This is a genomic window from Paenibacillus periandrae (assembly GCF_022458865.1).
GTDB lineage: Bacteria > Bacillota > Bacilli > Paenibacillales > NBRC-103111 > Paenibacillus_S > Paenibacillus_S periandrae.
Genome location: NZ_JAJNMU010000030.1, coordinates 1 through 57,671, shown reverse-complemented (window position 1 = coordinate 57,671; position 57,671 = coordinate 1). Strand labels below are relative to the sequence as shown.

The 57,671-nt window shown below is 43.7% G+C and carries 51 protein-coding genes, 2 pseudogenes and 3 riboswitches (1 of these 56 running past the window's edge); of the genes and pseudogenes, 10 read left to right on the top strand and 43 right to left on the bottom strand.

From position 1 onward, the window contains the following. The 6 genes from LRL21_RS37020 to LRL21_RS36995 form a co-directional block, all read right to left on the bottom strand. Positions 1 to 893 carry the 5' portion of an ABC transporter substrate-binding protein gene (locus tag LRL21_RS37020; protein ID WP_240420827.1) on the bottom strand. Its footprint begins 748 nt before the window's first position, so the window shows 893 of its 1,641 coding nt (coding positions 1-893); the start codon lies at positions 891 to 893; the stop codon falls past the left edge of the window. Between the two features lie 25 nt (positions 894 to 918). Further along, complete coding sequence (locus LRL21_RS37015) at positions 919 to 1,815, bottom strand: carbohydrate ABC transporter permease (protein ID WP_240420826.1); 897 nt, start codon at positions 1,813 to 1,815, stop codon at positions 919 to 921. 15 nt (positions 1,816 to 1,830) lie between these two features. Continuing rightward, the gene (locus LRL21_RS37010) at positions 1,831 to 2,871 is read right to left on the bottom strand and encodes an ABC transporter permease (RefSeq protein ID WP_338044731.1); all 1,041 of its coding nucleotides are present in this window, start codon (positions 2,869 to 2,871) and stop codon (positions 1,831 to 1,833) included. Continuing rightward, positions 2,816 to 4,264, bottom strand: coding sequence for a sulfatase family protein (locus LRL21_RS37005; RefSeq protein ID WP_240420825.1), 1,449 nt, complete (start codon positions 4,262 to 4,264; stop codon positions 2,816 to 2,818). Before LRL21_RS37005 ends, LRL21_RS37010 begins: the two co-directional genes overlap by 56 nt. Before the next feature lie 162 nt (positions 4,265 to 4,426). Beyond that, positions 4,427 to 6,724, bottom strand: coding sequence for a helix-turn-helix domain-containing protein (locus LRL21_RS37000; RefSeq protein ID WP_240420824.1), 2,298 nt, complete (start codon positions 6,722 to 6,724; stop codon positions 4,427 to 4,429). A 298-nt stretch (positions 6,725 to 7,022) separates the two neighbouring features. Continuing rightward, positions 7,023 to 7,415 (bottom strand): acetylglutamate kinase, encoded by a 393-nt coding sequence (locus tag LRL21_RS36995; protein ID WP_240420823.1) that lies wholly within the window; start codon positions 7,413 to 7,415, stop codon positions 7,023 to 7,025. Between the two features lie 578 nt (positions 7,416 to 7,993). On the opposite strand from LRL21_RS36995, the gene LRL21_RS36990 reads away from it, so the two are divergent. The 5 genes from LRL21_RS36990 (at position 7,994) to LRL21_RS36975 (ending at position 13,055) form a co-directional block, all read left to right on the top strand. Continuing rightward, entirely contained in the window at positions 7,994 to 9,607 is a 1,614-nt protein-coding gene (locus LRL21_RS36990; protein WP_240420822.1) for a spore germination protein, read from the top strand. Further along, positions 9,600 to 10,688 carry a GerAB/ArcD/ProY family transporter gene (locus LRL21_RS36985; protein WP_240420821.1) on the top strand — a complete coding sequence of 363 codons (1,089 nt, stop codon included), beginning with the start codon at positions 9,600 to 9,602 and terminating at the stop codon, positions 10,686 to 10,688. The genes LRL21_RS36990 and LRL21_RS36985 overlap by 8 nt, the downstream gene beginning before the upstream one ends. A 1-nt stretch (position 10,689) precedes the next feature. Continuing rightward, positions 10,690 to 11,910 carry a Ger(x)C family spore germination protein gene (locus tag LRL21_RS36980; RefSeq protein WP_275901088.1) on the top strand — a complete coding sequence of 407 codons (1,221 nt, stop codon included), beginning with the start codon at positions 10,690 to 10,692 and terminating at the stop codon, positions 11,908 to 11,910. Positions 11,911 to 11,928: 18 nt separating this feature from the next. Further along, a complete protein-coding gene (locus LRL21_RS47030; protein WP_420832533.1) occupies positions 11,929 to 12,135 on the top strand; it encodes a CLC_0170 family protein in 207 nt (68 codons plus the stop codon). A gap of 551 nt (positions 12,136 to 12,686) precedes the next feature. Further along, complete coding sequence (locus LRL21_RS36975; RefSeq protein WP_240420820.1) at positions 12,687 to 13,055, top strand: hypothetical protein; 369 nt, start codon at positions 12,687 to 12,689, stop codon at positions 13,053 to 13,055. A gap of 122 nt (positions 13,056 to 13,177) precedes the next feature. On the opposite strand, the gene LRL21_RS36970 is transcribed toward LRL21_RS36975, so the two are convergent. The 3 genes from LRL21_RS36970 to LRL21_RS36960 are packed head-to-tail and all read right to left on the bottom strand — an operon-like array spanning position 13,178 to position 18,410. Continuing rightward, entirely contained in the window at positions 13,178 to 13,402 is a 225-nt protein-coding gene (locus tag LRL21_RS36970) for a hypothetical protein (protein WP_240420819.1), read from the bottom strand. A gap of 12 nt (positions 13,403 to 13,414) precedes the next feature. Continuing rightward, on the bottom strand, positions 13,415 to 13,696 hold the full coding sequence (locus LRL21_RS36965; RefSeq protein ID WP_240420818.1) for a DUF5132 domain-containing protein: 282 nt from the start codon (positions 13,694 to 13,696) through the stop codon (positions 13,415 to 13,417). 37 nt (positions 13,697 to 13,733) lie between these two features. After that, the gene (locus tag LRL21_RS36960) at positions 13,734 to 18,410 is read right to left on the bottom strand and encodes a cation-translocating P-type ATPase (RefSeq protein WP_240420817.1); all 4,677 of its coding nucleotides are present in this window, start codon (positions 18,408 to 18,410) and stop codon (positions 13,734 to 13,736) included. 169 nt (positions 18,411 to 18,579) lie between these two features. Here LRL21_RS36960 and LRL21_RS36955 point away from each other — a divergent pair, with 169 nt between their 5' ends. After that, the gene (locus LRL21_RS36955) at positions 18,580 to 18,786 is read left to right on the top strand and encodes a hypothetical protein (protein WP_240420816.1); all 207 of its coding nucleotides are present in this window, start codon (positions 18,580 to 18,582) and stop codon (positions 18,784 to 18,786) included. A 146-nt stretch (positions 18,787 to 18,932) separates the two neighbouring features. Then, positions 18,933 to 19,662, top strand: a pseudogene (locus LRL21_RS47025) (ISL3 family transposase); the annotation flags it as partial. Positions 19,663 to 19,812: 150 nt separating this feature from the next. Here the strand turns inward: LRL21_RS47025 and LRL21_RS36945 are convergent. Both LRL21_RS36945 and LRL21_RS36940 read right to left on the bottom strand, forming a co-directional pair. Further along, positions 19,813 to 22,839 carry an efflux RND transporter permease subunit gene (locus LRL21_RS36945; RefSeq protein ID WP_240420814.1) on the bottom strand — a complete coding sequence of 1,009 codons (3,027 nt, stop codon included), beginning with the start codon at positions 22,837 to 22,839 and terminating at the stop codon, positions 19,813 to 19,815. 98 nt (positions 22,840 to 22,937) lie between these two features. After that, positions 22,938 to 23,621 carry an Lrp/AsnC family transcriptional regulator gene (locus tag LRL21_RS36940; RefSeq protein WP_240420813.1) on the bottom strand — a complete coding sequence of 228 codons (684 nt, stop codon included), beginning with the start codon at positions 23,619 to 23,621 and terminating at the stop codon, positions 22,938 to 22,940. Positions 23,622 to 24,047: 426 nt separating this feature from the next. On the opposite strand from LRL21_RS36940, the pseudogene LRL21_RS47020 reads away from it, so the two are divergent. Further along, positions 24,048 to 25,289 (top strand): annotated as a pseudogene (locus tag LRL21_RS47020) (ISL3 family transposase). A 288-nt stretch (positions 25,290 to 25,577) separates the two neighbouring features. On the opposite strand, the gene LRL21_RS36925 reads toward LRL21_RS47020, so the two are convergent. The 9 genes from LRL21_RS36925 to LRL21_RS36890 all read right to left on the bottom strand — a co-directional run bounded on the left by LRL21_RS36925 (position 25,578) and on the right by LRL21_RS36890 (position 31,929). Further along, complete coding sequence (locus LRL21_RS36925) at positions 25,578 to 26,576, bottom strand: ABC transporter substrate-binding protein (RefSeq protein ID WP_240420810.1); 999 nt, start codon at positions 26,574 to 26,576, stop codon at positions 25,578 to 25,580. A 508-nt stretch (positions 26,577 to 27,084) separates the two neighbouring features. After that, positions 27,085 to 27,972: a hypothetical protein gene (locus LRL21_RS36920; RefSeq protein WP_240420809.1), complete on the bottom strand. Its 888-nt coding sequence runs from the start codon at positions 27,970 to 27,972 to the stop codon at positions 27,085 to 27,087. Positions 27,973 to 28,310: 338 nt separating this feature from the next. Further along, positions 28,311 to 29,300, bottom strand: a complete 990-nt coding sequence (locus LRL21_RS36915) for a hypothetical protein (protein ID WP_240420808.1) — start codon at positions 29,298 to 29,300, stop codon at positions 28,311 to 28,313. A gap of 15 nt (positions 29,301 to 29,315) precedes the next feature. Beyond that, on the bottom strand, positions 29,316 to 29,660 hold the full coding sequence (locus tag LRL21_RS36910) for a hypothetical protein (protein ID WP_240420807.1): 345 nt from the start codon (positions 29,658 to 29,660) through the stop codon (positions 29,316 to 29,318). Positions 29,661 to 29,680: 20 nt separating this feature from the next. Further along, positions 29,681 to 30,220: a histidine phosphatase family protein gene (locus tag LRL21_RS36905; RefSeq protein ID WP_240420806.1), complete on the bottom strand. Its 540-nt coding sequence runs from the start codon at positions 30,218 to 30,220 to the stop codon at positions 29,681 to 29,683. A gap of 212 nt (positions 30,221 to 30,432) precedes the next feature. Beyond that, the gene (locus LRL21_RS36900) at positions 30,433 to 30,618 is read right to left on the bottom strand and encodes a hypothetical protein (RefSeq protein WP_240420805.1); all 186 of its coding nucleotides are present in this window, start codon (positions 30,616 to 30,618) and stop codon (positions 30,433 to 30,435) included. Positions 30,619 to 30,626: 8 nt separating this feature from the next. Further along, entirely contained in the window at positions 30,627 to 30,827 is a 201-nt protein-coding gene (locus LRL21_RS46485) for a hypothetical protein (protein WP_338044734.1), read from the bottom strand. Positions 30,828 to 30,864: 37 nt separating this feature from the next. After that, on the bottom strand, positions 30,865 to 31,626 hold the full coding sequence (locus LRL21_RS36895) for a C-terminal binding protein (RefSeq protein WP_338044730.1): 762 nt from the start codon (positions 31,624 to 31,626) through the stop codon (positions 30,865 to 30,867). Between the two features lie 72 nt (positions 31,627 to 31,698). Then, positions 31,699 to 31,929: a helix-turn-helix domain-containing protein gene (locus LRL21_RS36890; RefSeq protein ID WP_240420804.1), complete on the bottom strand. Its 231-nt coding sequence runs from the start codon at positions 31,927 to 31,929 to the stop codon at positions 31,699 to 31,701. 241 nt (positions 31,930 to 32,170) lie between these two features. Between LRL21_RS36890 and LRL21_RS36885 the strand changes: the two genes are divergently transcribed. Together LRL21_RS36885 and LRL21_RS36880 are read left to right on the top strand one after the other, a co-directional pair. Further along, positions 32,171 to 33,889, top strand: coding sequence for an alpha-keto acid decarboxylase family protein (locus tag LRL21_RS36885; protein WP_240420803.1), 1,719 nt, complete (start codon positions 32,171 to 32,173; stop codon positions 33,887 to 33,889). Between the two features lie 70 nt (positions 33,890 to 33,959). Beyond that, a riboswitch (cobalamin riboswitch) is annotated at positions 33,960 to 34,162 on the top strand. A gap of 170 nt (positions 34,163 to 34,332) precedes the next feature. Beyond that, on the top strand, positions 34,333 to 34,518 hold the full coding sequence (locus LRL21_RS36880; RefSeq protein WP_240420802.1) for a hypothetical protein: 186 nt from the start codon (positions 34,333 to 34,335) through the stop codon (positions 34,516 to 34,518). On the opposite strand, the gene LRL21_RS36875 is transcribed toward LRL21_RS36880, so the two are convergent. The 23 genes from LRL21_RS36875 to LRL21_RS36770 all read right to left on the bottom strand — a co-directional run bounded on the left by LRL21_RS36875 (position 34,500) and on the right by LRL21_RS36770 (position 57,507). After that, on the bottom strand, positions 34,500 to 34,988 hold the full coding sequence (locus tag LRL21_RS36875; RefSeq protein WP_240420801.1) for an NUDIX domain-containing protein: 489 nt from the start codon (positions 34,986 to 34,988) through the stop codon (positions 34,500 to 34,502). The genes LRL21_RS36880 and LRL21_RS36875 overlap by 19 nt on opposite strands. A 46-nt stretch (positions 34,989 to 35,034) precedes the next feature. Further along, entirely contained in the window at positions 35,035 to 36,150 is a 1,116-nt protein-coding gene (gene pabB / locus LRL21_RS36870) for an aminodeoxychorismate synthase component I (RefSeq protein WP_240420800.1), read from the bottom strand. A 59-nt stretch (positions 36,151 to 36,209) separates the two neighbouring features. Then, a riboswitch (ZMP/ZTP riboswitch) is annotated at positions 36,210 to 36,289 on the bottom strand. A 139-nt stretch (positions 36,290 to 36,428) separates the two neighbouring features. Then, positions 36,429 to 37,331, bottom strand: a complete 903-nt coding sequence (locus LRL21_RS36865; RefSeq protein WP_240420799.1) for a LysR family transcriptional regulator — start codon at positions 37,329 to 37,331, stop codon at positions 36,429 to 36,431. A gap of 27 nt (positions 37,332 to 37,358) precedes the next feature. After that, positions 37,359 to 38,324: a class 1b ribonucleoside-diphosphate reductase subunit beta gene (nrdF, locus tag LRL21_RS36860; protein ID WP_240420798.1), complete on the bottom strand. Its 966-nt coding sequence runs from the start codon at positions 38,322 to 38,324 to the stop codon at positions 37,359 to 37,361. 19 nt (positions 38,325 to 38,343) lie between these two features. After that, positions 38,344 to 40,428 carry a class 1b ribonucleoside-diphosphate reductase subunit alpha gene (nrdE, locus tag LRL21_RS36855; RefSeq protein ID WP_240420797.1) on the bottom strand — a complete coding sequence of 695 codons (2,085 nt, stop codon included), beginning with the start codon at positions 40,426 to 40,428 and terminating at the stop codon, positions 38,344 to 38,346. Beyond that, positions 40,415 to 40,777 carry a class Ib ribonucleoside-diphosphate reductase assembly flavoprotein NrdI gene (nrdI, locus tag LRL21_RS36850; RefSeq protein ID WP_240420873.1) on the bottom strand — a complete coding sequence of 121 codons (363 nt, stop codon included), beginning with the start codon at positions 40,775 to 40,777 and terminating at the stop codon, positions 40,415 to 40,417. Before nrdI ends, nrdE begins: the two co-directional genes overlap by 14 nt. Positions 40,778 to 40,928: 151 nt before the next feature. Beyond that, positions 40,929 to 41,137, bottom strand: a riboswitch (cobalamin riboswitch). A 131-nt stretch (positions 41,138 to 41,268) separates the two neighbouring features. Next, positions 41,269 to 42,516, bottom strand: a complete 1,248-nt coding sequence (glyA, locus tag LRL21_RS36845; RefSeq protein ID WP_240420796.1) for a serine hydroxymethyltransferase — start codon at positions 42,514 to 42,516, stop codon at positions 41,269 to 41,271. Positions 42,517 to 42,630: 114 nt separating this feature from the next. Continuing rightward, a complete protein-coding gene (gene metE / locus LRL21_RS36840; RefSeq protein ID WP_240420795.1) occupies positions 42,631 to 44,919 on the bottom strand; it encodes a 5-methyltetrahydropteroyltriglutamate--homocysteine S-methyltransferase in 2,289 nt (762 codons plus the stop codon). Positions 44,920 to 45,250: 331 nt separating this feature from the next. Continuing rightward, a complete protein-coding gene (locus tag LRL21_RS36835) occupies positions 45,251 to 45,991 on the bottom strand; it encodes an SDR family oxidoreductase (protein ID WP_240420794.1) in 741 nt (246 codons plus the stop codon). 342 nt (positions 45,992 to 46,333) lie between these two features. Beyond that, entirely contained in the window at positions 46,334 to 46,885 is a 552-nt protein-coding gene (locus LRL21_RS36830; protein WP_240420793.1) for a TetR/AcrR family transcriptional regulator, read from the bottom strand. Between the two features lie 266 nt (positions 46,886 to 47,151). Further along, a complete protein-coding gene (locus LRL21_RS36825; RefSeq protein ID WP_240420792.1) occupies positions 47,152 to 48,552 on the bottom strand; it encodes a sulfatase family protein in 1,401 nt (466 codons plus the stop codon). A 137-nt stretch (positions 48,553 to 48,689) separates the two neighbouring features. Then, on the bottom strand, positions 48,690 to 49,352 hold the full coding sequence (locus LRL21_RS36820) for an SGNH/GDSL hydrolase family protein (RefSeq protein ID WP_240420791.1): 663 nt from the start codon (positions 49,350 to 49,352) through the stop codon (positions 48,690 to 48,692). 333 nt (positions 49,353 to 49,685) lie between these two features. Next, positions 49,686 to 51,935 (bottom strand): ATP-binding cassette domain-containing protein, encoded by a 2,250-nt coding sequence (locus tag LRL21_RS36815; RefSeq protein ID WP_240420790.1) that lies wholly within the window; start codon positions 51,933 to 51,935, stop codon positions 49,686 to 49,688. Positions 51,936 to 51,966: 31 nt separating this feature from the next. After that, positions 51,967 to 52,362 (bottom strand): SRPBCC family protein, encoded by a 396-nt coding sequence (locus LRL21_RS36810; protein ID WP_240420789.1) that lies wholly within the window; start codon positions 52,360 to 52,362, stop codon positions 51,967 to 51,969. Next, entirely contained in the window at positions 52,359 to 52,688 is a 330-nt protein-coding gene (locus LRL21_RS36805; protein WP_240420788.1) for an ArsR/SmtB family transcription factor, read from the bottom strand. The genes LRL21_RS36810 and LRL21_RS36805 overlap by 4 nt, the downstream gene beginning before the upstream one ends. 133 nt (positions 52,689 to 52,821) lie before the next feature. Then, the gene (locus LRL21_RS36800; RefSeq protein ID WP_240420787.1) at positions 52,822 to 53,049 is read right to left on the bottom strand and encodes a hypothetical protein; all 228 of its coding nucleotides are present in this window, start codon (positions 53,047 to 53,049) and stop codon (positions 52,822 to 52,824) included. Between the two features lie 66 nt (positions 53,050 to 53,115). Further along, positions 53,116 to 53,277, bottom strand: a complete 162-nt coding sequence (locus LRL21_RS36795) for a hypothetical protein (protein WP_240420881.1) — start codon at positions 53,275 to 53,277, stop codon at positions 53,116 to 53,118. Between the two features lie 78 nt (positions 53,278 to 53,355). After that, positions 53,356 to 53,544 carry a hypothetical protein gene (locus LRL21_RS36790; protein WP_240420786.1) on the bottom strand — a complete coding sequence of 63 codons (189 nt, stop codon included), beginning with the start codon at positions 53,542 to 53,544 and terminating at the stop codon, positions 53,356 to 53,358. 451 nt (positions 53,545 to 53,995) lie between these two features. Further along, on the bottom strand, positions 53,996 to 54,904 hold the full coding sequence (locus LRL21_RS36785) for a glycoside hydrolase family protein (RefSeq protein WP_240420785.1): 909 nt from the start codon (positions 54,902 to 54,904) through the stop codon (positions 53,996 to 53,998). A 286-nt stretch (positions 54,905 to 55,190) separates the two neighbouring features. Further along, positions 55,191 to 55,580, bottom strand: a complete 390-nt coding sequence (locus LRL21_RS36780; protein ID WP_240420784.1) for an ArpU family phage packaging/lysis transcriptional regulator — start codon at positions 55,578 to 55,580, stop codon at positions 55,191 to 55,193. A gap of 272 nt (positions 55,581 to 55,852) precedes the next feature. Further along, a complete protein-coding gene (locus LRL21_RS47015; RefSeq protein ID WP_420832532.1) occupies positions 55,853 to 56,599 on the bottom strand; it encodes a DUF4184 family protein in 747 nt (248 codons plus the stop codon). Positions 56,600 to 56,627: 28 nt separating this feature from the next. Next, entirely contained in the window at positions 56,628 to 57,008 is a 381-nt protein-coding gene (locus LRL21_RS36775) for a hypothetical protein (RefSeq protein ID WP_240420783.1), read from the bottom strand. Between the two features lie 124 nt (positions 57,009 to 57,132). After that, a complete protein-coding gene (locus LRL21_RS36770) occupies positions 57,133 to 57,507 on the bottom strand; it encodes a hypothetical protein (protein WP_240420782.1) in 375 nt (124 codons plus the stop codon). Positions 57,508 to 57,671: the final 164 nt, after the last annotated feature.

Genomic DNA, 57,671 nt, shown 5'->3' with positions numbered 1-57,671 from the left:
TTATTTTGCGTAAAAGATTCCGGGGCTATCAATCCTTGGGCGTATAGCTTATTTAAATATTGCAGACCTTTCTTAAAGCCCGGCTTATTGAAATTAACTTCTATACTGCCTTTATCATCGAAAATTAGCTGGTCTGCATTCAAATCATTCAAAATAAACGAGTTCATTAAGAAGCTGTCCAATCCAGTCAGCTTCTCCTGGACCCCTCCAATCATAGGAATTTCGTCCGCTTTTCCATTACCGTTTGGATCTTTTTCCTTAAATGCTTTTAGCACCTTTTCGAACTCATCCGTCGTTGTTGGCATGTCCAGATTCAGCTTCTTTAACCACTCGGTATTAATCCACATTTTTTGTTGAAGCATCGTATGCGGGTTACGGTCGATACTGCTGAGTGAATATATATTGCCGTTGGGAGCAGTCGTCGCTTGCTTGATTTCCGGGTACTTTTCCAGAGTTTTTTTCGTTTCCACACCATACTTATCGATCAAATTGTTCAGTGCGATGAACAAGCCTTGCTGCCCGTAAACCATTTGTTGGGCGGGAGAAACGCCGAAGCCAATGATCATATCCGGCAAATCATTGGTGGCCAGCACCAGATTCAGCTTTTCCTGACGATCCTGCGGAGTCGCAAATTGCCATTCGATCTTGACGTTCGTCTTCTCCTCATACCATTTCGTAAACTCATTGGTACTATAATCCTGCACACTCGGATTTTTTACAGCAAGTACTTTAAGTGTTATTTTATCCTTGACCAATGGAAAAGTGCCTGCCTCTGTGCTTGGTCCCTCGGCTACTGCGGGCAGGTCTTTCTTCGTAGCTCCTTGCTCTTTGCCATCGCTGCAGCCTGCTGCCAGCAGCAACGCTGCCATTGTTATTGTAGTCCATTTATTCATAGTAAGACCCTCCTTGTAAAGTTCATTATCCTTTTAAAGCCCCAATCATTACGCCTCTAACGAAAAACCGCTGCACATAAGGGTAAACCAGCATTAAGGGCGCAGTAGCTACTACAATTAATGAATATTTAAGCAGATTTGCAAGACCGGCCTGTTCTGCCATTTGGGCCGAATCCCCCATCATTTCAGAGCTCATCTGGCTCCGAATCAGAATTTCCCGAAGCACCAGTTGGAGCGGATAAAGCTTCGGCTCCTTTAAGTAAAGCAACGCATTGAAGTATTGATTCCAATGCTCCACCCCATAATATAATGCAATCACTGCGGTAATCGGACCGGAAAGCGGAAGCACGATCTTCCATAAGAAAATGAGATCGTTACAACCATCGATTTGTCCCGCTTCCAGAAGCTCATCGGGAATGGTCGCCATAAAGTAAGTCCGGGTAATCACCATATTCCAAATGCTCAGAGCAGTAGGCAGCAGAAGCGCCCAAGGTGTATTGAGCAAATCCAGATTTTTGACGAGTAAGTACGTTGGAATTAGCCCTCCGCTGAAAAACATCGTAAAGGCGAACAAACCCATCAGCCAGTTTCGCCCCCATAAATCCCGACGCGATAACGGATATGCTGCCATAATCGTCAGAGTCACATTAATTAACGTACCGGCAACCGTATAGCCGATTGAAACCGCTATGGATCTCAGCACTGCTGGATCGCGAAATACGGCTTGATAGCCTTCAAGACTAAATCCAACCGGCCACAGCAGCACCTGCCCTGCAGAGACAGCATCTTTATTGCTGAATGAAGAGCTTACCACAAATATTACAGGGTATAACACGATAATCAGGAGCAAGGCCATAAACGTATAGTTAATGATATTAAACCAACGGTCACCCCTTGATTCTCTTAAAAACGACGATTCCATGTTCCATTCCTCCTGTTACCAAAGGCTAGACTGGCCAAATTTTTTGGATAGCTGGTTAACGGACATGACCAGAATAAACGCGATCACATTTTTAAATAATCCGATGGCCGAAGCATAGGAAAAATTGGGTACCGCCGACTTCAGCCCGACGTTATATACATAGGTGTCGATAATTTCCGAGGTTCTTGTATTCAGCGGGTTTTGCATAAGTAGAACCTTTTCAAACCCCAGATCAAATATATGGCCCACATTCAGGATCAGCATAATAATCGCAATCGGCATAATGCCCGGGAGATCGATGTGCCACATCCTTCTTACCTTGGACGCCCCATCCATCAGCGCAGCCTCATGCAGAGCCGGGTCGATGCCAGCCAAAGCGGCAAGGAAGATAATGCAGGAAAAGCCCGTATGCTGCCAAACATCCGACCATACGTAGACCGATTTGAACCAGTCCGGGTCACCCATTACATTGGGCATTGTGAAGCCTAACCACTCGCTTAACGAAGCGAGCGGCCCGATACGTGGAGAAAGAAACTGTAGAATGAGTCCCACCATGACAACAACCGAAATAAAATGCGGTGCATATGTGACGAGTTGTAAGGTTTTGCGAAACCGGACATGATGGATATAATTGAGGCCCAGCGCTAGTAAAATTGGAAAAAGAAAGGTAGCCAGCAAATGATACAAGCTTAGCAGCAGCGTGTTGGTTAAAATTCGCCAAAAGTCATACGAGTTAAAAAAACGAGAAAAATTAGCAATGCCTACCCATGGACTTTCCATAATGCCCTTGGTTATCGAATAGTTCTTAAAAGCAATTTGAGCCCCATACATCGGTGCATAGCGAAATAAAGCCAGATAAAGGAGTGGAAGTATCAGCAATAAGTATAACTGCCATCCCTTCAGTAGCTGGCGTGAAATTCGATTTTTATTCGTAGTGACCACCTCCTGAGCAGATGTCATCCGTTTATTGTTAATACGGACCTGAATTCTTGCGCCATTACTACCATACAGCCAATCGTTCCGGTAGCGGATCCACGGTTTCAGCCATTCGGTCACATAATCGTTTCATCATGTCCAGCTTAACTGACGAGTAGCTTTCATCCATCCATAAATTACGCCTTTCATTCGGATCCTCCAGGAGGTCATACAGCTCCTCTTCATGACGGCGGTGATAAGATACCAGCTTATACCGGTCGGTTCGCACCATAGTAGCAAAGCCTCCGATACCATTCTGTTTCGCACTAGCGTTATAATGCTCACAGTAAATATCGCTGCGATGCGATAATTTGGAATCTACTGCTTCTGCAGTAAGCAACTGCATAAGTGACTTCCCCTGCATACCGGGATGAATGCGCAAGCCTGCTGCTTCCAAAAGAGTAGGAGGCACATCAACAAGCTCAACAAGCTCAGAACTGCGTACTCCCGATTGAAAATGACCGGGCCAAGATACGATCAATGGAACATGAATCGACGACTCATAGAAAAATGGACCCTTCAAATAAACACCATGGTCACCCAGCAACTCGCCATGGTCCGACATAAAGATGACTATCGTGTTCTCCAGCTGTCCAGTGCGTTCCAACGCCTCCAGCATTCGGCCAACCTGCTCATCGATCAAATCGATCATCGCCCAATAAGCAGCCTTTAGCATGCGGTGATCCTGCTCGTTCATCTGGGAGAAGGGCAGCAATCTTTCATTCCCATAAGCCCCGTTGTGGTCAAACTGTTGGAAGTATGTCTTTTCCTCCAGCTCACCTTTTTCATAATTAGGCAGCGGAATTTCATCCAGCTTTTGCAAATATCGCTCAAGATAGACCCGAGGAGGATTAAACGGGTGATGCGGGTCAAACATATTGACAGAAAAAAACCAGGGCTGCTCGTAGGATTGATTCGCTTCAATAAACTGGACCGCCATCTCTGCACACCAGGTCGTTTGATGGTCTTCTGCATCGGGACCTATCTCGACATAACGGCTTCTGTCTGTTTGCACCGGTTGGTAGGTCTTACCTTTGGCGCGCAGCCATTGAATATATTCATTGGTTGGCCAGTGATCGTCCGGATGATGGGACCAGTGAAATTGCGAGTAGCCATCTGCTATTCTGCGCTCTGTTCCATGCATGACGCTTGGATTGCAAGCAGATAAGTGAAGCTTGCCTGACAGACCGCCCACATAACCTGCGTCTGCAAGCAGCCGTGTGACAAGTATTTCGTCCTCCGGAATGTTTTGTCCATTTTGCCGACAGCGGGTTGTGCGCGGATAACGACCGGTCAAAAAACTGGCTCGGCTTGGTGTGCAGACCGTTGCCTGACAGAAGGCATTTTCGAACAATACGCCGTTTTGTGCAAGGCGATCAATATTGGGAGTCTTAACGAATGAATTTCCGTAACAGCCCAAGGTGTCATAACGCTGCTGATCTGTGCAAATCCATAAAATATTAGGTTCGCCCATCTTAAGCCCTCCGTTTAGTTTATTTCAAAATGAAAGCGATAACAATTTGATCCATCCCGGGATGTCTATAATATACGGAGTCTGGAAACTCGTGTAAACATGAAGGATTTGCACACCCTGCAATACTTGCTTTTTGCTTATGTGCAATTTCTGCAGACCCTACTATTCTTGCATTTCCCCACTATTTCCGTTTCTAAAAGCCAGTGCGCTTATCCCGACAGTCCGTTTGAAGGCACGTCCGAACGTATTGGAGGAGCTGTAGCCGACACGGAGTGCGATTTCCCCTACCGTAAGTTCTGTCGTAATCAGCAGCTTTTTGGATTGTTCGATCCGCAGACTTTCGATGTAGTCGAAGAAATTAATCCCGGTTTTTTCTTTGAACAATCTGGACAAATAAGTTTCTGTCACATTAAAGCGTTCTGCCAACAGGGCAAGAGACATTTGCAGATCGGAATACTGATTATCAACAAACGCTATAACTTCTTGAAACCATTGCTGCTGCCGATCATTCTGCTTATGCCGAACTGATCTGCTCATTTCTTCCAGTTTATTTTTGAGTTGGATATAGTGAGCCTCAATACTTTCCACTTTATCCAAGATACTTGCCGCTGCTACGGCTGTCTCCACACCTGTCACTTCGCCGATTTCACCTGAAATCTTATATACACTTGCGGCAAAATCGAATAAAAAGACTTTAAGCACAAGTACAGGCAGACTCCTATCCACAAAATTATGCCAGTGCAGCTCGCTAAGCAGCTTTACTAACGTTTCCTCATTCCCCGTACGCACCAGGTTTATCAGCCGGGTTTCCATATTTTCGGGATAATAATAGCTGCTTGGATTCGGCAAAATTTCTTTGAACCAGATGATGCGGTTATCCTTGCTGCGGATAAGGGCTTGCTGGGCCTCAAAAAAAGATCTAGTGATATCCATTCTTTGTGGATAATAATTACCTATCGAGATAATGGACGCAATACCACATTGCTGCTGGATTTGAAGCTGGACCGACTCCAGGTACCCTGCTGCTTTCCCGTATATGCTCGCAGGCTCGTCCTCAGTAAACTGCATGATCAAAGCAATTTTGTCTACATCCACATCATGCAAAATAACATCTGGGATCATCTCTATTAGGATCTCACTGGCAATCAGTTTTTTCTGATTCAGATATTCGATTTCATCGGCATTAACAGCTGTCGTCGTCCTATCAGGGAAGGTCAGAACTGCGACCAAATAAGCTTCCCCCATCCAATCTACTCGAACATGCGTACGAACGGCTTCCATATCTGCATCCGATTGAAATTGCCCTCTAAGCACTTTCTCGAAGAACGCCGCTCGCAGAAATGGCAGCTGACGCTCCATTTTCGATTGCAGCTCCTGATTACTTGTCATTAGCATAGATATGCTTTGGCTGATCATCCCGAAAGCACCGCTTTTTGGATCGTCAGGCATCATCCTGTAGTTAGCTAGAGTATGTATGATCTTGCGAATCGGCAAGCTGTTCCTATAAGTCATATAGATGCCAATAAGGCTGCCACTGAATAAAAATAAAAGGAAGATGGTAATCGTCGTATTTTTAATATAGGTAATTTTTTTCAGCACAACCTTGGAGGGCTGGGCTGCTACATAGGTCCAGCCGTTGTAGGCGGAGGTCACATAGGTGACCATCATATCATCCCCATTGATACTGCTGCTCATTACCCCGCTGCTATAAGGCAAAACAAGCCGCTCCTGAGGCATCTTGGCATTTGGTCCTTCGACACTCGTAATAATTTTGCCCTTCTCATCTGCTATATAAATCCAGCTGCCGTCTGTGTCGAATCTTTTAAACAGCTTGGTCATTTCATTGTTTTTAATAAGCATGATGATAGTCCCATTGGAGTAGTTGGAGAAACCAAAGGAACGAAGGTAGGTCAGCAACTCATACTGGGTACCTTGAAGCGAGACGTTTCCTGCGGGGATAACATCCCGATTATGATAAGTTTCAACTAACGATTGCAAAAAATTCTCCGATTGATTCGGATATTGGAGTACAGAAGAAAAATCGTCTAATCTGGATGTATAATCGTTGTTCAGTACGAGCTGGCTGTTTTTAAATACAATAAAATAATTCATAATCAATTCATTGGAAATGTAATATTCAAGAAGCCGTCCTCTTGCTTCGATGGTTCGATACAGATTGACGCCAAAAGGATCATCGATTTGCTGCAGCCTGGCCACCTTCAAATCGTTGGTAATTCGCCTGATTTGTGTGTCTATGTCTTCCCATCTTTTATCGAGCACATTCATGCCCTGTTCCAGTAATAGGCGGTTGGACGCTTTAACCTCATCCTCCAGCACAGATGAAGTTTGTTGGTATATTAAAAACCCAACAATCAGTGACAAAGTGAGGATGATGAATAACGGGAGTACAAAACGAACAATAAGCAAGGACTCCATTCGAATATGCCGTCCTTTAATCATTGAAGATATTCCTCCTTGTTGTAGTCAAATTCATAGAACGGGATATATTGGAAAGAATAAACCACATCGTAATTATAAAGAGATCGTGCAAGATCTACAAGAAAAGTTTAATTCATTAAGACCAATCCCGAAGAGAGAACATCACGATCGTTCCACCTCTAAATAAAGTAATTGTAGTCGGATCACATTTAGTCGAATAGTTTGGGAAATAAACAATTAAGTCAAATGGCATTTTTTACATATTTTGAAACAAAAAAACATGTCCTATCATTTGGACATGTTTATGGAATCCGGTTATTTAATTAAAGACATTTGGAAATTGTTTGACGATCCCTTCTGTAAACGTATCTGCCATCTCCAACGCCTGCTTCTCAATCCGATCATACTCTTCGATATCAGATTTGTATTTTTTAGAAAGTCTGAAAACTGCTTGATCTTTTGTCATTCGTAAATGCTCATGGAGCATGCTCGTCAAGGCTGATTTAGGCCAGTTCGGATTGATGCTGTTTAGGAAAGCAGCGATTTCATTCGCATTAGCATACCATTTTTTCTCCGTTTCCTCAGCTTCTTGCTTATTGCCCTTCTTTGCTGCTTTTACAAGTTGTGCCGCCAATACAAGATGCTCTCTAAATAAACTGCTGAATCGTGTAGCTACCTCTTCACCGTAGTAATGTTTAAACACTTTGGCCATATCAGGAGGATTGCGGAGGAGACGTTCAGTAACCGGTGCCTCATCCGGCAAACTCTCTGCAATACTTATGATAAGCATCCTCGTCCAAGCTACGTGTTGTTCCCAAAGCGGTCGAAAAGCTTGGTTTAACTCTACTTCTGCTTTACTGATACATGCAGATTTTTGAGGTGAAACAGATTCATTTCTGAAGAATGGTACAACAGGTTGTGCATAAGGATTGTAATTATTTTGACCATTGTTTAAGCGAATAAATAGTCATTCACCTAATAAAGCATATGAGTTTGAGGTGTGATTTGTTTGGGCTTTTGAAAATATAACGGCTACTTATAGCGAATTCCAAAAAACGAATCGTAATCTGTGATAGCATGAAGTAAACTTTAAATTTGTAAAATTGGATAAAAATATACGATTTAGATAATTATAAATGTTGATGAAAATCAATTATTCTCAATAACCCGGAAATCATTGATATCTGGGACAAAAGTGAGCGTGAAAAAATGTCTATTTTGAAATGGTTACTTAGGAAATCAAAGGAAATACCAAAACCAACGCAATCCACCTCTACGCGTAGGGAATCCATGCATGACCAAGTAAAGTCTGAACCCGAGCAAATATTGAATCAATACAAAGACATCACCTTGAATGGTTCCATTGAGGATGTAGTCTCCTTTATACATAATCTATTGGGACAAAATGATGACCTTATCATTCGCCACTTCAAGGTATTCTCGGAGTTTCCAGCCGTTATATTTTATTTTTCCGCGTTAACGGATCAAGTCATGATCAATCAAGAAATTATGAAACCCCTTATGTATGTACCGGAGCATCTGCAGAACGAAATAATCGAAATTTCCGTGTTAAAAAATATCATATCGGATCAAACACTTTTCTATAGCCAAAGCAAGTTTGAGAGACATTTGGGCCCTATTGCTGAAGCGATATTAGAAGGAAAGACTGTAGTTGCAGTTGAAGGTATGGATGTGGCCTTATTAATTGGATCGCGAACTGTAGATAAACGGGCTGTCGAGCAGCCTCAGACTGAGCAAGTGATACAAGGCCCACGAGAAGGTTTCATCGAACCCCTCATATCAAATCTGGGCCTCCTCCGCTACCGACTGCCGACAGCCGATTTTCGAGTCAATATTACGAAAATCGGAACTAAGACCAAGTCTATGGTTGCTGTATGCTATTTGGAAGGGATTGTTAATCCCGAGTTAGTTAAGGAAGTGAATAAACGTCTATCTGCCATAGATATTGATGGAATCCTGGACGCGGGTTATCTGGAGCAGTTTATCGAAGATAATCATTTCTCACCCTTTCCACAAATTATGAACACAGAACGTCCAGACAAAACAGTAGCCAATATGCTGGAAGGAAGGGTGGCTATACTCGTAGACGGTTCTCCTTTCGCGTTAATAGCCCCTGTCGTTTTCAGTTCTTTTTATCAATCCATTGAAGATTATACAACACGGTATCTTCAGGGAAGCTTTGTCCGAATGGCTCGTGTAGTGGCGCTTGTTTTTTCTTTGATTTTTTCGGCTCTATATGTGGCCATCATTTCTTTTAATCCGGAATTAATTCCGACCAAATTTGCCGTTGCCGTTGCTGGAGGCAGAGCCGGGGTTCCCTTTCCAGCTGTTGTGGAAATATTAATTATGGAGGTTTCCATGGAGGTTTTACGGGAAGCGACAATTCGTTTGCCACAGCAGGTTGGCGGCGCTTTATCTATTGTCGGTGTACTCGTTATCGGTCAGGCAGCCGTGGCAGCGGGCTTTGCAAGCCCAATCACTGTGGTGGCGATTGCGCTTACTACGATAGGCTCCTTTGCAACCCCTGCGTATAATGCAGCGTTTGCATTAAGGATGCTTAGATTTCCACTCATTTTTCTCGCAGGGATATTTGGGCTTTATGGTTTAGTTGTTGGATTAATTCTGATTTGTAACCACCTGTTGTCCTTAAGATCGTTTGGAGTTCCCTACATGTCACCAGCAATTCCTTGGAATATTCAAGGATTGAAGGATTTAGTAATCAGAGCTCCGTTTTGGTGGATGAAGAAAAGACCTTCCGCTCTTTTCCCCTTGGATACTGACCGATTAGGACCAAATATGAAACAAATGGTTTTACAGCAAGCTGATAATGCCCTGGATGCGTCGAAAATGGGAAATCATGAGGAGGATAAGAAAGTTGAATAATCCGCGGCAGGTTACGAACATTCAGGTGGCAGCAATACTCACTAGCACAATTGTTGGTGTCGGGGTATTGCGGCTCCCACTCTATGGTGTGCAGGCTGCTGATACAGGTGCTCCCTTGGTCACCTTGCTTGGAGCATTGCTTGGCCTTATCGGACTTACCTTTATAGCCGTTCTTGGTATGCGCTTCCCTAGTAAGACGTTCATTCAATACAGCGAGGAAATCATAGGGAAATGGCCAGCAGCTATTGGGAATATATTTATTGTCATTTTTTTCTCCTTATTGACCGCGCTCGGTTCTCGTGAATTCGGAGAAGTTGTCATTACTTCCGTATTGAAAAAAACACCGATAGAAGTGACCGTAATCGTCATGCTCCTGCTCGCGACTATTGCTTCGCGCAATGATATACGTACCTTTTCTTATATACATCTGTTTTATTTGCCATTTATTTTGGCCCCTGGTTTGTTAATCGTTGCTTTGTCCCTAAAAAATGCGGATCTGATCAATTTACAGCCTATTCTGGGGAACCATCCGAGTGGAATACTGAAAGGTATATTGACGCTTTCTGCCCTATTTCAGGGGTCCTTTATTTTGACATTAATCATTCCGTTTATGCGCCGTCCACAAAAAGCGATGAAGGCCAGCCTATGGGGAATGGGAATAGCAACAGGCCTCTATCTCTCCATCGTTGTAGCTTCAGTAGCAGTATTTGGTGCGGAAGAAATCAATAAGCTGCTATGGCCTACACTGGAATTGGCAAAAACCACTTCATTGCCAGCTAACATTTTGGAACGATTGGATGCTGCCTTTCTGGCAGTTTGGGTTACAGCTGTATTCACAACACTTTTCTCCAGTTTTTATCTGACCATTCAATCAATAACTCAAATATTTCGTTTACATACACATAAGCTATTTAGCTATTTTATTCTTCCCTTTATCACTACGATAGCGATGCTACCACAAAATGTTATACAACTATACGAAATCACTAATATTGTTGGCCAAATTGGATTATGTATTACAATTGTTTATCCGGGTCTGCTGCTGTTAATATCCATCATCTGGAATAAAAGGAGCGATTGAATTGATTCTTAACTCTTGGTTCCAAATTAAACTATTCATTCTCTTTTCAATATTCATCCCCCTACTGACTGGGTGCTGGGATCGAACGGAAATCGAGGAACGTGCGGTAGTCCTTGGAATTTCCGTTGATGAAGCTGTGGACAAACAAGATGAAAGCGAGGTTACACATCTTAAATCTTCTTTCCCAAAACCACCCAGAAGCATGATAGAAGTGACTGCACAAATAGCAGTTCCAGGACGGATACCTCTGGGACCAGGTGAGAGCAGCGGCACAGGGAAGAACAAACCTGTATGGGTGCTCAGCGCTAAGGGGTATACCATTGATGACGCATTGATGGTACTCCAGCAACAGCTTGGGGAACGGATGTTTTTTGGTCATTTGCGAATCATTGTAATTTCGGAAAAGATTGCCAGAAGCGGCGTACAAAATTTAAATGATTACCTTAGGCGTAGTCCGGAAGTCAGAAGATTAGCCTGGATGGTTGTTTCCAAAGGTGCAGCAGCTGATCTTATGAAGGCAGCTCCTCAATTGGAGCGCGTCCCCTCTCTGTATTTATTGGCTATGATGGATAATGCTATACGGATGGGGAAGCTGCCTAATGATTTTCTGGGCATATTCTGGAGTGCCGATTCCAGCAGGGGTAAGGAGCCCTTTCTTCCTTATATAGAAATTAAAAAGGAGGGGAATCTGGAGATTTCCGGACTTGCTTATTTCCGAGGGGATAAAATGGTCGGTGCAACAAAGCCACTGGAGATAGGCCTATTCATGGCAGTAACAGGAGTCCAGACAGGAGGATACAATGTCTATGAATATCTTCCCAATTCCTTTGATACGATCATGTTTAAAGCCACTAGCCGAAAATCCAGAACCAAGGTCAGCATCAAAAATGGCCGTCCCCACATCAGCTTGAATATGCGGGTAGAAGGAGACATTGAAGAAAAATCCAATGAATTATTCAAAATTAATGAATACAAGACCATTTTACAAATTCAAGATGACATCAGCAAAGGCTCGGAAAAAGGAATCAAAGAATTGATTGAAAAAATGCAGAGTGCTGGGTCCGATATTTTCGGCTTCGGCGAATACGTCAGGGCTAAGGAACCTGAATACTGGAATCGTGAAATCAAAACCGAGAAAAAGTGGCAGGAGGAATTCAAAAACCTGACTGTAGACGTTAAAATGGACATTCGAATTCGGCGGATAGGTATGAAAGCCACCTAAAGAAAGGAATTGAATCTTGTGTATTATCTCGTGATTGGTTATATCGGTTATATTGAGCTCTTGTTCATTCTGACTGGCTTGATACTGTTGCTTTTTGAAGCTGGATCCTACAAAAAACAACAGCTCTTTAAAGAGGAAAAGATAGCGCGAATTTTGGGATGGTGTAATTGTTCAATTGGGATCTTTACATTTTTAGGATATTGGGTCTATAATTTTTTCCTCTAAAACTTGACCTCTATTACTGCAGTCAACTCTTGCGGGGATCTTTGGAGATCTATGTAAATACGATCATCTGTCGAAACTTTAACGTCCAGCGAATCCAACATATTCATGAAGTCAAGATTATGTTGGATTCGCAACAATGCTTTTCTTATAACCACTTGCCTGGTTGTGGTGCAAAGCTTAATTTAAAGGTAGCCTAATCGAAAAGTTATTAGACAAATGATGCTTGCAGTAGTATCAATACATTAATATGGAAAATTATCAATCCATTTTTATTTGTCATTAATATTTTGTTAAGTCTGTCTCCTTTTTAATTACAAAGACACCCAGCTTTTTGCCAAGCCAATTGTACAATGGATTCTTGATAAGAATCACCTCCTTTTTTTAAAACCGTATGGATATTTTTCTCGCGGAATCTCTTAAATATACTGATGAAGGAATTGCCAATCCATCACTTCTGATGGCAATAAATACACAGGATTAACTTCGATTTAATTGAAAAAAAACGGGTACATTAAAAAAGCTTAAACCATAATCAAGAGGAGGTTTTCACTATGCTTCAAGGCGGTTCTTTATGGGCAGGACTACTTTCGGGTGGGCTATCCCAATTAAAAGATACAAACGCTGTGTATAAAGGAGAAATGGACAAAAAAGAATATGCCATACAAACAACTGAAAATGTCACAGGAGCCATTGGTATCATGGCAGGCGTAGAATACGGTGCGGTTCTAGGCACAACCGTCCTGCCGGGAGTAGGAACAGCGATTGGGGCCGTTGTAGGGGGCGTACTCGGGGATCGATTCGGACGGATAGTAGGACATCAAGCTGGAAGTGCTATTTGTAATAATCCAGTTGTGCAAAAAACCTTAGAACCTATTCAAAATACATTACAACCCATGCAAAATACAGAAATATCAACATAATCCAATCCGCGGCCAATTTAAAGTGCGAGATATCCTTCTATAGTAGAAAGGACAGACGAATGTTCGTATTCGACCTGCCCTTTCTTTTTTATGTTTTGCATGACTTCGAATCCGACAATCAATTAGCGCAGCTTAGAAAAGTTGATCCAACCTAATAAATTCATCCTTGATTTCTTGCCTTTGTCACGAATTAGTTGTAAAAATTCACCTAAAAACTGTTCCCATTTATGCCCAATTTCTTTTTTGTTACCCTCGTTATCCGAGATCATTCTCACACTGCCATCCACGGCCGATTCCAAGTGCAATAAAGCTTGGCGCAGATGATAATCAATAGGCTGTTCATCCATGTAGCGAGCTCCTTATTGTCTGATTTCTGCTTGCCGATCTTCGGCATTTAGAATAGCAATTTCTCGGTCCAGCTGTTTTTTCATCCTTTCAAATTGAGCTTCTGCAATAATATCTTCCACCTCTTCCCTGACAATTTGAATGGTGGATTTAGTCCGATTCACTAGGCCCATAGCGCCTTGTATGCCAGTCTCAGCCATCGGTCGAAGCGTATTTTTGGCGATAGGCAGCAGAACCGATGCTGCCATGGTAAGGGCAGCACCGACAATCCATTTATCAAGATTTTTTTGAATCATATGTTTTCCTCCAATCTTAGGCTCAATTTGCAGTTATTTAAGCTACAGCAGCTGTTGGATTACCCGATAAAGTTGCAGGCTTAGACCCTAAGCGAGAAACGATGGACAAAAACGGTTTTGATAATAACGAGACAGAACCGGCTACTGCCAATATAGGTATCCAATACTTCCAAGCTAAAGGTACCGTATGGAAAAATTGGGAGACAGGAGGTACATATATGACAGCCATTAATGCCAACCACGAAATGCCTAACGCCCCGATCAGGAATTTGTCTTTACTCCAATCACGTACAGTTTCTTCCGTACCTTCTTGTCTCCAGGAAAAGGTTTGAATTAATTGTCCCGCTACCAGTGTAGCAAAAGCCACACTTTGAGCAGCTGCAATCGGTACGCCGGCAGCAAGGCTTGCACCGAATAAACCGAGCGCCCCTGCACCTAACAGCACTCCTCTGGTGACAACTTTTTGGTACAGCTCTTTATCAACAATATCTGTTCTTTCGATCAGCTTGGTTTTATTGCCCGGATTTACTGCCAGGATCATAGCCGGTAGTGCGTCTGTCAGCAGATTCATCAGCAAAATTTGAATGGGCACTAAAGGGATAGGTAAACCCATCATTACAGCAGCACTCGTGACAAGAATTTCAGCTAAATTACCAGTTAACAGACAACCCAGCGCTTTTCGAATATTGCCAATAATGGTTCTGCCTTCTTTAACTCCATCCACGATAGAACCGAAATGATCCTCCTGAAGCACCATATCCGCCGTTTCTTTCGTCACTTCCGTGCCTGTACGGCCCATTGCGACCCCTACATTCGCCTGCTTGATAGCAGGAGTATCGTTCACCCCATCTCCTGTCATCACAACAATATGCCCCAGCTTCTGCAAAGATTTAACGATACGAAGCTTGTGCTCCGGTGTCACACGGGCGAATATGGAGACATCCTCCACGATTTCGATCAATTCTTCATCAGACAACCGTTCCAGTTCATACCCGGATATAACCTTTTCTGTGCCTTTATACAAGCCTAGTTGTTTAGCGATAGCGATGGCGGTAATGGGGTGATCCCCGGTAATCATGACCGGCTTAACACCCAGAGTAAAAGCTTCGCGAATGCTGTTTTCCACATCTGTTTTCGGAGGGTCCATCATCCCTACCATACCTGCGTAAATCATTTCTTTTTCGTCGATACCTATTGCTTCTTCGTTGTTATCTGTGGGCCGATAGGCAAAGCCAAGCACTCGCAGCGCATCCCCCGCCAGCTTCTCATTCTGCAAAAGGATCAGCTGCTTCTGTTCGTCCGATAGAGGATAGACTTCGCCATTTGCCTGAAATCTGTTACAGTGGCGGAGTATCGATTCAACAGCGCCTTTGGAAAAAACGAAACAGTCTGTTGTTGTTTTCGTATCCTTGCACACGACGCTCATTTTACCGGTATTGGAGTCAAAAGGAACTTCAGATCCACGATGCCAGTGGTTTACATTCTCATTCCACATTCCGGCTTTGGCAGCAAGCGTAAGTAGAGCTCCTTCAGTGGGATCCCCTTTTATCATCCATTGCCCGTCCAATTGCTCCAGCTTGCTATTATTGCAAAGAAGTCCTATTTGCAGAATACGCTGCAGCTCTGGTTGATTTGAGGCTCCACTGTAGGTTTCAGTCTGCTCAAGATTGGCTGTTGCGGCTACCTCATTTGAAAGCTCTTCAATGTCTCCTATAGGCTCATATCCGTTTCCTGTAACGGCCCATATCCGGCCAACGGTCGCAATCGATTTGACCGTCATCTCATTTTTGGTTAATGTTCCCGTTTTATCCGAGCAAATGATCGTAGCTCGCCCCAGTGTTTCCAGAGCCGACAGCTTGCGTATCAGCGTTTTTTTCTTAACCATTCGGAAAATCCCTGCACTTAAAGCTATCGTGATCGTTAGAGGAAGTCCTTCCGGGATAGCGGAGGCCGCCAGTGTGATTGAGGTCGTAATCATTTGGTTGACCGGTATGCCACGTAGAAGTCCAGTTATAAATACAAGACCTCCGGCAACCAAAGCTCCTTTTATAAACCTTTTACTGATTGACGTAACCTTTTCCTGTAAAGGAGTTACCTCTTTTTCATCGGTTTTCAGCAAGTTCATGAGATGGCCCATCTCCGTATTCATCCCGGTCTGAACCACAAGGCCAATCCCTTTACCACCACATACATCAGTACCCATATACAGCATATTTTTCCGCTCTGAAAGGGGGCAGTCTTCCATGATCTCGGCTTCGAACTTTTCTACAGGTAGAGATTCTCCTGTAAGTGCTGACTCGTTCACGTGTAGATTCCAGGAGGAAAGAAGCCGTAAATCTGCAGGTACGCGGTCGCCAGCCTCAAGACAAACGATGTCCCCTGGCACTAACTCTGTTGCTGACATCTCTTGTGGTTGTCCTTCTCTTATCGCCTTGCACACGGGTGGTTGAAACTGCTTAAGGGATTCGAATACTTTTTCCGCCTTTCGTTCCTGTATCGTTCCTACTGCCGCATTAGCCATAAGAATGATACCCATAGCGATCCCGTCGAACACCCCTCCAGTAAAAATGGAGAGCGTCGTGGTACCAAGCAGAATCAGTGTTGTAAATTCCTTGAATTGTCCTAAATATGACATGAGCCAGGGTGTTGGTTTTCTGGATTCCAGTTGATTCATGCCGTATTGGTTTCTTAAAAATCCAACATGTTCGTGTGTAAGCCCCAGCTGTTCATTCACGTTATAACGATTCAGAATTTGTTCACGTGGAACTGTATACCATGAAGGAGCTTCTGCAGTCGCCGCCACTTCTTGGTTATAACTTTCCAAATGAATCTCAGAGATATGTCCACTTCTCTTACTCGATCTGGACATAAAAACAAGAGAGAGGGCATCTGCCGCTAAATTGACAACCGGCGCACTTAACATACCCATTGTCGCTAAAGCACCTCCCACAAGGTTCCATTGCTTAGTTACAGATAGATGCTGATTTACGGTTTGCTCGATTTGTTCTACATATTCTGCTGTTTCCCAAACAGCCTCCAATTGGTGCAGCTCGATAGACGAGATACCAGCTTCCTTCAGCATCTCACATAATGAGCTTTGCTGAGTACAACTCACAAATAGTACATTTTCTCCTTGCTGCTGTTTAGCCGCTATACGTTCAAGCACTTCCCCTTCTTGCAAAGAGAGCCAATTCGTACCTATTCCATATCTTGAAAAGGAAGCTCGGGCTACTTGGATGCTGTTGCAGGTAATTGCAATTTCCCATCCTTTTTCAATAAAACGATTTAGGATGCTTCCATATTCCGTTGCAGCTTCCTGCTGTCTGACTAGCAGGCCCAAACACTGATCGGACTTATTGACCTGTTTGGCAACAAAAAGCACTTCCGCACCTTTTTTCGCCAGTCTTTTTGCTTCCAGATGGTAGTCACTGCATTCAATACCATGTTGTTGAAGGTAATTAACGCTCCCTATAAAAACCCGGCAATCATTGATTTTCCCTTTAATTCCTTCCTCCTCTTCCTCAATTTGATAAGCGGTTCGTATAGTTCGACAGGATTGTTTGGCCTTATTCCAAACTTCTTCCTTCCATGAATGATTGCTTTTTCTTAGCAGTGAAGCAGCAAGACAAATAATCTTATCTTCCTCATTCTTGTATGTAATACACTCAATCTCGCGAATTTCTTTAATAAACAGTCGTGATGAATCTTCGATTAGCAGGGTTTTTGTTTGAGCAAGCTGTGCTAAGGATCCATTAGAAGGAATCACATGGTTTTTATTAGTCGAAACAAGTTCAGCCTGGTTCCATGCATAGGCAGCGGGTATAGTCGCAGGACGCGGATTGGCAGCTAGAAGTACAGCGATACCCCGCAGTGGGTCGCGTGTTAATGCCAAAGTGGTAACGGCTGCTATCATCCCCCATTTGCCGGCTTTTTCACTGTATTCCTTTATTTGAGGAGACAAGTTGACAGAATTCCGCCCTTCTCCTACGGAATGACCTCGTTTCCAATTTACATATTGTAGAAGGCTGAGCCCGGCCAATACCACTAAGTTTTCGCGAATTAAGGCTAGGGCTAAGGCTCCGGTTCCTAAAACAATATCTGAATTCCATTTATCACCTTGTGCCCATTTGCGGATTCCCCTCGATAAAAAAGGATAACCCGTAACCACAGAAACCAATCCAGATAAATAAAATGGGGCCGGACTTGTAGCCAAAGCAGATTTGCCCATCAGCAGCTGCTTCACCCCTAATACTGCAAGCCCCCCCATGGATACGGCAAGCGGCAGTGGAACCTTTTCCGATAATTGACCCCCTTCACTTTCAACTTTTGCTATAGTTCGCACCCTATCAGGGATGATGTCAGAAACCCAAGGCTGCGCCTCCATCTCAGAAGCTGCCGCAACTTCCTGTTTAGCCTTTTCCTGTTGAAAGTCATCTTCTTGATTATGGTCATCACTAGTTTTGTGCAGGAGCTGATTTTCAAAGCAGTTGATCATGTGATACAAGTGCTCTAAGGAAATTCGTTTCTCGTCAAAAACAAGAAGAATTCTCCCGGAGGCAGGACATGGAGCCACTTTTTGCATTCCGTTTAAAGCTGAAAATTGTTTGGTAAGCTCTTCCGCAGTCTTTTTATTTCCCTTTAGTCCACAGACTTCTATTCGAAGTCTTCCCGGCAAAACGCGAATAAACCTAGTCTTGGAATCTAATGAAAGCATGATGTTCGCTCCTTAATCTTACTTATTATCTTGGATATCCCAGATAATTTATTAGAGTATTATACACAGCATCAATGATTATATTCATGAATGGCTCTGCATAGATTTCTCCAATAGTGGAATGATTTATAGCATATTACCATTCCCTTTTTGAAAAGGAGTTCGACTTATGATGAAATTAAAATCGCCGCTTGGATATGCTTTGATCACCGTAGCTGTAGCTTTTTCCCTGTTGCCGGAAACTAGGAAAGCCGCGCGTCAATTAGCTGTAAAAGGTACAGAAGTCATACTAGATCTAGTTGATCAAGCCAAATCCAGCACCTCTATGCTGAGTAAGTTTGTGCAAGATCCTTCAACAAAGCCACGGCAGGAATAGATTATGGCAACGAAAAGGGCTATATTAGAGCCTTAACAGCAATGTTTAGCGTAATAAAACACCTGTTGGGCAGATACTTGATGAGCCGGAACGCTGCTAGTCCTGTATTGTTGTAAGTCCTACCAAACAACAAAAGGAATAGACAGATGCAGAACCCGCATATCAAGGACATGCTCGACATACCAGAGCTACAGATCGACCAGATCTTGCCGATCCGTGCAGATGAAGTTCATATCGAAGTAAAGCCAGTAGCCCACATACAAGGTTGCCCGATTTGTCGATCAGATAAGTTTGTTACCCTTAAAGGAAACAATGCTCCTCGTACCGTCCGACACTCCAGCATTCGGAAAAAAGGACACTCTCGTCGTTCCGACAATTCGCATGCATTGCACATCATGTGAGGCCGGTTTTGTATGGGTTTATGAGTTTGTCGGACCTAAAAGACGTTACAGTCATGGTTTGGTCTTGGGAGTCGATGACTTTGCCATCAAGAAAGGTCATACCTACCATACAGGCATTCATGACCTCAAAGGGGAGACCCTGCTTGATCTTTTGTCTGGGCGAAAGCTGGAGGATTTGTGGGCCTACGCCCAGTGGCACCCGCACTTCCTGCAACTCGAACCCAAAGCTGTGGTTATGGATTTGGCCAAGGCTTATCATACCTGGATCAGCGAATGCTTTCCCAAGGTCATCCGGATCGCTGACCGCTTTCATGTCCATGGCTATGTCATTGAAGCCTTACAGGAGGTTCGAAATGCCGTACAAAGTACGCTTTCTCCATGAGCAAAAGCGTTGCTCAAAGCCCATCACCGATTGCTGAACCCTCAAGCGCAATCGCTATCAGCAGAAAACCAGAAAAAGTTGGATGATCTGCTGGAAATGTTGGCGGGACCCCATTTAGAAAAAACCGTTTAGAAGCACCGAATTTTTAGCCTAAATGCAAGATTCGAAGCCGAGTAAGCTTCCTGTGCGGCTTCGTGATTAATGGGTCTTTTAACACAATCTCTATAAGGAGCTTCTCTTCTTTTATACTCTGGATAGCCGTGCTTTTATCGTCTCAATCATTTCGTACACAACTGGTACAACAACCAAAGTCAGTAGTGTTGATGTAGTTAATCCTCCCATAACAACAAGCGCTAGTCCTTTAGAGATGACAGTTCCACCGCCATGGCCCAATACAAGGGGAAGCAAGGCAATAATAGTTGCTGCCGCTGTCATCATAATCGGCCTCAATCGGCTAACTCCTGCTTCCAAAAGCGCGTCTCTCGTAGAGGCTCCAACCTCTTGCAGTTGCTGCACACGATCTATTAATACAATCGCATTGGTCACGACAATCCCGATTAACATGAGAAATCCAAACAATGATGAAATGCCGAGTGGTTCTCCAGACAACACCAGGCTGCCGATACCTCCAATGGTGGCGAACGGTAAGGAAAAAAGAATTGCGAAAGGAGCTCTGGCATTACCAAACGATAGCACCATAATAACATAAATAAGAAAAATGGAGGTCACCATAGCTATCAGCATTTCACCGAAAGCCTTCGCGATATCTAAGCTTGCCCCTTGGACCTTCGAAGTGATACCGCCGGGCAGCTGCAAGGCATCTAATTCGGCAGTCACTTTGTTACTAATTCCTCCTGTATCTTGACCGTTAATCGTAGCTGTAACTGCGGCATATTGCTGCTGGTTTTCGCGATAAATCGAAGTTGGTGCGGACACGCGATTAATTTTGGCTATATCATTCAAGGAAACGGTAACTCCGATCGGCGTCTTAATCTTGAGTTCGCCCAGCTTCTTGAGATCGTCCACATACAAGGGATCCATCTCGACATAGGTTTGAAATTCGGTGTTATCAAACGTAATCTTGTTCAGATCTACTTCGTCAATCCAGCTATGTACGGTCTGCAGTACCTGGGCTGCCGTCAAGCCATATAGGCGAGCTTTGTTCTGGTCAACCCGTACCTCGACTTCTTTGTTGGAATCACTAAAGCTGTCTTTGACATTGGAAAGGCTGGAGCTTTTCTTCATAACGCTGGATACAATCTCAGACGCTTCCCTCAGTTTAGCTTTATCGTCTCCGATAAGCCGGTATTCAAAACTATTTGAAGGTGAAATGCCGAGTGCAGGAATGATGTTGCTGTATACATTAAATTCTTTAGATAGCCCATATTGAATTTGGGCTTGATAATGCTTCATCGTTTCTCTGGCTGGTAATGAATCATTAACTACAGCAAGCAGAATGGCCCGATTGGGAAAATCTTTTTCCTGCCAATTGTATCCTACCAATGACTCCACCTTGTTAAAAACAGGCTCACCCATGGGGGCTTTGGCTGCCCGCAATAACTCTTCGAGCTGCTTCATTTGCTCATCCATGGCAGCAAGAGAGGTTCCATTTGGCGCTTGAATGTCGAAGCTGATCGTTTTGTCCGTCTCCCCGTCCGGAAGAAACACGACTTGTATGAAAGGAGCTGAGACGGAAATCGAACCTACTAATAAAACTGTAGCAATAAGCAGCGTAATGATCTTATGATTTAAGCTCCAGCGCAGTAGCCTTAAATAGCCAGTAGTCCTAGCACCTTGCTGCTCTTCATGGGACACAAGCTTCTTTTGGCGCAGTACAAATAGTTTGGCCATTAGCGGAATGACGGTTAAAGCGACAACTAATGAAGACATCAGGGCGCAGGCGACGGTTATTGCGAATTGGGACAAAATCGTACCCGGTGCACCACTGACCAAGCCAAGTGGCAGAAATACGGCTACCGTCGTAATGGTTGAAGAGGTGATGGCTGACGAAACTTGTTTCGTGGCCAGCAGGATCACCGATTCATCTCGCTCCTGCTTCTTTTGCAGCTGTGAATAAATATTTTCGATGACCACGATGCTATCATCGACTACGCGCCCAATGGCAATAACGATTCCGCCCAACGTCATAATATTAATCGTGATGTTAAGGAGATACATGCAAATTAACGTAATGAGAATCGATAATGGAATGGATACCAATACAATACCTGTCATGCGAACATTACGTAAAAACACCAGAATGATAACGGAGGCAAGCAACGCACCGAGTATGCCTTCCTGTATCATACCTGAAACGGATTTGTTAATTTCGATCGACCCATTAATGACAATATCGAAGGAAAGGTTCGGGTATTGCTGCTTCCACACTTCAATAAGCTGGTCTGCCTGCTTCGTAAATTCGACAACATTGGCGGAATCCGATTTATACAAATGAACCGCAATAGCTGGTAGCCCGTTCAAACGGCTAATAAACTTGGAATCATCGATCGCCTCGATCTTAGCAAGCTTATTCAGGTCAATCAAATCTCCACCCGGTGAAGTGACCTTCATTGAAGCCAAAGCGTACAGCGTATTCAGCTCGCCTTTGACGCGCAGCATCTCTGTACTGCCCTTGAAATCAACATCCCCGGCGGGTTTGGACACCAGCCATGCTTCTATGTACCCCGCAACTTGAGAAGGAGTCAGACCGTATTGGTTGATCGCGCCTGCATTCAACTTGATTTTTACGACAGCCTCACTGTTCCCTATGGATTCGATCCGTTCTATGCCGCGAATACTTCTGAATCCCGGTAGGAATACGTCGTCCAGCAACCTGCTAAGTTCAGCCTGGCTGACGCCATCCTTACCGTGTAATGACAAGTAATAGACGGGTGCCGACACGACACCCTGGTTGAGCACCTTGGGCTTTTCTGCATCTGCAGGCAATTTAACCGATTGAATGAGGCTCTCGACCTCTTTCTTGGCGTCCTTCGCGGAAACTCCTTCTTCCAGCTCTAATGTGATTTGAGAAAAGCTATTGCTGGAGACTGAATTTACTTTTTTTAAGCCGTCAAGTCCCTCAACCTTTTCCTCTAGCTTCTTTGTTACATCTTTAAGAACATCTTCGGGAGGTGCCGGATATACGGTTTGAATATATACAAAAGGATTCTCTTTGTTGGGAAGGCTCTCTATTTTCAATAATGAAGCCGAGTAGATGCCACCCATCGTCAGCATAATAGCAATGATCAAAATTGCGGAAATATTTTTCATAGAGAACTCAGTTATTTTTAACATTTTCCATCCGCTCCGATACATGAGTGATCTAAAAAAACACAAAAGACCCAAAAACTAAATAAAAACCAAGTGCTTCACGATTTACGCAAAGCCTGGATCAGAAAATCGAATAACATTTCTTTTTCAATTTCGGTAAGATCCAATATCGATTTAAAATATTGGGATACCATTTCGATCAATTCAACACCAATTTCATCATTCAGTGTTTGGATCGCCGTGCCGAGAACCATTCCAACAAACACTGTCATCCCTGTTTCATTATTTGGCGCTCTGCTGACGAGGTCATGAATCAAATAATCATTTTTCCCGCTTAGCTTTCTTAAAAACATGAGCAGCAGACCGATAATATAGGCACAAAAATCAAGGCGTGAGCTTACTTTCGATGTCTCCTCCAGCATTAATTGAATCGCTTCAGTCTGAGCACTGCCTTTTAAGCGGGAAAGCAGTTTATTGATTTTTGCAACTGTTGCCTTCCATTCTATAGGATCAAAATCTTCACTTAGATTCTGCTCGAACAACTGGGATGCTTTGGCTGTTGGAACATACAAAACCTGTGACCTCCCCGTTTCCTTGGAATTGACCTGGTAGCTACGTGAGAGATACCCAAGCTTTTCAATTTCTTTAAGCATGTCATAGGCCGTCCACTTACTTACCTCCAGAGTCTGCGCCAACGTTTCGTAATGAATAGGCAGGTTAGTCTTTTGATATAAATCCATCAGCTTTTGCAAAAATTGCATACGTCGCTTGGTTAGTAACACAGAATGACCTCCCACTCCTTTTATCAATTGATTAAACAGTAAAAACGTTTTTTGGTTTTTTGTGTATTTTATTAATAGTTTATTTTGATATCATTCGAATGTCAATCCCATAGTTTATGTAGCCATCAAGTTCAAACATGACCTATCCAGTTGAAGACACAGATTGGTTGAATTTAGTAGTGGAACCTCAAACTTTTTGGGATTCATATTGTCTAAAATATACAGCTTGGATATGCTCTAGTGCCGCCGTCATCTTGAAATCTTCTGTGTACAATATACGTTTTTGTAAGAAAAAAAGTGATTGACTTTTTGGGCTCTACACCAAAACCTGTGATTGACGAATTGATCTAAGGTTGAAAATGGAAAAACATCTGCTCATCCTGTATTGTTGAAAGTCCTACCCAACAACAAAAAAGGAATAAACAGATGCAGAACCAGTATATCAAGGAAATGCTCGACTTGCCAGAGCTCCAGATCCACCAGATTGTGCCGATGAGCGCAGATGAAGTCCATATCGAGGTTACACCTGTGACCTACAAACAAGACTGTCCGCTTTGTCAGTCCGATGAATGTGTCATACGCAAAGGAAATAATCACCCACGAAAGGTTCAGCATCTGCCTGCGTTCGGAAAAAAAGTGGTTCTCATCGTGCCGACAATTCGTATGCACTGCTCGTCATGCGAGATCGGTTTTGTCTGGATGTACGAGTTTGTCGGACCTAAAAGACGGTACAGTCACCTTTTTCGAGAACGGGCTGCCGAGCAAGCCTTTAGCTCCACCGCTGCGCATAGCGCCCTTATGCAGCAAGCACCGACCAGTACGGTGCACCGGTTGCACAACGATGTGGTTCTTGTGGAAAGTGAACGCCTTTCCAAGCAGGCGTGGAAACAAGCCACTGAAAGCATCGGCCTGGTCTTGGGGGGCGATGACTTCGCTATAAGGAAAGGGCATACCTACAATACGGGCATTCATGACCTCAAATGGGAGACCCTGCTTGATCTTTTGTCTGGGCGAAAGCTGGAGAATTTGTGGGCCTACGCCCAGTGGCACCCGCACTTCCTGCAACTCGAACCCAAAGCTGTGGTTATGGACTTGGCCAAGGCTTATCATACCTGGATCAGCGAATGCTTTCCCAAAGCCATCCGGATCGCTGACCGCTTTCATGTCCATGGATATGTCATTGAAGCCTTACAGGAGGTTCGAAATGCCGTACAAAGTACGCTTTCTCCATGAGCAAAAGCGTTGCTCAAAGCCCATCACCGATTGCTGAACCCCCAAGCGGAATCGCTATCAGCGGAAAGCAAGAAAAAACTCAATGAACTGTTAGGTTACTCCCCACTCCTGCACCGTGTTTGGGAATGGAAAGAAGCTTTTACGACGTGGTATGACTGTTCACCGGATGTGGAAGTCGCAACGCATGGATTCAACCGTTGGTGCCAGCAGGGGGTACAATTCGACCATCAAGCCGTCACGAGCGCACTGAAAACGATGCGTAACTGGCAAGAAGAAATCATCAATTACCATCGTTGCCGTTGGACCAATGCTACCGTAAAAGGTCGGCATAACCGAATTAAAGCTTATCAACGTCGGCATTATTTCACACCTAATCGGGATCGTTATAAAGCCGGTATTTTAGTCGAATGCAACCGTAAACGGTTTTTGGGCTGAATATTCAAGCACTGATTTTGAGGTTGAGCCAAAAATAACGAGCCTTTTCTCCATTGTATGGAGAAAAGGCTCGCTTAAATAGCTTTATAAAGGGTCGCGTTTCAACTTACACAACAATTTGCAGATTCTCAAGAAGTGCGTCTATTTTGCGGCGATCTTAATCTGATATATCCGGACAACTATCTGGTGATCTGAGCAATGAATTCGGTAATCTTCACAGCATTCAACTGACTGAGCCCCATACTTAAACAATCCGAAGCCTTCAGCTGAGTTTTCATAGCCGCCTAGTTATTTCTTCTTCAAGATGCTTTCCAGAACATTGTCAACCATCTGGGTATTTGCAATGACACCTGTATATAGCCAGCTTGCATTATCGTCATATTTGAATACTTGCCCGTTTTTGACAGCTGGAATGCCGGCCCAAACCGGCTCCTTCAGGAGCTCTTCATTCTCAACTCTCTTGCTGTTCACCAAAAACATATAATCAATGTTCATTTGAGCCAGCTTCTCCATGGCAATAGGATTCCAGTTGTTTGTAGCTGTTTTGGAAATTTCCTTGATCTCTTCTGGTACGGTTAGACCCAGGTCCCGGTACAGAACGTCACCGCAGGACAGCTTTTCGCTCGGCACATATACATTTTTGTTAGTTACCCAGAGAACAGCCACGGATTTGGTCCCGATCTCCTGCTTTAATTTCTCCTTCGCTTCTTTCACCTTTAAATCGTAGCTTACCAAAACCTTCTTAGCTTCTTCGCTTTTATTCAATACTTCGGCTACAGTCATTAACTCCTGCCGCCAGTCATTGTTAACTTCGCTCCCTACGGTGAATGTCGGTGCAATTTTAGCATATTGGGCATATTTGTCACCGGCTACTTGCTCCGCACTGTCCACGAGGATTAAGTCCGGAGCAAAGCTCAAGACTGATTCGAATGGCAGGTCGCTTGGTATGGTGGGAATCCCTTTCAGATCCTTCTGAAGGTAGTTCTGCACTGACTTCCCGTTGTTGATCGACCATTGGGCGACCGGTTTGACTCCAAGAGCAAGTAGATGATCCTCAAGATAGGTAGCGATAATTCTCTCGGGTTTTGCCGGTATGTTCACTTCGTGACCAAGCGCATCCTTCATTACACGCTCAGCAGCGGGTTTCGCTGTTGCAGACGATCCCGAAGAGGCTGACGGTGAATGGCTGCCTTCTCCGCTATTATCAGTTGTGGTTGAACATCCAACTCCTACTATTGCGGCGCCTAATAACAATCCTAACAATGGGTATATGCGTTTCTTATTCATGGTGTTACCTCCACATATGATGATAGTTGGTGTTATGAGGAAATGCTGACTAATCCTAATTCGAGGGGTTCCCCACATCAGCAGTATTTACATCAGATAATGATAATCATTATCATATAATTTGTCAATTGGTCTCTCACTGCTCCAACCCTATTTGATTTATGTGCTCAGGAGTTTGATGGCATCGTCAAGCTGAAACGGACTTGGAGGAGCCATTCTTTCCTTATAGATTCATTAGAAAATAAATGGGATTCCAACATGTGGGCCGCCCTCCTTCATTTACTCTGGTACAGATGGTTGTTGTTAAGTTGGGTGCTTGTTCGGTCCATGTTCGACGCTGAAAGCTATCAAAAAGCTCTGACAGCCTGTGATGGCAAGTTGTCAGAGCTTCTCTTTTTTACCATTTCACGGATAGCAGCGAATCCCAAACGAAAGTCGCCCCACAAATTGTATGACAATGAGAATCATTATTAATAATATAACATGGGATAGGCATACAACCAATTGTTTACTTTAAAAAAACACGAACATTCTTAGTATGGCATTTGCATGCAGAGCGTCTCTTAACCTTTATTTTTGCCGTTATTAAGCTTCTATGAAGCGAACTCTTTTTAATAAACTTGCTTAAGTCGCGATCTATTTGATTAAATATTTCATGATGAACCCTTTGATCATCATCAATGCTCGTATGGTAGGCAAGAAGTGGAGACTTATCCGTTTTACTGCATGGAATTCTTGCTCCATGCCAAGTTCGCAAATATTTAACAGGTCTTTGCGCTGCGCCTGGCACACCTTGAAAACCACACGCTAAGCCTTCTCCATCGGATGTGCATGGAACCCTCAAATACGGTGGACAATCCGTTAAGCCAGTAATGCCGTTGTTTTGAAACCACTCTATGATCTTACTCCCTCGGGGCACATCTCCTGGTTTTTTTAATCTATTGGCAGGCCCGTATACCGGATCCACAAGGCCAACAAAATCAGGGATTTTTAGAGTCATTCTAGAGAGTCTACTTGCCGCCCACCCACCAAATGAATGTCCAATAAGTGCGACATACCTCGGGTTTTTAGTACGTTTAACAATTTCTTTATTTATGTCACTTATTAAAGGAATATTTCTAGGGTCGCTGTCATTTTCTTGGTTCCATTTGATGTGAAAAATGTTGTTCGGATTAACCCCGTATTTTACCGTCAGTTTTTCCCTTAAAGTGTCCCTTAGAGTGGTCATTCCATTGCTATTTCCTCCACGAAAGCCACTAATGCACACAATGACAACATTTACTGATGACTTGTCAATATCATATACTACCGAACGTGTTGATAGAGTAACGACTCTGGGGTTAAATAATGGCTTACTAAACCCAGGTTTTCTACTTTTAGCAACTAGATGTTTCATTATTATTTTCAGCCTCCCAGACTTCGATAAGATGCTGTATAATACGTGGTGTTTTGACCAGGGGCAACTGTTACAAATGCGGATCTTAATATAAGGCTTCTTCTAAACAGTATAAAAAAGACAACCTCCAAGCCCAGCTGCCGCGGTTACATTATTCAACTCCCTCGGTTCGATTTTCCGAGCACAATTATGATGATTATCATAATCATATATTATGACGATCATCATATTCAATGAATAAAAAAATATCTTATCCTAAGTAGGATTAGATATGATAGTCCAGGTATCAAAATTTTACAATTGTCCTCTGATGAGTTTAAGGCTTCCTTCTTATCTGTTCAATTATCCGGCAAAATCCATAGATCGCCGTTCCAGCTGTGTATCCGGTACCAGCGCTTTCCATCAGGATCGTCCCACTGTTGGAAAGCCTTCACCTTTTGCGGGGTGAGAGCTCCGAAGATTGGAAGGGATGCTGTAGGAACCAGATGGACCAAAGTATTTTTGCTTAACTCAATCGTTTCGTTAATCTCCTTGGTCCCAACCGGCTGGGCGTAAGCAGGGTTGACCCAGAAGGTGCTGCCATCTTCGGCACGGACATGGTATTCACCGCTGACGGTCTTTTCCAAGGCGAATACGGTTTGCGGCGGAATGAAATGAGCTTCAGCTGGGCTCTGCATACGGTGTGCCGTATCCCAGTCCTCCAACCGTAACGTTTCCGTCGGGAGTTTCATTTCACGGTTCAATATTTCCATGTCAAGAAGGATATAGTTAGGGTTAACCAGCCATTGATCTCCAAGCCAGGACGTTTCAATACGGTAAGCGCTGTTACCGCCAGGGGTAATAAACATCGCGTTGCAGTGAACGGTCTGCGGGGAAAGAACGACATCCGTTAACGCAGCCTTCACTGGCTCTGTATACAAAGCAGCGGGCCATATCAGAGCGATGTTCGTATCGGCTTGTTTCACCGTTCCAATTCGATTGTAGTCCAAGTGTATCCACATTTCTCCGAGCCACGTTGTTTTGATCTTGATCCACCTCTTGCCTGGATCTCCGCTCTGAGCGGTTACATACCAATCCTTTTCCGCCTCTACCGCTTCCACATCTTGAGGGGCAATGATAGACGAAGGATCGACGGATTCATCTGGACCCGGATACAACGGCGTATTTTCAAATAAGGTAATGATGGGTGGAAGCGCCGACGGCTCGAACTTATGATAGAAAGCGGATGACGGGGCGACGGCGACGGCAATATGAGAGGCATACAGGCTGATCAGCAGACAGACAAATACTCCAGCAGTCACGTAAAAGCTGCGGTAAACGATTTTCATGTGTAGAAGCCTCCTTTAGGCAAAAATAGATAGAGCTGATTCGAGCCCATCGCGGTGTTTTTCGAGGAATACCTGAAGTACCAAGCGATATTCCGACATGAATTTTGGATTGGTGGGGTTTGTTGCAAGTTTTCCTTCGGCTTTTAGAACCGGTTTTAGCTCTTCATTCATTACCCATTTTCTACCATAATTCGATTTATCGCTCATGATGAGGATATTACGTTCGTAACCTGTTACATATTTGGCCACGAAAACTTCACCCTTGGGCGGAATAAGAATGGCATTGCGCAGCGGCTTGTCGGCATCTTCCCAGAATCCAACCGTGGTTATCCGTAACGCTTCTTGAATGCTTGCCTGCATCGGAATTGGTGCTACTACGCTTAACTACCTTGTTTCCATTCTGTATAAACTTTATATTGTCCATTATCTGATGAATACCTTAAAACATTGCCGTCTTTCGGAATTCCCTCAAAATAAGCACCAATACAACCAGTTGTACATCTATGCCCAGAAAGTAAAATGTTAATATTTTCTGTGCCGTAAGCAATCTTAAGCTGATGCATAAATTCGAAAATTCTCTTTACGAAGCTGTTTAAATCTTCGACACCTTTATACACACTAGAATCAGGAACTACTCCAGCCATCTTAACTTCGCATCTTTTCAAAGTGTCGGCCTCGCCTAAGTCAAACACATCAAGTCTATTATCAATTATCGGCTTCATACCAGTTGCAATCTCGGCTGTTTGAATGGCTCTTTTTTGAGGGGAGGAATAAACATAATCAAATTTGATATTTTCAAGACTTTCCGCTAAAGCTTTAGCTTGTTGTTGTCCATATTCGTTTAATTGCAAACCTTGTCTTCCCTGAAGCCTTCCTTCTTTGTTCAAATCTGTTTGCCCATGTCTTACAACATATATCACACCATTACCTCCCCTGTATCAACAAGCAATATTATTAGGTAAGATTGCACTTGCATTTAATTTTTAATAATACCACAAAATGGGATATCCGGCATCACAATATCCAAGCGAACGTCAAATAGGCCCCACCTGAAGTCAGATGGAAGCCAGTGTAGATGAACTAATATTAAGGAATACAGCAATTACGAATTGTTAAGGACAAATTTCTGAATTCAGCGACAGATGTAACCATATGTGACGAAAGCACCTTTGCCTGCCACGGCCTTTTCGTCCCAAGTAACAACTTTCTCCCAGCGGTTCGAATCGGTTGCCGTAATATACAAAAAGCCTTTGGTTTTTATTCCAAAGGCTTTTTTGGATGAATACCTATCCTGCCACCAATCCAAAGTTGCATTCATTCATGTTTTTAGACAAGTTTGGCGTATCGTTCTTCGTTATTGGACGGTTTGAGCTGAATGAGGTCTTTCACTTTCGGATTGACCAAATATTTAGGATACTCTCCGTGCACTAATACGTCGACGACCCCCATGACAGCCTTGGAACGCAATTCGGCAGCCGATTGCTCGGAGTACCAGGCGACATGCGGTGTTAAAATAACTTGATCCATCTTAAGTAATGGATTGTTGGCGTGTATCGGCTCTGATTCAACCACATCCAGTGCTGCTATCAACGCTTGTTCGTTGACGATCGGCCCCCCTTGATGTATTAATGAGGATAGCTTCCTTTTTCATAAGTGAGAATTGCTCTTCACCGATCATTCCCCGTGTAGCCGCAGTCAATGGGGCATGAACCGAAATATAGTCGGACTCCTTACACAGCGTTCTAAGAGAAACGAGCTCTACCCCTTTTTCCACATCGGCTTTCTCGGTGAAGTAAGGATCTGCTACGATGACGCGAAGCCCAAGCGGCTTTACCTTCTCAGCTAGCGACTGCGGGATTTTGCCGAAGCCGATCAAACCGATTGTTTGGCCACTCAGACGGTATATTGGCTGTGTCACCTTGAAATCCCAGACACCATTTTTGACAGCATGATTTGCTAATGTCACCTTGCGGGTCCAAGATAGTAACAAGGCTAATGCATGATCTGAAACCTCGTCCACACAATAATCAGGAACGTTCGCCACGCAAATGCCCTTTTCCTTTGCCGCCTCCAGGTCAATTGTATCGACACCAACACCGTAGCGCGTGATCACTTTGCAAGTGTCAAGCTGTTCAAGCACTTTACGGCTAATCGGCGCATACTGATTGATCATCGCGTCCGCATCACGGCAAACCTCGATTACCTCTTCCTCGGTCTGACACTGTGCGGTTACCAGCTCGATATTGTCATAAGCTTGAAACACCGCTTCCTCGAAGCGTAGATCCAGGTATTCCCAGTCGGTTACTACTACTTTCCATTTGCGCATGATCCCGAAGCCTCCTAATCATAATAATGAAGAATATGGAAATACCTTTCAACTGTTGGCCAAGATTGTCAATTATTGTACTGGCGTAGCCGTCAGTAATTTCTTATATTGAACCGGAGTGACACCCACAAGCTCCTTAAATACTCGGCTGAAATGCGCCAAGTGCTTAAAGCCGACCCGAAAGCATACATCCGTGACCGATACGTTTGGGTCGAGTACAAATTCGATACGGGCTTGATTAATACGAACATGTGCGGTTCCCATGCTTCCTATACCCACTAAGCCGATTCGTACCTTACTCATCCTCAATATCCCCTTTCATGCTGCTCATCTTCAATTTCTCGTAGCTATCGTATCATGATTATTGGCTTCGCCTCTTCACTATGATTGCTAAAAAAAGGGGAATCATTTAACTCTCGTTGTTATATCTATGTGCATTGAGATTCGTCCGGTGGCGTGAATGTTTCTTAGTGAATAACCCATCCAATGAAAAGGGTATCTTATTCAAGGACAGACTTAAAAGGATAGGGAGAGTGAGCAAGAGATGAGAACCATGACAGCGGTGGGCAGCTCTGACCACCAAGCTGGAACAACTCAAAAAACACTTGGTCAGTATTTATTCGATTGCCTGAGGCTGGAGGGCATTACTGAAATTTTTGGCGTCGCCGGAGACTATAATTTCACACTCTTGGATACGCTGGAGCGATATAACGGAATCCGGTTTGTTAGTGGACGGAACGAATTGAACTCAGGCTATGCAGCAGATGGCTACGCAAGAGTCAAAGGTTTGTCCGCTTTGATTACGACTTTCGGGGTCGGGGAGCTCAGTGCCTGCAATGCGATAGCGGGAGCTAACAGCGAGAATGTGCCGCTGATTCACATAGTGGGTGCGCCTCCCGAGAAGGATCAAAAGCAACACAAGCTGATGCACCATACTCTTATGAATGGAAATTTCGACGTCTTCCACAAGGTGTATGAGCTGATTTCGGCTTACACTGCGGTACTGACGACGGAAAACGCCGAGATTGAAATTCCTGCCGCCATTCGTATTGCGAAGGAGAAGAAAAAACCGGTGTACCTGGTTGTCGCTGATGATTTAGTAATCAAGCCGATCATTGTCCGAAGAGAGCCGGTACCGCCTCGTCCAACATCCAATCTGAAAACCCTTCAGGCTGCAACGGAACATCTCCGCCAGCTGCTGGAGCGCGCCCACCGTCCGGTCATTCTGGTTGATGTCAAAACAATGCGTTTTGGTCTAGACACAGCAGTTCGGCAGTTGGCCGACGCCATGAACGTGCCTGTTGCGACAATGATGTTCGGAAAGGGTGCATTCGACGAAACCCATCCGAATTATATAGGGATGTACGGAGGCTCTTTTGGAAGTTCTGAGGTTCAAACAACGGTGGAGCATGCAGACTGTGTCATTGCGGTAGGCATGGTATGGGCGGACACTAACACCGCAAACTTCACGGCGAAGCTGAACCCACGGGTAACCGTTGATATTCAACCGGACATGGTTAAGGTTGCGGAAGCAGAATATCCAAATGTGTTCGCAGCTGACATGCTGCTTGCGGTACAGAAGGTTGGGTACAAAGGCCAAGGCTTGTCGGGAAAAGCGACATTCCCATACGACCAAATAACCGGCAGTACCAATACGCCTTTAACTGCGGCCATTTATTATCCTCGTTTTCAGCAGATGCTGAAAGAGAAGGATATTGTGATCGCAGAGACCGGTACGTTTTACAACGGGATGTCGCAGGTGAGATTGCCTCGCAATGTAACATATATTGCACAGGGAGGCTGGGAATCCATCGGTTATGCCACACCCTCGGCATTTGGTGCGAGTATCGCTGCGCCGGACCGGCGCGTGTTGTTATTTACAGGTGACGGCTCCTTGCAGCTGACAGCCCAAGAGATTAGCTCCATGCTCTATTATGAATGTAAACCCATTATTTTCATATTGAACAACGATGGTTATACTATAGAGAAATATTTGAATGTCAAAACAGAGGATCAGCCATATAACCAAATTCCGCGCTGGTCATATACCAAGCTGGCCGAAGCCTTTGGAGGCGATGCGTTTGCCGTGACTGTCCGGACCTATGGAGAGCTTGATCAAGCTATAACCCAAGCTGATAAGGAACATAACGGAAGACTTTGTATCATTGAAATGATCGCCGCGGATCCTATGGACGCACCCGACAATATGCGCCGAATGCGCAACTATTTGGAGATGCAGGAAAAGCAGCGCAGTCAGGATTAGAATCAACTTAAAAAAACAGAATCCTTGTGCGGCTTCACCAGTTGGGATATGATGGGTATAAGACATTCATAATTGAATATTGGAAATAGGTGCTTACCTGCTGCAAGCGTATACAGGTAAGCTTAAAAGGGAAGTTCGGTGTAAAACCGACGCGGTCCCGCCACTGTCATGGTTGAGTCACTGCAAGACGCCACTGGTTGAGTTTCAACCGGGAAGGCTGCTGGTGACGATGAGACCTATAGCCAGGAGACCTGCCTGTTTCAACAGCGCTGTTAAACCTACGGGAAATAGGGAGGTGTTAGACGATCCATCATTTAACAAAATGAAGGTGTCTTCCCCTATGCTCATTCCGGGAAGGACACCTTTTTTATTTATTAATTGTATTTAATTACATTTTTTTCCATTAATTAATAACAAGTCGAGTGACGACAAGGAGGACTAAAATGCGTTACGAATTGGTTCATTTTTTGTCCCATGTGGAAGACGAACGAATCATAACCGCTTTCATTCAAAATTTCACTATTGACGACTTGGAAACCCTCATTTGTCATCTCGAATACACAGATCCTGCGACGCGTGAGCGTTGGCTGAATCTGTGTAACAAAACGCTTCACTTTTGGGTAAATTGATGATCCTTGATCCATTCGGACACAATCAGGAACACATTGTCTTTCATTAATGGACTAAATGTGGGGTCATTCATAAATTCTAATTGCTTTGGAATCGTATCCAGCAGCATGACCCCATTGGTTTCAAATCCGCTCGGCAGCTCCCTAAGGACACTCACCTTTGAGATATAAATATTTTTCACAAATACTAGACGAGCCTCTTCAAAAATTAAATATTGTCCAATCCTTTCAATCGAATCGAGTTCTCCACCAGTCTCTTCATACATCTCTCTAATAACCGTTTGTGTAACCGATTCGCCTTCCTCCCTATTCCCTCCAGGTAGTTCCCAACCGCGACAATGATGTTTAACAAGAACCAATTTACCTTTATAGAAGGCGAAAATCAGCACACAATTAGCTTCATCAATTAAACTTTTCTTCGTTAAGATTATATTTTGATTAGGCAATGCACCAAGAAACTCATAATTCATTATTACCACCAACTTACTTTTTGTTAAAGACAGCCATTAGTTATGCTTATGTTTGACTTTCAACCCGCTCATGCCGATATGTCAACACTCTGGATTTCGTTCTCATCTCATCATACTCGTCCTCAGCGGTTGAATCCCAGGTAATCCCTCCTCCTACTCCATACATAGCCAGCTGCGTATGCGTATCTACAAGAACTGTGCGGATGGCCACGTTAAACGTGATGCCCTCACCCGGTACAGCGAGCCCAATGGAACCACAATAAATATGGCGCGGCTCCTTTTCCAGGGATGAGATCATCTTCATGGTAGAAATTTTGGGTGCCCCGGTTATCGACCCACATGGGAACATGGCCCGGAATACATCGAACAGGGTGACCTCAGGTTGTGTATTAGCTTCTACAGTCGAGGTCATTTGGTATAGCGTAGGATATTCCTCGATTTCAAATAGATGTGGAACCTTAATGGTACCTGTCTTGGCAATCCGCCCTAAATCGTTCCGAAGGAGATCCACAATCATCACATTTTCTGTGCGGTTCTTCTCCGATTCGAACAAAGTTTGTTTACTGCCCGTTATGGGAAGAGTACCTTTCATTGGCTTGGTACGAATGAGCTCTCCATTCCAGTGGAAGAAAAGCTCTGGTGAAACCGATAAGATCCGATAGCGCCCCACATTTAAATATGCAGAAAAATTAGTTTGGACATCTCGCAAATCTTCGTAGTAGGCAAAATCATCTCCAGTAAACTTGGCCTTCAAACGCGTGGAATAGTTGACTTGGTACGTCTCTCCACGAGCAATCGCAGCATGAATGCCTTCAATGTTGTTTGTATAATCCACACGGTTCGTACCTGCACTCCAGTCTGAAACGGAGTACATCCCCTTCGGCGCTATGTCGTTCTCTTCTACTGGCTTCTCATAGACAGCAAACCACACTAATGGAAACTCTGCATCAGGTTCACACACGCTGAAATGCTTCTCAAAAGCGGGTGCGCACTCATATGAGACATATCCGGCTACATAGAACTGCTCATCGATAGCCTCCTGTACCTTTTCAAAAATCCCACTGATCTCCTCCAATTTGTGGGTTTGCCAAATCTGCAGAGGCTTCTCAAATTTCAATCTTTTCTGATTAAAATCAATGATAATGGTTGGTTCATGCTTCATATCCTACCCTCCGCTTCTATTGCTTCTTAAAATAAAAAAGCATTCGATCCTAAGATCAAATACTTTGCCCAGGCGTACGGCGATATGAACATGTGCTCCCTCGTGGTTCACCACGTTTACGCCAGTCACACATATCTAATATTCCATCTATTACAGTTAAATACGCAGTCCATAGATAAAGCTGAACAGCTTTGTTACAAGAAAGATATCACAAATCGGTAGGTATAAGGTAACTGAATTAAACTATATCTGGTCATATCCTTAGGCTATATCCAAATTCAGTTTAGAATCGCCTGATTGAGAGCTTCTATATAGGCTACTCCAAGCTTGGATAGCGAAACATTTCTATGGGATATCCAACCAACATTGATCGTTTCCTCACAATCCAGGGGAACCGGAATAATTTCATTACCATTCAGATCGGCGCTTAGCACACCTGTCGATATGGTATATCCGTTTAGTCCGATCAACAAATTGAAAAGTGTAGCCCGATCATTAACACGAATGCTTTTCTTATGGGACATCGTACTGAGAATCTCTTCTGAAAAATGAAAGGAATTATATTCCCCTTGGTCAAAAGACAGATACGGATAGTTCTGAAGCTGGTCAATCGTTACCATGCTTTGCTTAGCAAGTGGATTCTTAATGCTAATAAAAATATGTGGCTGAACCGTTAATAAGCTGTTGAATTGCAAGTTTGCAGTTTTGAGCAATTTGTTGATGACTTTTCCGTTAAACTCATTCAGGTATAAGATCCCGATCTCGCTGCGTAAACCTTTGACATCCTCAATAATTTCATAGGTTTTGGTCTCACGTAATGATAATTCATATTCATCTTGTCCATACTCCTGAACCAGACTTACAAATGCATTAACCGCGAAAGCATAATGCTGAGTGGAAACAGAAAAATGCTGGAGGGAAGGCTTAACATTAAGATACCGACTTTCCAATAATTCCGCCTGCTCTACTACTTGCCGTGCGTAGCTTAAAAATTCAACACCCTCTTTAGATAGTGAAATCCCTTTATTAGATCTATCAAAAATAGCTAACTGGAGTTCTTTTTCCAAATCCTTAATCGCATTTGAAAGGGTAGGCTGAGAAATAAACAACCTCTTGGCAGCCTCATTAATAGATCCGCGATTAGCTACCTCAATCACGTACTTCAACTGTTGTAAAGTCAATGCAATCCTCCTTAAAACGGATTCGCTTCAAAAATCAAATAGGAAATCACGATCCGTCAATGTCTCCACATGAAGGGTACGAACATATCCGTTTCCTTTTTTGGAAAAGAAATCGTGCTGCTTTGTACGTGTGCTGATTCCATTCAGGACTATTGGATTAATATCCTCCTCTGGAAATAAAGGTTCGAGCCCCAGATTCATGAATGCTTTGTTGGCATTATAGCGGATAAATGCTTTCACTTCGTCTGTTAATCCTACAGATTGGTATAGCTCCTCTGTGTACAGCTCTTCATTGCTATGCAAATAGAGAATAAGACTATGAAGCTTATCAAATGCCGATTGCTGTTCGTTTTCATCCAATTGCGCATATATTTCTTGAGCCAGCATGCCAATATATAACCCGTGGATGCTTTCATCGCGCAGTATCAGATTAATAACTTCACCACTACTCGTCATTTTACCTTGCCCCGCCAAGTAAAGCGGATAAAAAAATCCACTATAAAACAGATAACTCTCAAGCATTACAGAGGCCGCCATCGCCAAATACAAATCCTCACGCGTCTTAATGCCATTATAATATTGGGAGATCGTCCCTGCTTTGATTTGCAAGCAACGATTGCTTTCTATCCAGCTGAAAATGTTGTCGATCTCTACACTTGAAGCCAGTGTTGTGAAAATACTGCTATAGGATTTGGCATGAATTTGCTCCATCATTCCCATAAAACCGAGCACGGCTTTACGCTGCAGCCCGTCAACCCATTCAAGTATTTTGGGCATACCAACGCCACCCTGAACCGTATCCAGCAGGGTCAGCCCCCCAAGTACTTTCATATACAGCTCCCGCTCGTCTTGGCTCAGCGTCAGCCAGGACATTTGATCATCCGACAAAGGAATCTCTTCATCCGTCCAAAATTGCATCATATTTTGCTTCCAGAAAGTGTCGGTAAAATCATCATCCGGACGGTTCCAATTTACAGCTTTCCAAACACTCATTGTCATCTTTCCCCTTCCCCTAAACGGAGCAACTGATGCATTCTTCGATCGATAATCTGTTCGTCCGGGTATAATAGAGCGATTTTAATCCTTTTTTAGCTGCATAAATATAGTAGCGAGCAAGCTGCCTTGTCGTGATGTCACTATTAACATGCAGCACGGTTGAGATTCCTTGATCAACATGTATTTGAATTTCAGCAATTAGATCCAACACCTTGAATTGATCCATCTGATAAGCAGATTTATAGTAAAAGAAATTATCCCGGCTCATGTACGGCATCGGGTAATAGGTGGTTGAGTTGGCATAGGTGCGGGTTTCGATTGGCTCCACAATCGGCATCACGCTTGATGTAGCGTTCTGAATATACGAAATGCTCTGCGTCGGGGCAATTGCCAGGCGGTAAGCGTGATACAATCCATGCTTCTGCACAGCAGCCTTCAAATTTCCCCAGTCTTCCGGAGACGGAACTGGAATCCCGATGAACAATAGCTTCACTTTGCTGGTGACGGGTCGGAAGTCCGTTTCCAAGTAACGGTCGAAGTACTTACCATTCGCATAGTCCGAATGCTGGAAGCCTGCAAATGTGACGCCACGTGTTTTTGCAATTTCCATGCTTTTTTCCAAGGAATAATAATTCATCATCATAAAAAAAGTGCGGACAAAATCTTTAGCCTCATCGCTTTCATACGCGATTTTATTTTTGGCAAGATAGCCGTGAAGGTTCATAGCTCCCAATCCGACCGAATGCAGCTCCTGGTTTGCTTTTGCAACACCCGGCGCATTGGCAATGTTCGTCATATCACTTACAGCTGTTAGGGCGGTCATCCCGTCGTGGACAGATTCCCTCACTTTTTTCCATTCCATTACATTGGCAATGTTCAGGGAGGCGAGGTTGCAGCTTATATCCCGACGGATCAGATCCGGGCGACCATAATCGGTGATTTCCGAGGTTTCCTGCAATTGGAAGATTTCCGTACACAAGTTTGACATGTTGATCGTACCCAGTTTTTTCAGAGGATGGACACGGTTGGCATTGCTTTTGTTCATGATATAAGGATAACCCGATTCGAGCTGGATCATTGCAATTTTGATTAACATGTCACGTGCGCTCATCACTGTCTTTTTACTCACCCGATTATCGGCCAGCAGTTGGTCGTACATATCATCAAGATCCATATCATCCAGGTATTTTCCGTACGCTTGAAAAACAGAGTAAGGAGCGAACAGATGCAACGGCTTGTTATCCTCAGCAAGCTGATAAAATTTGTCAGGAACAATCAAACCAATCGATAATGTCTTGAGCCGCATTTTCTCATCCGCGTTAATCTTCTTGCTATCCAAAAGCTCCATGACATCCCAACCAAAAATATGATAATAGGCCGCTCCTGAACCTCTGCGTTGACCCATCTGGTCTGCGTAGGAGAATGCATCCTCCATCAGCTTGAGTACCGGCATAATTCCTTTGGCCGCGCCCTCAACACCTTTAATCGGCTCGCCACGACCGCGAAGCTTGGACAAATTGACCGCTACACCGCCCCCAATTTTCGAAAGCTGCATGCAGGTACCCAGTACATAATTAATCGAGTTGAGCGAATCATCAGTTTCCAGCAGAAAGCAGGATACCATTTCACCGCGCCTGCTTTTCCCTGCATTCAAAAATGTCGGAGTCGCCGGCTGCATTCGCTGCTCCATCATGGACGTGGCCAAATCCCTTGCTATTTGCATCTCACCGCCCGCCAGATACAAAGCTACAATGGCAACTCTATCCGGATAATGCTCCAAGTAAATGGAATGGTCGTTGCTTTTCACTGCATAATCCGTATAAAATTTGGACGCCGCCATATAAGACGGGAACTCGAAACGAAAGCTATGACTGATTTGGTAGATCTCATCGACTTCATCGTGAGTGTAGCGTTCATAAACATTCTCATAATAATCGTTATCAATCATGTACTTCACTTTGGTCGAGGTATCTGCGAACTGGATGGTCTTCTGGTATACTTCTTCCATGAAAGCCGCTACGGCCTCCCTGTCTTTATGCAGTTGAAAAAAACCGTCCGCGTCTCGCTGCATGAGCAAATTGTTCAACTCAATGTGCTGCAATCAAACTCACCTCCTGAATAAACCTCTCTACATCCTTACTCGTTCCTGAAAGCTCGAATTTCCCCAGTACAGGTACCCCATATAACGCTGAGATCTGATCGGCGCTGCGTGCAAAGCCTTCTCCCCAGTTTCGATTACCGCTAGCAGAAACACCCATTAAATGCGAATGGTTTTTTTTCAAAAAAGAGGATACTTTTTCAGGAACCTGACCGAATCCGGTGGTATAGGTAACTAACACGAAAGACTCATTTAAGTCCTCCATCTTATCCTCAATTTGAATCGCTGGCATATTCAATTTTTTAACAAAACGGCGTACATTTCCCGTCTTCGTGTCGTAGGCGATCAACATATTTAGTCCTCCCATTCCGTTCATTGCTCTAAAGTTAACAATAAAAAAAGCACATCCGGAAGCCATAAGGGCCGAATGCGCCAAAGCGAGCAGACGAATTTTCGCCTGCCTCGTCACGGACGAAGCGATCACCTTACCTGTTCTCCGCAGGAATCGTGTCAATGAACAGGCAGGTCTCCTGGCTCGAGGATCAACGTATTCGATCCGCCTTCCCGACTTTGTATGATACAAAATCAGTGGCTAACCAGATCGATACTCCTCTCTTACAGTGGCGGGACCGCACCGGTTTTTCACCGGACTTCCCTTTTAAGCCTTTTCGTTCTCTTCAAACAAAAAAGCACCTGTCATAACAATATATAGTTGTTAATTAACGATTTATACAAATATATATCAATATATTGTATTTGTCAATTATGATATATGCGTAGTTTCCATGTAAAGAAAAAGAGCCCGCGCATATGCGCCGGCCCCTGTGAATCAAGAAACAACTATTAGTAGCTTAAACCCGGATAAAGCGGGAATTGTGCAGTTAAATCCTTCACCATACCGCGTACTTCTTCATGAACAGCTTCGTCGGATTGGTTTTTTAATGTTAATGCGATGATTTTTGCAATTACTTTCATAGCCTCTTGGTTCATACCGCGAGCGGTAGCAGCAGGTGTACCGATACGAACACCACTCGTCACCATTGGCTTAGCAGGGTCAAATGGAATCGCATTTTTGTTTACCGTTACGCCTACTTCATCCAACAAATGCTCGGCAGCTTTACCCGTGATGCCAAGGCTGCGAAGGTCGATCAGCATTAAATGGTTGTCGGTACCGCCGGATACAAGATCAATACCTTCAGCCAATAAGGCTTCGGATAAGGTTTTAGCATTATTGACAACGTTGTGCGCGTAGGTTTTAAATTCAGGCTGAAGCGCTTCGCCAAAAGCAACTGCTTTGGCCGCAATAATGTGCATCAACGGTCCACCTTGGGTACCCGGAAATACCGCTTTATCAATCGCTGCTGCCCATGGCTTACGGCACAGGATCATACCACCACGAGGTCCGCGAAGCGTTTTATGGGTAGTCGTTGTGACAAAATGCGCGTGGGGTACCGGATTCGGATGCAAGCCTGCTGCTACAAGCCCTGCAATGTGAGCCATATCAACAAACAATAAAGCCCCTACATCATTGGCAATGGAAGCCAACGCTTCAAAATCGATGATGCGTGAATAGGCGCTGGCACCGGCTACGATCATTCGAGGCTTGTGTTTGAATGCCAATTTGCGGACCTCGTTATAATCGATACGCGCATCTTCTTCTCTTACACCATAAGCAACAAAGTTATATAAAATACCGGAAGCATTCACAGGACTACCGTGAGTTAGGTGGCCACCATGTGCAAGGTTCATGCCCAGCACCGTGTCGCCAGGCTTCAGGGCTGCCAAATAGACTGCCATATTAGCTTGCGCACCGGAATGTGGCTGTACGTTCACATGCTCAGCACCAAACAATTGTTTAGCACGATCACGCGCAATATCCTCAACGATATCCACGTATTCACAACCACCATAGTAGCGTTTGCCCGGATAGCCTTCCGCATATTTGTTCGTCAGCACGGTACCCATTGCTTGTATGACAGCCTCACTCACGAAGTTCTCGGAAGCGATCAATTCAATTTTATCTCGTTGACGACCGATCTCCAAATTCATTGCCTCAACAATTTTGGGATCTTGTTTGCGTAATTGTTCCACAGTAATGCTCTCCTTAGTATACATGTTCTATTAACACGTACACACCCGGCCAAAGCCTGCTGTGTACGTGCTTTTGTAACCACTATAACCTTGTCTTCTATCTATATACTAAAATTACACGATTGCGGCATGTTGCGCACGGGCAAGCTTCGTCGCATCTACCATGTTTCGCAAGGAATCAACCGTCTCTTGAAGCCCACGGGTTTTAAGTCCGCAGTCCGGGTTTATCCAGAACAGCTTAGGATCCAATACCCGCAAAGCGCGTTCGATCATGCTTGTCATTTCCTCTACACTAGGAATACGCGGGCTGTGGATATCGTATACACCTAAGCCGATTCCAAGCTTGTAAGTGTTCAGCTCGAAACTGTGAATCAGTTCGCCGTGGCTGCGGGATGTTTCAATGGAAATAACATCGGCATCCATCGCTTCTATCGAATCAATCATGTCATGGAATTCGCAATAGCACATATGTGTATGGATTTGTGTTGTTTCCTGTACGGTGCATGTGGCAATACGGAAAGATTTGACTGCCCACTCCAAATAATTGGCTTGCTCAGCTTCCTTAAGCGGCAGCCCTTCGCGAACTGCAGGCTCATCGACCTGAATCATACCAATGCCCGCCTGCTCAAGTGCTTCCACTTCTTGTCTCAGCGCATACGCCAATTGGTAGGCAATTTGCTCGCGCGGTATGTCTTCACGGACAAATGACCAATTCATGATCGTAATAGGACCGGTCAGCATCCCTTTAACTGGATGCGCAGTCTGCGACTGGGCATATTTGGTTTCTTCCACAGTCATTTCACCGATGAACGCTACATCCCCGAATATAACCGGAGGTTTAACGCAACGGGAACCGTAGGACTGGACCCATCCGTTTTGTGTAAATGCAAAGCCTGCAAGCTTTTCGCCGAAAAATTCGACCATATCCGTTCGTTCAAACTCCCCGTGCACCAGTACATCCAGACCAATTTCCTCTTGAAGCTTGATCCAGATATTGATTTGTTCCCGGATAAAGCCAGCATACTGCTCTTGGCTCCATTCACCCTTGCGCCACAATTGGCGTGCTTTTCTCACCTCAGCAGATTGTGGAAAGCTGCCGATTGTCGTTGTCGGAAAAAGGGGTAGCTGCCATTTTGCCTGTTGAGCGGCATAACGCTCAGCGAAAGGCAGGTTGCGCTCAGGCTTTTGAGAATTGACAGCAGCTACGGCTTGCTGGATATCGCTGCGGTTGCGCTCTTCTGACTGCTGAAGTGCCTGAATAACACGGTCACTGTGATCCAGTTCATCTTTCACTCCGTCGCTGCCCACAGCGATAGCTTTTGTTAAAAGGACCAATTCGTTAAGCTTTTCATCCGCAAATGCGAGAGCATTCTTCAGTTCAGATGAGAGCTTGGTCTCACGTTCTGTTGTTACCGGAACATGAAGCAGGCTGCATGACGACTGCACGATGAGGCGATCGGCTGTAACGAGTTCGGTGAGTTCTTCCAGTAGTCCCAGTTTTCCCCGAAGTGACGCTTTCCAGATACCACGACCGTCGATGACGCCTGCACCTAAAACCTTGTCAGCCGGAAAGCCGAGCGTTTTAATCGAAGATAGATTGCCGGATAAACCATGAACGAAATCAAGCCCAATTCCTTTGACCGGCAACGCAACGATTTCACTGTATTGTTCGACAGATTCAAAATAGGTTTGCAATATGATGTTCAGATTAGGCACGGATGCGGCAAACGTCTCATAGATAGTTTTCAACCGCTGGATGTCAGGACCACTTAGCTTCGTCACGAGAACAGGCTCATCGATTTGTACCCATTGAACTCCTTCTGCAGCCAACTCCTGAAGAACCTGCACATAAAGCGGTAATAACCGATCCAACCAGGAATCAAACTCCGATTGGCTGTAACCTTTTGACAATTTCAGGAAGGTCAATGGTCCAACGATAACCGGTTTGCCTTCAATCCCAAGCTTTTCCTTAGCTTCCCGATAAGCTGTAAGCGGCTTATTTTCGGTAAGCACCGGAGATGCATTGGACAGTTCAGGTACAATATAGTGATAGTTGGTGTTAAACCACTTGGTCATTTCGCTTGCTGTAGCATCCTTCGTCCCACGAGCCATCCCGTAGTAGACAGACAAGGGAACAACGCCACCTTCATAAGAAAAACGTTTCGGAATAATACCGAACATCGCAGCTGTATCCAATACATGGTCGTAATAGCTGAAATCATTAACCGGGATCAAATCAATGCCCTTCTCTTGCTGTTTACGTAAATGATTCAATCGGATGTCCTGCAGCTGGCGGTGGAAGTCTGCTTCCTCAAGCTTGCCTGACCAGAAAGCTTCGAGCGCTTTCTTCCATTCCCGATCCGCACCAATACGCGGGTATCCTAAAGCACTACTCTTCACCATCTATAAAAACTCCTCTACAATTTGTTATAGAAAACATATCATAGATTTCCAGATATAACGTAACTGGATTAAACTATATCTAGTTATAGCCTGAGGATATAAGTACCTTTTAGTGCAACAAAAAAAGGATGAGATGAGGATTTCCAAGCTCCGGCTTTTCGCTTCAAGGGAATATGAAATTGCAGAAAGTCCTCAAGACACTCCCAGCCCTCCAAGCTTAATCGTCCTCCACGCTTCCAATCTATGGCGTACAAGCTGTAATACGACGTGATTTATGCTGTGCAGATCCCTGAAAAACGCAGCCTTTAATGGGCTGGGTTTGGCTGTTTTTTTAAGGCAAAATCGTCGGTCTAATCAAAATTTCGCTGACTAAGGCATCATCAGGCTCATTAATGGCGAAAGCAATCGCTCTAGCAATACTGTAGGGTGAAATTCCTATGCCGCTTAATTGGCTGACCATCGCATGAACCTCCGGGCTAGTAATGCTGTCAAAAAGTTCGCTCTTCGTCAATCCGGGAGCAATTACGGTGGATCGAATATGAGAAGCCGGCGACTCTTCCGGGCGCAGCCCTTCCGATATTGCTCTCACTGCAAACTTGGTTGCCGAATATACCGCTGATGTCGGAGATATATGATAACCCGCAACAGAGGATAGATTAATGATATGGCCGGACTGCTGTTCACGCATCGTGGGCAATACCGCTGCAATGCCATAAAGAACGCCTTTAATGTTCACATCGATCATTTGATCCCATTCTTCAACTCTTAATTCATTCAGTCTGGAATTAGGCATGACCCCCGCATTATTCACCAACACATCGATTCGACCATACTTGTTCAATGCAAACTCGGCCAATTTTTGCATATCCTCTGATGAAGCTACGTTCGTTTTTATAGCAACGGCTTCGCCGCCATCCTGTTTAATTTCTTCAACAATCGTATGCAGACGTTCCTCTCTTCTGGCAGCCAATACCATCTTTGCCCCATTCTGCGCCAGCAGCTTGGCTGTAGCTTCTCCTATACCGCTGGAGGCTCCAGTTACAATGACTATTTTATTTTTGATATTTTCCACTTCGTATGGCTCCTTGTATAAAAATGATGACATTCATTTATGAAAAAGATTGTTGTCTGCAATTGGCGCCAATATGCTTGATGGATAGAAATTAATCCGATGTGCGATGTGCCTTATTGAACAAATATTGAATAATTAACGGCCGTTGATTTATATTATAGATAGAAGCCCCTAGTATGCAATCGTTAATTGATACGCTTTTGTTTCATATACAACAACATGTACAGAATTGTTCAATATAAATTAAGCAGACCTTCTGAAACCGGATGAAAGGTATCCGTGATCCAGAAGGTCTGTCTTAAGAAACTTTTGTGATTCACATCCCGAGAAAACGAAAGCTAATCACCTTTTAAATAAATCCCACATCTGCTCGGCCATATATTGAGGCGAATGTGGCATTTTGTTCTGAATCCACCATTCTATGATGCCTACGAAGGCTGAGGCATTAAATTGTGTAACCAATTCCTTATCTATCGTCTGATTAGTAGACTGATCCAAATTCTTTTTTATGCTAGATTTAACGAAGCTCAGCATTCGTTCTTGAAATAGTGACGTTATTTTATTGGAAATCATGGAAGAAAAGAATAAGAAGTTATCCTCGAAATATTTAAAAATAGGCTTTTGCTCACTTATAAAATCATCTTTTTCTAGATTTACATGGATCGTACATGAACTGAACATTTTGCTTAAATGGAAATCTATACATTTGTAAAGCAGGTCATATTTATCTGTATAGTGAAGATAAATCGTTCCCCGATTCACATTTGCTCGATCAGCAATATCATTAATCGTGATTTGCTCGAATTCTTTTTCGGAAAACAGCTCCAGAAAAGCTTTGTTAATGGCTTCCTTTGTTTTCAGAATACGTCTATCTACTTTGGTGCCCGTGGTCATTCTTGTATCTCCTCCCGAGATAATGAACATAACTATAGTTGTTGTTGAGTATACAACAAAAGCGTAATGATTATCGATTGAAGTATTCATTTCCCTGTTCAATAATAATATTCAACGATAGTTCAATAATCAATACGTATTTATTAAACAGCATGAATACATCAGACGATACAGCCAAATAATTGTATTATCGGGACGTAGTCATTACCTCAAGGAGCGATACAAAATGGAAAACGTTAGATGTCATCGTTGCTCTTTATCATGATCTACAATGTGACAGGAATCACCGGCTTATACTGCAAAATATCGCTGGAAGCCTGCATCCATGAAGCCAAGCCGGAGGCAAGCCGTTCGATGTGTCCGGCATATGAGGGCTCTGACGACAAATCTTGTGTTTCCCATGGATCATTTCGTAGGTCAAACAACTGGATTCGTTCCGTTCCTGTGTTCGTTACTGGTGACCGATAATAACGAATCAGCTTCCATCGGCCGTCCGTTACCATCCGCTGGACATCCCGATAAACCGAGCACACGATACCGCGAACGCCATCGCTTTCCCCTGCCAAGATTGGACACAGACTTACGCCTTCCGTTTCCTCCGGCACATCGACTCCGCACAGCCCGGCAACTGTAGGAAAAATATCGATATTGCTTGCCAGAGCAAGCTCCTGCTTACCCTCCGGTACACCTGGCCCCCGGAATATAAGCGGAATGCGCACGCTATGCTCGTAAACGTTCTGTTTGCCCATCAATCCGTGTTGTCCAACCGCCAAGCCATGGTCCGCGGTATACACGATGAGCGTGTCATCATAGATGCCCTTAGCCTTCAGCGCTTCGACGACTCTACCGAGCTGCGCGTCCAAGTGACTTATCATCGCATAGTAATCAGCAATATGCTCACGAATTTCGCCCTCTTCCCTCGGCCATTGAGCGAGCTTCTCATCCCGCCCCGTCATATCGCCAGTATCGAATGGATGCTCCCGTACAAAGTTTGGAGGCAGCGGAATGTTGGCTTTATCGTACATGCTTGCATACGGCTCCGGTGCGGTTCGGGGATCATGCGGCGCGGTATAAGCCACATACAGGAAAAACGGCCGCTCCATCCTGCAATCCTCAATAAAGTTGACGGCAGCGTCCGTAAACAGCTCTGTCGAGAACGTATGTTCTATGTATTCCTGTTCCTTCGGATAAGCTCCAGTTGGATCATAATCGTAAACGGGAACCTTTGTGTGCTCGCTCATGCCGTGAAAGCATAGCTTATCCCCTCCTTCGAAGCTTCGGGCGAAGCTTGACTTGTCGTTATGCCATTTGCCGATCGCATGAGTTTGGTACCCGGCTTCACGCATCATTTGCGGCATTAACCGAACATCTGGACGAATAACGCTCGAATGCTCCCGGTTCATCATATCTTTGCCTATCGTCGCCCGGAAGATCGGAATGCCCGTATTAACACATGCTCTGCTCGGCGCGCAAACGGCACCGGTTAAGCCGCCGAATATATGTGTGTTACGACAAGATGTCCCACCGGCTACCAGCGAATCCAATACCGGCGTCTGTATCGTATCATTGCCAAACGCTCGAATGGCTTCATCACGATGATCATCCGCTATTATAAATACGACATTAGGTCTTGTGGTTGAAAGCTGCTGAATATTGTTATCTTTCATCTTATACCTCACTTTCACATACTGGGCTTCATCTTCGGAACTTAAATCACTTTTAAGCATACATCGATACAACTGTGCTGACATTGTGCTTATTTACTTCGATATGACTTTTTTTGTTTTATTAAAAAAAGCCTATATTAAAAATTCAATTTACCCCGTATATGATCGGCCATAATTTTGTATCCTTCAGCATTCGGATGCAGGTGGTCTGGTAGTTTGTCAGCAAAGGCTTCACCAAAAATATCCAAACCGTCTACATAAATAAGATTTGAATCTCCATAAGAAATTAAAATATTCACTGCCTCCTGGATTTCTTCTCTCATTGTAATCAAGTTCATCCCTACGAGGTTTTCATCTGTCTCCCTGTGGGGACAATAAATAGGAGAAATTAAAAATAGGGGCGTGTTGACATGCTTTTCCCGAATGATCGATACCATACCAATAATGGCAGAACGAAACGTCCTAATATTTAAGCTATTGCGACCCATCACATTAATGCCAAGGCACATGGAAATGACGTCAGCGGGAAGATCACGGATGACGCGAGCAACCATCGGCTCCAAATGACATTGTCCACCAAATCCCATACAAGTCAGGTCCCAGCCTTTGTTGCGTGCTACGATTGCCGGCCAAGTTTGAGCAGGACTTTCCGCTGCGCTGCATTGTGTAATGGAGCTGCCGTATGTAACCCACCGTGGTTGATTGTTTTGCAGGGGAGCAGCCGATGCTCCGTCATCAATTTGTAGCGCTTTCACAATTACGGCCGCTTTTTGTGAAAAATAAATTTCCACCCTCTTCATGCTGCTAGGCAGGTTAGTAAATATACAGCTTTCTTCTCCTGCAGGAAGAGTCTTGGTACCGACCAATTCATCCTCAATAACGAGGTCAAACCGTAGATCTGTATCCGCTATGGCAATTATTTTATTTCACCTTTCTATCGTTATTTGTGCGCTATTATTGCACCTATTATAATGGGGCATCTAATAAATGTAAATTAGTTAATCAAACGCTTTCTGTGATGCTAATGATACTGAAAAAGCTGCCGATTCACCCGACAGCTTCAAAGAGGCGCTCCTATTCAATGAACCGAGCTGCCACGATGTATTATTGAGTTAGGACCATGCCATAATCAATCACCTGCTCAAATACTTGCTTGTAAGTGAATGTTTTGCGCTTAAAAGCTGTTTTGGCGTACCATCGAATATGACTTGACCACCATTACTGCCGCCTTCGGGACCCATATCTATGATCCAATCGGCGTTTCTGATCACATCCAGATTATGTTCGATCACAATGACAGTATTTCCCGCATCTACAAGACGATTCATGATAGCAAGCAAATGGGCGATATCCGACATGTGCAGCCCGGTCGTCGGCTCGTCCATGACGTAAATGCTTCCCTTTTTATGCAGCTCGCTGGCCAGCTTGATGCGTTGGCACTCACCGCCCGATAGTGTGCTGAGCGGCTGGCCGAGTGTCAAATAATCCAGTCCCACATCACTCATTGCCTGCAACTTGCGCACAACTTCTTTGATATCAAAAAAAGAGAGGGCTTGTTGTACGGTCATCTCCAGCACATCGGCGATCGATTTATCGCCCAGTTTGTAAGCGAGCACCTCCTCTTTAAAACGTTTGCCGCCGCATATTTCGCAGGTTGTTTTAACGGTTTCCATAAATGCCAACTCGGTATAAACAACACCAAGACCTTGGCAGTTTTCACAGGCACCCGTGGAATTAAAGCTGAACAACCCGGGTTTCACTTTGTTGGCTGATGCAAAGGCCTTGCGCACATCGTCCATGATGCCCGTGTACGTGGCTGGATTCGAACGGGTCGAGACACCTACAGCTGCCTGATCGATCACTATCGCATCAGGATGCTTTTGCAAAAATACCTCGTTGATCAGTGTGCTTTTGCCTGAACCGGCAACGCCTGTCACTACGGTTAATACACCCGTTGGTATATCAACGCTAACATTGCTCAAATTGTGTAGATTGGCGCCCACGACGGATAGCTTGCCCGTTGCCGGACGAAAATGATCCTTAAGCGGCATGGATTGTTTCATATACTTGCCCGTCAAGGTATCGGCCTGTAGCAGTCCGGAATAACTGCCTTCGTAAACAATGGTACCGCCGCGGCTGCCTGCAAAAGGACCGACATCAACTATATGATCGGCTACTTGAATCACATCAGGATCGTGTTCGACAACTATGACAGTGTTGCCTTTATCGCGCAGTTTCTGCAGCAGTTCATTAAGCCGGTGCACATCACGGGGATGCAGGCCAACGCTCGGCTCATCAAAAATGTATACCACATCCACGAGGCTGCCGCTCAGGTGTTTGACCATTTTGACACGCTGTGATTCTCCACCGGATAAAGTGTCGGTTTCGCGGTCGAGACTGAGATATTCCAGACCAATATCAACCAGGTGCTGCAGCCTTTCCGTTAATGCTTTAACCATAGGCGCCGCTATCGGATCTTTTATTTCCTTGATGACCGCAATCAGCCGACCTACCTCCATGGAAGACAGTTCGGCAATATTGTTACCGTTGATTTTACAGCTAAGAGCCGCTTGGCTAAGACGGGCGCCGCGGCAGAGGTAGCATGGACCTTCGGTTATAAACGGCTCTACCATTTTTTGAGTGCGCTCCGCCCTCGTTTTGAGATCTCGCTTGATGTACTTGCCGCTGAACTTCTCAATGATACCTTCAGAGGTAAATTTTACTGGCTTTCCTCCGACTTGCATTTCAACCTTATACGGTTTGCCGTACAAAAGCTGTTCCATTTCTGCCTCGGTGTAATCGACAAGCTTTTTGTCGTTATCAAACAAACCTGACTGGGTAATAATGTTCCAATCCCAGCTGTCAACGCCATACTCTGGAAGCAAGATGGCGCCTTCGTTGAGTGATTTGGATATGTCCAATGCTCTCTTCGAGTCAACTCCAAGCTTGCGGCCTACACCGTTGCATTCCGGGCACATACCATGCTGATCATTGAAGGAAAAGGCATTGGCGTTACCTGCGTAAGGATGACCTACACGTGAGTATAGCAGCCGAAGTATAGGTGCAATATCCGTAATCGTACCCATGGTCGAGTGAGCACCGCCTCCCAAGCGTTTTTGGTCGACGATAACCGCCATGCTCAGATTTTCGATAGCGTCTGCATCGGGTTGCGGGATACGCGGCAAGAAGTTGCGGACGAACATACCGAAGTTTTCATTCAGCAGACGCTGGGATTCAGCTGCAATGGTATCGAAAACGATCGATGATTTACCGGAGCCGGATACACCAGTAAAAATGGTGATTTTACGTTTGGGAATGCGCAAAGACACATCTTTAAGGTTATTTTCCCGGGCGCCGCGGATTTCTATATATTCTTGGGTCATCAGATATCTTCCTTTATTCGTAGTGAGACGGCTATTGTTCCAACACCTTTTCAAACTCGCGGAACCAATTACTCCAGCCATACTTAGCGCCTGCGAGTGCTTGATCATTTGAGATTCCGGTTTGTTCGAGATGAAGATTAACCGTTCCGTCCCCTAAATCCTTCAGCGTCCAGGTAACCGTGTGCTTCTCTCCGCTTTCCCAAGTATAAGACAATCGGTTTGGTGCTTCCACGATAAGCACTTCGCCGTCAATAATTCCATTCCACCATTCGGTCGGCTGCGTGCGAAACTGAAAACGGTATCCCACAATAGGCTTAAAATTATTTTCCATAGTCCACTTGGCAAGCTTGCTTGAATCGGTAAGAGCGGACCACACCTTTTCAATCGATTTCTTGAACTGAAAATCCAAGGATAATGTTAAACTCATTCTTCTTCCTCCTCTAATAGTTGGTTCAAACGCAACCTATTGGTACTCCAGAACTTGCAGTAGAAAGCCACCCAATCTTGAATTTCTCTGAGTGGAGAGGCGTTTAGCCTAAATCGCGTTTCTCTGCCGACTTTTCGGTCAAGCACCAGCCCGGCCTCTTTAAGAATTGTCAAATGCTTGGATACCGCAGTACGGCCCATTTGTAACTGCACTGTTAATTCATGAAGCGGTATCTCCTCTGCCTCTGCTAACAGACGAATCAGTTGGCGCCTAGTTGGATCTGCAATCGCGTCATACACATCCCGCAACTGGTTGTTCTTGCTCACAACACCCTCTCCTATAAATATTATTACCTAGTCACAGACGTTAATTTCACAACCTTCTTAAAAGAAGCGGTTCTTCGTACGTAGCAACACGAGGCGAGGACCCCTAATTAGACACCATTTAGTGTCATGTTAATCATAGGGCACCATTTGGTGTCGTGTCAACACATTTCGAAACGGACCCCGACTCGGGGCTCGTCCAGTAATCTAATTCACCCGCCGACAGTGGTGCCGGATGATGAAATTGTCTGTTAAATATCGCCTCAAAACATTCTACAACAACCTCACTAAATTCCAAGCCTTGCAGGTTCATCTCCCTCATACACATATTTAGGGAAGGAATTTGCTTCCGAAGAAGTTCCATGTTGCACCCTCCACTCATTCCTTTATGTCAATGGAATCATAACATAAAATGCTGTGGGGTCTTGATTCACTGGTGGGATTGGTCTGCTATCTTTTTGGTCAATATTCCGTTCGTGGTGACGAGCTTCCGGATACTTTCAATTAAAGATTGATAGATATGATCGTCCATCTCATTCGGATTCCAATCATTAGGCCGGATCAGGTTAATCGGTATGCTTTCGACTCTCATGAGTCACCTCCAACAGTGTTAAGTCGGTTTTTGACAAAATAAAAAGCACCGGTTAGGGTGCGTAGTACTTTTTTCGATTTAGCTTTTAATATACTCAGTCGGAATCATCTGATGAATTACCGCTGGAGCTATCACTATCTGAATCGTATGAACTTCCCGAGTCGTCATTTGATGAACTATAGCTACTACTTGAATCACTTGAATCGTTTGAATTCCCCCAACTGCTTGAACTACTACTATCATGGTAGCTCTGAGAGGAGCTTTCATTAGTGGAAAAACTCCAAGAGCTCGAAATACTTTCAAAGTCATCTCTATTGTGTGCAACCTTTGCTAATTTACGTGTTCCATATGAGGAATGGGTCCCCCGCCCCTCGCAGACATCACACCAATATTTAAAAATCCAAAAAACTTTGTACTTACCTGTCCCGTTACATCTTGCACATTTTGGCACTGTAGCACCTCCCACCATCACATTTCGACATAAGGAAGGGTTTTCCTTTTAAATATCTAAAGTAATGGTGTTCACCTCCAATTGGTTAAATGGATAACAAAAAAGGACACCAGCGGCGCCCCTCAATAGTTCGTATCCAATTTTGCTACAATACAATTACCATGCCTTACGTCAAAGAATCGGACATAAAGCGGCCTCAGTACGGTCTTAGAACGGACATGATTTGTATCGCTTTAGTTCATTAAAAAGAACAGATTAACTGAAATCTTAATCTTTTAAAGAAGTCCAGCTTTCATATTCATGAATGGCATATCCGGCAAAAGATGAATTGCTCGAGAGCGTTCGGATTACCGTATTCAATTCACTTTGCATTTGGGATCTTCCCTTTGCATAAAAGCTGCTGTGCTCTTCGTTATTGTTGAGGGTTTCTACCCCAATGATGACCGGCTTGCTGGCTTTTTCAGCTTCAACCAACTCATTCGAAACGGATTTGATAATGTCCTCGGCATTATCAATATAGGCCATCAAGGAGATTTGATCCAGCCTGCGGATCATCCAATCCGAAAGCGTAGTTCTACCACCGTATCCATCAGGGACGTTAAACCTATCTAGCCACACCGGCAAATCTACACCAGTAGTTAAATGTGTATCTGCTTTGACTTGCTGGACAAAACCGCTAATTGTATCCATCCAAAGCCCTACCATCTTATCTGGGTCACTCCGCCATTGCGGAAGCACATACGGCTCCACATCAAGATGGATACCGTTAAATCGTTCGCTGGGAAGAACGCTGTTATTGTATGTGTTCACCCAATCTATGAACTGGTACAGTTTCCCTTGCTGCTCGGGTAAGACCCATTCGGGGGCTCCACCTAAAGCATGAACTTTAATACCACGACTTTCAGCTTCTCTAATAAAGGTACTATAAACATCGGAAGGTATATCTACATCAATTTGCAGATACAAAAGATTGATACCGTTTTGACCAAGAAAATCAAGTGTTTTGTCTTTCTCTTTCCAAATTGAGTATGTATTCCATAGCCATGTCGCAACGATTTGTTGATCTTCGGCATATGATTTACTCACGAAGCCAGTAAGTGAAGAGAAGAAAACAAAAGTAACAGCAAGACTTAACACGACTGCTTTTATGGCCAGTCTAGACAATGAACATTTCATGGACGTTCTCCTTCATAAAAAAGTATGATTTGGACCATCTCGCTCCAGATTTTTATTATAACCAAAAATTCGTTCTTTATAAAGTACGATTGTTAGTAGAATAAGCGTGAAAATGGAAGGCTAATGATGGGTCATGGCTGTTTGTAATGTATTATTGTAAAAAGCGTATCGTTTTTTTAATGTACTGTAATGGGTTTATGTCTGGAGGCAAGATACATTCCTAAACTCAACTTTTCGTTTCCTTCTATACATTTTTATTCCTTTATTTAATCATCCTTCAGCACCATCAAACCAAGTATACCTGCCAATCTATAGATTGCCATTGACTTCGGCGGTAATGCCGATCGCTGTAACCAAGCTCTGCTGCTACGTCCGTATCTGAAACATAATCGTCCTCCATGAAGCGTGCCCGTATCAGCTTTTGGTGTCGGGTGCCAAGACGGTTAATAGCCCTTTCTGCACGTTCAATGTGCTTTATGTGATTCTCTTGTTCTTCTATATTTTGAATAATAATATTTTCGACTGGAGAACTGACTGTGTTCGTGTTGCTGTGAAAGCGCGACTCGTCCGTGCTTTTTTCCTCAACGTACCCTTCTGGCGTTCGTTCACTTATAGCCGCGATTACGCCGTTAGCATCTCGTTTGATAAATATGAGTTCCTGCTGCCATTTTTGCATTTTTTAAAAACCTCCTTGTTATTGATTCGATTGATTTTAATTCAATTAAAACCGATTCTTTAAATAGATGATGAATATCTAAAGGAACTGATTATATTGGTAGTAAACATTTATGAGCGTAGTGATCTGATTCCGATAGCAACAATCGATTATTTTCCGGGTAGAGAAGCAGGATACGTTAAATTGGGTGTAATAATATGGAAGTTAACATCAGGTTTGGGGGAAACCATAGACTGACCGATTGAGGAAACGAAGATATTCAGACGGAGCCATTATCTATATCGCAGTCTCTTTCGAAAGATTAAACTTGCTACTACCAGTCCTAGAAAGAATCCTGATATTGAAGAGACAATAATCATCCCTAATATATTTGTGCTTGAAGTAAAGTATAGCTTTGCAATAACGACGACTATCGCTATTATAAGTACGATAAGCCAATAAATTATCTTTCTCTTCGGACCTATTTCTCTGAAATTTTTTGTGGAAAAAGGGGTTTTAATTAATAACCATACGATTAGTAAAATCTGAGCCAACATACCTATTAAAGAAAGTATGTGTTGAAGTAACTTGTATAACGGAACTGAAAAATAGATGTTTTGTAAAAGAGGATAATTCATGACAAAATAACCTGATTTATGAGTGAATGCATCCAAAAAAATATGACTATAGAAACCAATAACAACAGACAGTAAAAACACAATCCAATTTTTTATGTCTCGAAAGTCAAAGGATCTGATTAGTTGGTAGGCTTTCACATCGATATGGAACATAGAGGGCAGATGTAATATTAAAGGTTTCCTAATTAGGTGCAGCAAGAATAAAATGACTACACATAAGGGAAGCCCTTGTAAAAGAAGTCCTTTATGTGTATGCCCTATGGCTTGATATGGCTCTAGTGCAATAAAATACTCATAATCGGGAGACATACTTCCCAGAATAAGTCCCGATAAACTAAAATATCGTGGTTTTATAAATTTAATTGGAAATGAATATAATGGATGGGCAAATGTAAATGGCAAAAAATCACTCCCCGTAAAAAACTGATAATCAACCCCGAAACTTGGTTGTTAAATTTCTTAATAAAAGTTCTCCTTCAGATTTAAAATATCTATTATTTCTAATAAATTCTGTAACTTCAGATAATTTTGCCGGTCTATAACCTGGACCACCGCAACCACAGGAATGATAAGTAAAACCGTTATTATATAATAATTCTACCTTTAACCATTGCTTAAGGTTATCTTGTCTAGGGGTTTTAAAATCATGTCCCATATCCTTCATAATTCCCCTACATTGAGGGCATCTAAATTTTCTATTTCGGATTTCAGTTTTAATTAATTCAAGATCAGAAGTTTGCTTAAATACCTTTCTACATGTAAAACATGCAAATATATCTTTATAAGGACCGTACATCGCATACCGACACATAATAAATCACTTCCTCTTCAGATTAAGCTATTGTTTTTGAACTAAGGTTTGAAATATATATTTGTCTTGCACTTTTCATCTCGGGCAGACCAAGGAACAGAATATCCGCCGCAGGAAAACGGGGTTATATGCTGCTCCGGCCATCTTGGTGATACCTACTATATTCTTGTTTTATTCTTACCGGTCCACCTATATCCGAATTGATTAATATAAATATAGCAACTATTGATAATATTAAAGTTAGTATACTAACTACATAAAATACTTTTCTCTTCTTTCTCCATAATAAATGAATAATTAATATAAGTATTATTGATAAAATGCCTGCAAAAACGATTGTTTGCTTTATAAATGTTAAAAATTCATCTGCAGTTGAACTGTTCGCTCTAAAGAAGTCCACTAATATCAAGTTAGTAGATAAATAAAGTGCTACAGTGTAGAAAACAAAAAAATATATGTATATAAATGTTAGTAATATCCCTTTTATGTATTTGTTCATGATTGCTGACACCCCTCAAAAATAATAGTTTATTTATGGCTCAAAACAGAAATCAGTGCTTGACGATATAAACTACTTTTGAAAATGGAAAAACATCTGCTAAACCTGTAATGTTGTAAGTCCTACCAAACAACAAAAGGAATTAGACAGATGCAAATCCAGTA

What these genes read in the sequence shown, in the direction of transcription:
- LRL21_RS37015 (WP_240420826.1), bottom strand. Translation starts at nt 1,815, where the DNA reads ATGGAATCGTCGTTTTTAAGAGAATCAAGGGGTGACCGTTGGTTTAAT.
- LRL21_RS37005 (WP_240420825.1), bottom strand. Translation starts at nt 4,264, where the DNA reads ATGGGCGAACCTAATATTTTATGGATTTGCACAGATCAGCAGCGTTAT.
- LRL21_RS37000 (WP_240420824.1), bottom strand. Translation starts at nt 6,724, where the DNA reads ATGATTAAAGGACGGCATATTCGAATGGAGTCCTTGCTTATTGTTCGT.
- LRL21_RS36995 (WP_240420823.1), bottom strand. Translation starts at nt 7,415, where the DNA reads ATGGCCAAAGTGTTTAAACATTACTACGGTGAAGAGGTAGCTACACGA.
- LRL21_RS36990 (WP_240420822.1), top strand. Translation starts at nt 7,994, where the DNA reads ATGCATGACCAAGTAAAGTCTGAACCCGAGCAAATATTGAATCAATAC.
- LRL21_RS36975 (WP_240420820.1), top strand. Translation starts at nt 12,687, where the DNA reads ATGCTTCAAGGCGGTTCTTTATGGGCAGGACTACTTTCGGGTGGGCTA.
- LRL21_RS36970 (WP_240420819.1), bottom strand. Translation starts at nt 13,402, where the DNA reads ATGGATGAACAGCCTATTGATTATCATCTGCGCCAAGCTTTATTGCAC.
- LRL21_RS36965 (WP_240420818.1), bottom strand. Translation starts at nt 13,696, where the DNA reads ATGATTCAAAAAAATCTTGATAAATGGATTGTCGGTGCTGCCCTTACC.
- LRL21_RS36960 (WP_240420817.1), bottom strand. Translation starts at nt 18,410, where the DNA reads ATGCTTTCATTAGATTCCAAGACTAGGTTTATTCGCGTTTTGCCGGGA.
- LRL21_RS36955 (WP_240420816.1), top strand. Translation starts at nt 18,580, where the DNA reads ATGATGAAATTAAAATCGCCGCTTGGATATGCTTTGATCACCGTAGCT.
- LRL21_RS36945 (WP_240420814.1), bottom strand. Translation starts at nt 22,839, where the DNA reads ATGAAAAATATTTCCGCAATTTTGATCATTGCTATTATGCTGACGATG.
- LRL21_RS36925 (WP_240420810.1), bottom strand. Translation starts at nt 26,576, where the DNA reads ATGAATAAGAAACGCATATACCCATTGTTAGGATTGTTATTAGGCGCC.
- LRL21_RS36920 (WP_240420809.1), bottom strand. Translation starts at nt 27,972, where the DNA reads ATGAAACATCTAGTTGCTAAAAGTAGAAAACCTGGGTTTAGTAAGCCA.
- LRL21_RS36915 (WP_240420808.1), bottom strand. Translation starts at nt 29,300, where the DNA reads ATGAAAATCGTTTACCGCAGCTTTTACGTGACTGCTGGAGTATTTGTC.
- LRL21_RS36910 (WP_240420807.1), bottom strand. Translation starts at nt 29,660, where the DNA reads ATGCAGGCAAGCATTCAAGAAGCGTTACGGATAACCACGGTTGGATTC.
- LRL21_RS36900 (WP_240420805.1), bottom strand. Translation starts at nt 30,618, where the DNA reads ATGAATGCAACTTTGGATTGGTGGCAGGATAGGTATTCATCCAAAAAA.
- LRL21_RS46485 (WP_338044734.1), bottom strand. Translation starts at nt 30,827, where the DNA reads ATGGATCAAGTTATTTTAACACCGCATGTCGCCTGGTACTCCGAGCAA.
- LRL21_RS36895 (WP_338044730.1), bottom strand. Translation starts at nt 31,626, where the DNA reads ATGCGCAAATGGAAAGTAGTAGTAACCGACTGGGAATACCTGGATCTA.
- LRL21_RS36890 (WP_240420804.1), bottom strand. Translation starts at nt 31,929, where the DNA reads ATGAGTAAGGTACGAATCGGCTTAGTGGGTATAGGAAGCATGGGAACC.
- LRL21_RS36885 (WP_240420803.1), top strand. Translation starts at nt 32,171, where the DNA reads ATGAGAACCATGACAGCGGTGGGCAGCTCTGACCACCAAGCTGGAACA.
- LRL21_RS36880 (WP_240420802.1), top strand. Translation starts at nt 34,333, where the DNA reads ATGCGTTACGAATTGGTTCATTTTTTGTCCCATGTGGAAGACGAACGA.
- LRL21_RS36875 (WP_240420801.1), bottom strand. Translation starts at nt 34,988, where the DNA reads ATGAATTATGAGTTTCTTGGTGCATTGCCTAATCAAAATATAATCTTA.
- pabB (WP_240420800.1), bottom strand. Translation starts at nt 36,150, where the DNA reads ATGAAGCATGAACCAACCATTATCATTGATTTTAATCAGAAAAGATTG.
- nrdF (WP_240420798.1), bottom strand. Translation starts at nt 38,324, where the DNA reads ATGAGTGTTTGGAAAGCTGTAAATTGGAACCGTCCGGATGATGATTTT.
- nrdI (WP_240420873.1), bottom strand. Translation starts at nt 40,777, where the DNA reads ATGTTGATCGCCTACGACACGAAGACGGGAAATGTACGCCGTTTTGTT.
- metE (WP_240420795.1), bottom strand. Translation starts at nt 44,919, where the DNA reads ATGGTGAAGAGTAGTGCTTTAGGATACCCGCGTATTGGTGCGGATCGG.
- LRL21_RS36830 (WP_240420793.1), bottom strand. Translation starts at nt 46,885, where the DNA reads ATGACCACGGGCACCAAAGTAGATAGACGTATTCTGAAAACAAAGGAA.
- LRL21_RS36825 (WP_240420792.1), bottom strand. Translation starts at nt 48,552, where the DNA reads ATGAAAGATAACAATATTCAGCAGCTTTCAACCACAAGACCTAATGTC.
- LRL21_RS36820 (WP_240420791.1), bottom strand. Translation starts at nt 49,352, where the DNA reads ATGAAGAGGGTGGAAATTTATTTTTCACAAAAAGCGGCCGTAATTGTG.
- LRL21_RS36815 (WP_240420790.1), bottom strand. Translation starts at nt 51,935, where the DNA reads ATGACCCAAGAATATATAGAAATCCGCGGCGCCCGGGAAAATAACCTT.
- LRL21_RS36810 (WP_240420789.1), bottom strand. Translation starts at nt 52,362, where the DNA reads ATGAGTTTAACATTATCCTTGGATTTTCAGTTCAAGAAATCGATTGAA.
- LRL21_RS36800 (WP_240420787.1), bottom strand. Translation starts at nt 53,049, where the DNA reads ATGGAACTTCTTCGGAAGCAAATTCCTTCCCTAAATATGTGTATGAGG.
- LRL21_RS36795 (WP_240420881.1), bottom strand. Translation starts at nt 53,277, where the DNA reads ATGAGAGTCGAAAGCATACCGATTAACCTGATCCGGCCTAATGATTGG.
- LRL21_RS36790 (WP_240420786.1), bottom strand. Translation starts at nt 53,544, where the DNA reads ATGAAAGCTCCTCTCAGAGCTACCATGATAGTAGTAGTTCAAGCAGTT.
- LRL21_RS36785 (WP_240420785.1), bottom strand. Translation starts at nt 54,904, where the DNA reads ATGAAATGTTCATTGTCTAGACTGGCCATAAAAGCAGTCGTGTTAAGT.
- LRL21_RS36780 (WP_240420784.1), bottom strand. Translation starts at nt 55,580, where the DNA reads ATGCAAAAATGGCAGCAGGAACTCATATTTATCAAACGAGATGCTAAC.
- LRL21_RS36775 (WP_240420783.1), bottom strand. Translation starts at nt 57,008, where the DNA reads ATGTGTCGGTATGCGATGTACGGTCCTTATAAAGATATATTTGCATGT.
- LRL21_RS36770 (WP_240420782.1), bottom strand. Translation starts at nt 57,507, where the DNA reads ATGAACAAATACATAAAAGGGATATTACTAACATTTATATACATATAT.